Source organism: Pseudomonas sp. A-RE-19 (assembly GCF_019956555.1).
Lineage (GTDB): Bacteria > Pseudomonadota > Gammaproteobacteria > Pseudomonadales > Pseudomonadaceae > Aquipseudomonas.
The window spans coordinates 1-48,420 of sequence record NZ_JAHBDQ010000030.1 but is presented as its reverse complement, the minus strand read 5'-3'; the positions used below and the strand labels follow the sequence as shown (position 1 = coordinate 48,420).

44 protein-coding genes and 1 other RNA gene are annotated in these 48,420 nt (G+C 59.2%); 14 read left to right on the top strand and 31 right to left on the bottom strand.

Features of this window, described 5'->3' with window-relative positions; genetic code table 11:
- The first annotated feature begins 528 nt into the window (after window positions 1-528).
- The 6 genes from KGB14_RS19135 (at window position 529) to KGB14_RS19110 (ending at window position 8,919) form a co-directional block, all read left to right on the top strand.
- Complete coding sequence (locus tag KGB14_RS19135; RefSeq protein ID WP_223488286.1) at window positions 529-1,689, top strand: efflux RND transporter periplasmic adaptor subunit; 1,161 nt, start codon at window positions 529-531, stop codon at window positions 1,687-1,689.
- Window positions 1,686-4,787 carry a multidrug efflux RND transporter permease subunit gene (locus tag KGB14_RS19130; protein ID WP_223488285.1) on the top strand — a complete coding sequence of 1,034 codons (3,102 nt, stop codon included), beginning with the start codon at window positions 1,686-1,688 and terminating at the stop codon, window positions 4,785-4,787. Before KGB14_RS19135 ends, KGB14_RS19130 begins: the two co-directional genes overlap by 4 nt.
- Window positions 4,788-4,796: 9 nt before the next feature.
- A complete protein-coding gene (locus KGB14_RS19125) occupies window positions 4,797-5,474 on the top strand; it encodes a heavy metal response regulator transcription factor (protein ID WP_223488284.1) in 678 nt (225 codons plus the stop codon).
- Window positions 5,464-6,828 carry a heavy metal sensor histidine kinase gene (locus KGB14_RS19120; RefSeq protein ID WP_223488283.1) on the top strand — a complete coding sequence of 455 codons (1,365 nt, stop codon included), beginning with the start codon at window positions 5,464-5,466 and terminating at the stop codon, window positions 6,826-6,828. The genes KGB14_RS19125 and KGB14_RS19120 overlap by 11 nt, the downstream gene beginning before the upstream one ends.
- A gap of 236 nt (window positions 6,829-7,064) precedes the next feature.
- The gene (locus KGB14_RS19115; RefSeq protein ID WP_411740793.1) at window positions 7,065-7,274 is read left to right on the top strand and encodes an OprD family outer membrane porin; all 210 of its coding nucleotides are present in this window, start codon (window positions 7,065-7,067) and stop codon (window positions 7,272-7,274) included.
- A gap of 148 nt (window positions 7,275-7,422) precedes the next feature.
- Window positions 7,423-8,919, top strand: a complete 1,497-nt coding sequence (locus tag KGB14_RS19110) for a sensor domain-containing diguanylate cyclase (protein ID WP_223488282.1) — start codon at window positions 7,423-7,425, stop codon at window positions 8,917-8,919.
- A 154-nt stretch (window positions 8,920-9,073) separates the two neighbouring features.
- Here KGB14_RS19110 and lpxC read toward each other — a convergent pair whose 3' ends face one another.
- The 18 genes from lpxC to rsmI all read right to left on the bottom strand — a co-directional run bounded on the left by lpxC (window position 9,074) and on the right by rsmI (window position 28,583).
- Window positions 9,074-9,985 carry a UDP-3-O-acyl-N-acetylglucosamine deacetylase gene (gene lpxC, locus KGB14_RS19105; protein ID WP_045059296.1) on the bottom strand — a complete coding sequence of 304 codons (912 nt, stop codon included), beginning with the start codon at window positions 9,983-9,985 and terminating at the stop codon, window positions 9,074-9,076.
- A gap of 112 nt (window positions 9,986-10,097) precedes the next feature.
- On the bottom strand, window positions 10,098-11,291 hold the full coding sequence (gene ftsZ / locus KGB14_RS19100; protein WP_223488281.1) for a cell division protein FtsZ: 1,194 nt from the start codon (window positions 11,289-11,291) through the stop codon (window positions 10,098-10,100).
- Between the two features lie 67 nt (window positions 11,292-11,358).
- Window positions 11,359-12,618, bottom strand: coding sequence for a cell division protein FtsA (gene ftsA, locus KGB14_RS19095; protein ID WP_223488280.1), 1,260 nt, complete (start codon window positions 12,616-12,618; stop codon window positions 11,359-11,361).
- A 15-nt stretch (window positions 12,619-12,633) separates the two neighbouring features.
- On the bottom strand, window positions 12,634-13,500 hold the full coding sequence (locus KGB14_RS19090; protein WP_223488279.1) for a cell division protein FtsQ/DivIB: 867 nt from the start codon (window positions 13,498-13,500) through the stop codon (window positions 12,634-12,636).
- A 4-nt stretch (window positions 13,501-13,504) separates the two neighbouring features.
- The gene (locus KGB14_RS19085) at window positions 13,505-14,485 is read right to left on the bottom strand and encodes a D-alanine--D-alanine ligase (RefSeq protein ID WP_223488278.1); all 981 of its coding nucleotides are present in this window, start codon (window positions 14,483-14,485) and stop codon (window positions 13,505-13,507) included.
- Window positions 14,482-15,942, bottom strand: coding sequence for a UDP-N-acetylmuramate--L-alanine ligase (gene murC / locus KGB14_RS19080; RefSeq protein ID WP_223488277.1), 1,461 nt, complete (start codon window positions 15,940-15,942; stop codon window positions 14,482-14,484). The genes KGB14_RS19085 and murC overlap by 4 nt, the downstream gene beginning before the upstream one ends.
- A complete protein-coding gene (gene murG / locus KGB14_RS19075) occupies window positions 15,935-17,005 on the bottom strand; it encodes an undecaprenyldiphospho-muramoylpentapeptide beta-N-acetylglucosaminyltransferase (protein WP_223488276.1) in 1,071 nt (356 codons plus the stop codon). The genes murC and murG overlap by 8 nt, the downstream gene beginning before the upstream one ends.
- Window positions 16,995-18,212 carry a putative lipid II flippase FtsW gene (ftsW, locus tag KGB14_RS19070; protein ID WP_411740792.1) on the bottom strand — a complete coding sequence of 406 codons (1,218 nt, stop codon included), beginning with the start codon at window positions 18,210-18,212 and terminating at the stop codon, window positions 16,995-16,997. Before ftsW ends, murG begins: the two co-directional genes overlap by 11 nt.
- Window positions 18,209-19,555 carry a UDP-N-acetylmuramoyl-L-alanine--D-glutamate ligase gene (murD, locus tag KGB14_RS19065; protein ID WP_223488275.1) on the bottom strand — a complete coding sequence of 449 codons (1,347 nt, stop codon included), beginning with the start codon at window positions 19,553-19,555 and terminating at the stop codon, window positions 18,209-18,211. The genes ftsW and murD overlap by 4 nt, the downstream gene beginning before the upstream one ends.
- Before the next feature lie 5 nt (window positions 19,556-19,560).
- The gene (gene mraY, locus KGB14_RS19060) at window positions 19,561-20,643 is read right to left on the bottom strand and encodes a phospho-N-acetylmuramoyl-pentapeptide-transferase (protein WP_007904350.1); all 1,083 of its coding nucleotides are present in this window, start codon (window positions 20,641-20,643) and stop codon (window positions 19,561-19,563) included.
- Entirely contained in the window at window positions 20,643-22,010 is a 1,368-nt protein-coding gene (locus KGB14_RS19055) for a UDP-N-acetylmuramoyl-tripeptide--D-alanyl-D-alanine ligase (RefSeq protein WP_223488274.1), read from the bottom strand. The genes mraY and KGB14_RS19055 overlap by 1 nt, the downstream gene beginning before the upstream one ends.
- Window positions 22,003-23,466: a UDP-N-acetylmuramoyl-L-alanyl-D-glutamate--2,6-diaminopimelate ligase gene (locus tag KGB14_RS19050; protein ID WP_223488273.1), complete on the bottom strand. Its 1,464-nt coding sequence runs from the start codon at window positions 23,464-23,466 to the stop codon at window positions 22,003-22,005. Before KGB14_RS19050 ends, KGB14_RS19055 begins: the two co-directional genes overlap by 8 nt.
- Window positions 23,466-25,205: a peptidoglycan D,D-transpeptidase FtsI family protein gene (locus tag KGB14_RS19045; RefSeq protein WP_223488289.1), complete on the bottom strand. Its 1,740-nt coding sequence runs from the start codon at window positions 25,203-25,205 to the stop codon at window positions 23,466-23,468. Before KGB14_RS19045 ends, KGB14_RS19050 begins: the two co-directional genes overlap by 1 nt.
- Window positions 25,205-25,498, bottom strand: coding sequence for a cell division protein FtsL (gene ftsL / locus KGB14_RS19040; protein ID WP_003205353.1), 294 nt, complete (start codon window positions 25,496-25,498; stop codon window positions 25,205-25,207). The genes KGB14_RS19045 and ftsL overlap by 1 nt, the downstream gene beginning before the upstream one ends.
- The gene (rsmH, locus tag KGB14_RS19035; RefSeq protein WP_411740791.1) at window positions 25,495-26,442 is read right to left on the bottom strand and encodes a 16S rRNA (cytosine(1402)-N(4))-methyltransferase RsmH; all 948 of its coding nucleotides are present in this window, start codon (window positions 26,440-26,442) and stop codon (window positions 25,495-25,497) included. The genes ftsL and rsmH overlap by 4 nt, the downstream gene beginning before the upstream one ends.
- On the bottom strand, window positions 26,439-26,894 hold the full coding sequence (gene mraZ / locus KGB14_RS19030) for a division/cell wall cluster transcriptional repressor MraZ (protein WP_003205355.1): 456 nt from the start codon (window positions 26,892-26,894) through the stop codon (window positions 26,439-26,441). Before mraZ ends, rsmH begins: the two co-directional genes overlap by 4 nt.
- A 355-nt stretch (window positions 26,895-27,249) precedes the next feature.
- Window positions 27,250-27,603, bottom strand: an RNA gene (gene rnpB, locus KGB14_RS19025) — RNase P RNA component class A.
- Window positions 27,604-27,677: 74 nt separating this feature from the next.
- Window positions 27,678-28,583: a 16S rRNA (cytidine(1402)-2'-O)-methyltransferase gene (gene rsmI, locus KGB14_RS19020; RefSeq protein ID WP_223488272.1), complete on the bottom strand. Its 906-nt coding sequence runs from the start codon at window positions 28,581-28,583 to the stop codon at window positions 27,678-27,680.
- A 176-nt stretch (window positions 28,584-28,759) separates the two neighbouring features.
- Between rsmI and KGB14_RS19015 the strand changes: the two genes are divergently transcribed.
- The 4 genes from KGB14_RS19015 to KGB14_RS19000 all read left to right on the top strand — a co-directional run bounded on the left by KGB14_RS19015 (window position 28,760) and on the right by KGB14_RS19000 (window position 32,206).
- Window positions 28,760-30,571 (top strand): penicillin-binding protein activator, encoded by a 1,812-nt coding sequence (locus tag KGB14_RS19015; protein ID WP_223488271.1) that lies wholly within the window; start codon window positions 28,760-28,762, stop codon window positions 30,569-30,571.
- Window positions 30,571-30,933, top strand: coding sequence for a YraN family protein (locus KGB14_RS19010; protein ID WP_223488270.1), 363 nt, complete (start codon window positions 30,571-30,573; stop codon window positions 30,931-30,933). The genes KGB14_RS19015 and KGB14_RS19010 overlap by 1 nt, the downstream gene beginning before the upstream one ends.
- A 104-nt stretch (window positions 30,934-31,037) precedes the next feature.
- Window positions 31,038-31,631 carry a phosphoheptose isomerase gene (locus KGB14_RS19005; protein ID WP_007904374.1) on the top strand — a complete coding sequence of 198 codons (594 nt, stop codon included), beginning with the start codon at window positions 31,038-31,040 and terminating at the stop codon, window positions 31,629-31,631.
- Entirely contained in the window at window positions 31,628-32,206 is a 579-nt protein-coding gene (locus KGB14_RS19000; RefSeq protein WP_223488269.1) for a BON domain-containing protein, read from the top strand. The genes KGB14_RS19005 and KGB14_RS19000 overlap by 4 nt, the downstream gene beginning before the upstream one ends.
- A gap of 176 nt (window positions 32,207-32,382) precedes the next feature.
- Here the strand turns inward: KGB14_RS19000 and KGB14_RS18995 are convergent, their stop codons facing one another.
- From KGB14_RS18995 to rplM, 7 genes are all read right to left on the bottom strand, one after another.
- Window positions 32,383-32,796, bottom strand: coding sequence for a ClpXP protease specificity-enhancing factor (locus tag KGB14_RS18995; RefSeq protein WP_223488268.1), 414 nt, complete (start codon window positions 32,794-32,796; stop codon window positions 32,383-32,385).
- 16 nt (window positions 32,797-32,812) lie between these two features.
- A complete protein-coding gene (locus tag KGB14_RS18990; RefSeq protein ID WP_007905304.1) occupies window positions 32,813-33,430 on the bottom strand; it encodes a glutathione S-transferase N-terminal domain-containing protein in 618 nt (205 codons plus the stop codon).
- Window positions 33,431-33,580: 150 nt separating this feature from the next.
- Window positions 33,581-34,363 carry a cytochrome c1 gene (locus KGB14_RS18985; RefSeq protein ID WP_223488267.1) on the bottom strand — a complete coding sequence of 261 codons (783 nt, stop codon included), beginning with the start codon at window positions 34,361-34,363 and terminating at the stop codon, window positions 33,581-33,583.
- A complete protein-coding gene (locus KGB14_RS18980; protein ID WP_223488266.1) occupies window positions 34,363-35,574 on the bottom strand; it encodes a cytochrome b in 1,212 nt (403 codons plus the stop codon). The genes KGB14_RS18985 and KGB14_RS18980 overlap by 1 nt, the downstream gene beginning before the upstream one ends.
- Window positions 35,574-36,167, bottom strand: a complete 594-nt coding sequence (gene petA / locus KGB14_RS18975; RefSeq protein WP_223488265.1) for a ubiquinol-cytochrome c reductase iron-sulfur subunit — start codon at window positions 36,165-36,167, stop codon at window positions 35,574-35,576. Before petA ends, KGB14_RS18980 begins: the two co-directional genes overlap by 1 nt.
- A gap of 267 nt (window positions 36,168-36,434) precedes the next feature.
- Window positions 36,435-36,827: a 30S ribosomal protein S9 gene (gene rpsI, locus KGB14_RS18970; protein ID WP_003205364.1), complete on the bottom strand. Its 393-nt coding sequence runs from the start codon at window positions 36,825-36,827 to the stop codon at window positions 36,435-36,437.
- 14 nt (window positions 36,828-36,841) lie between these two features.
- Window positions 36,842-37,270 (bottom strand): 50S ribosomal protein L13, encoded by a 429-nt coding sequence (gene rplM, locus KGB14_RS18965; protein ID WP_007905295.1) that lies wholly within the window; start codon window positions 37,268-37,270, stop codon window positions 36,842-36,844.
- Between the two features lie 245 nt (window positions 37,271-37,515).
- On the opposite strand from rplM, the gene KGB14_RS18960 reads away from it, so the two are divergent.
- The gene (locus KGB14_RS18960; RefSeq protein WP_223488264.1) at window positions 37,516-38,556 is read left to right on the top strand and encodes an NADP(H)-dependent aldo-keto reductase; all 1,041 of its coding nucleotides are present in this window, start codon (window positions 37,516-37,518) and stop codon (window positions 38,554-38,556) included.
- A 132-nt stretch (window positions 38,557-38,688) separates the two neighbouring features.
- On the opposite strand, the gene KGB14_RS18955 is transcribed toward KGB14_RS18960, so the two are convergent.
- Window positions 38,689-39,825, bottom strand: a complete 1,137-nt coding sequence (locus KGB14_RS18955; protein ID WP_223488263.1) for an acyl-CoA dehydrogenase family protein — start codon at window positions 39,823-39,825, stop codon at window positions 38,689-38,691.
- A gap of 244 nt (window positions 39,826-40,069) precedes the next feature.
- Between KGB14_RS18955 and KGB14_RS18950 the strand changes: the two genes are divergently transcribed.
- The gene (locus KGB14_RS18950; protein ID WP_223488287.1) at window positions 40,070-40,966 is read left to right on the top strand and encodes a GlxA family transcriptional regulator; all 897 of its coding nucleotides are present in this window, start codon (window positions 40,070-40,072) and stop codon (window positions 40,964-40,966) included.
- Window positions 40,967-41,136: 170 nt separating this feature from the next.
- On the opposite strand, the gene zapE is transcribed toward KGB14_RS18950, so the two are convergent.
- From zapE to KGB14_RS18935, 3 genes are all read right to left on the bottom strand, one after another.
- Entirely contained in the window at window positions 41,137-42,231 is a 1,095-nt protein-coding gene (gene zapE, locus KGB14_RS18945) for a cell division protein ZapE (protein WP_223488262.1), read from the bottom strand.
- A 90-nt stretch (window positions 42,232-42,321) separates the two neighbouring features.
- Window positions 42,322-43,677 carry a tryptophan--tRNA ligase gene (locus tag KGB14_RS18940; protein ID WP_223488261.1) on the bottom strand — a complete coding sequence of 452 codons (1,356 nt, stop codon included), beginning with the start codon at window positions 43,675-43,677 and terminating at the stop codon, window positions 42,322-42,324.
- Between the two features lie 24 nt (window positions 43,678-43,701).
- The gene (locus KGB14_RS18935; RefSeq protein ID WP_223488260.1) at window positions 43,702-44,346 is read right to left on the bottom strand and encodes an alpha/beta hydrolase; all 645 of its coding nucleotides are present in this window, start codon (window positions 44,344-44,346) and stop codon (window positions 43,702-43,704) included.
- Between the two features lie 144 nt (window positions 44,347-44,490).
- Between KGB14_RS18935 and KGB14_RS18930 the strand changes: the two genes are divergently transcribed.
- Window positions 44,491-44,925: a YhcB family protein gene (locus tag KGB14_RS18930; RefSeq protein WP_223488259.1), complete on the top strand. Its 435-nt coding sequence runs from the start codon at window positions 44,491-44,493 to the stop codon at window positions 44,923-44,925.
- Window positions 44,926-45,177: 252 nt separating this feature from the next.
- Here the strand turns inward: KGB14_RS18930 and KGB14_RS18925 are convergent, their stop codons facing one another.
- Both KGB14_RS18925 and KGB14_RS18920 read right to left on the bottom strand, forming a co-directional pair.
- A complete protein-coding gene (locus KGB14_RS18925) occupies window positions 45,178-45,903 on the bottom strand; it encodes an OmpA family protein (protein ID WP_223488258.1) in 726 nt (241 codons plus the stop codon).
- Window positions 45,904-46,020: 117 nt separating this feature from the next.
- A complete protein-coding gene (locus tag KGB14_RS18920) occupies window positions 46,021-46,665 on the bottom strand; it encodes an MBL fold metallo-hydrolase (protein WP_223488257.1) in 645 nt (214 codons plus the stop codon).
- A 217-nt stretch (window positions 46,666-46,882) separates the two neighbouring features.
- Here KGB14_RS18920 and KGB14_RS18915 point away from each other — a divergent pair.
- A partial coding sequence (locus tag KGB14_RS18915) for a M10 family metallopeptidase (RefSeq protein ID WP_317851035.1) occupies window positions 46,883-48,420 on the top strand: 1,538 nt, incomplete at its 3' end.

Below are 48,420 nucleotides of genomic sequence, written 5' to 3'. Positions count from 1 at the left end.
TGACACGGATGACTGTAGGAGCTGTCGAGTGAAACGAGGCTGCGATCTTTTGATCTTGAAAATCAACGTCAAAAGATCGCAGCCTCGTTTCACTCGGCAGCTCCTACGTGGGGTTGTGTACATCCGCCATAGATTGGTCGGCTGCCTGGCCGCCTTCGCGGGAGCGCGGGAACGATCAATCTCACGTCTGACACCGAACGTTCGTCTGACACGGATGACTGTAGGAGCTGTCGAGTGAAACGAGGCTGCGATCTTTTGATCTTGAAAATCAACATCAAAAGATCGCAGCCTTCGGCAGCTCCTACGTGGGGTTGTGCACACCCGCGATAGAGTGGTCGGCTGTCAGGCCGCCAAGATCAAAAGATCGCAGCTTTCGGCAGCGCCTACCGGGGAGTCAGCCTCCCTCCAAAAAGGTCCAAACTGACAGCGCCGTCAGTTACCAGTCACTCTCCTGACGGGCTAACAGGTTTATAAAGGAAGGTATAAACCTGACAAAACTCCGACCACTCAGCCCGGCGCCCCACTCGCATGCGAATTCAGAAAAAAAACGCCCTGTTCGCCGCCCTTCTGATCGTCCTGGCAGCGCTGGGTGTGTGGTACGCCGCCAAACCCGCCACGACCAAACTGGCCGCCCCCACCGCCATCCCCGTGCGGGTGGTCAGCGTCGCCGAAAAAGACGTCCCCCGCTACGTCAGCGGCATCGGCTCGGTGCTGTCATTGCACAGCGTCGTAGTACGCCCGCAAATCGACGGCATTCTCACCAGACTGCTGGTCAAAGAAGGCCAACTGGTGAACCAAGGCGACCTGCTGGCCACCATCGACGACCGTTCGATCCGCGCCAGCCTCGACCAGGCCCGGGCGCAGCTGGGCGAAAGCCAGGCGCAGCTGCAAGTGGCACAGGTCAACCTCAAACGCTACAAACTGCTGAGTGTCGACGACGGCGTGTCCAAGCAGACCTATGACCAGCAACAAGCCCTGGTCAATCAACTCAAAGCCACCGCCCAAGGCAACCAGGCCTCGATCGATGCTGCTCTGGTACAGCTTTCCTACACACAGATTCGCTCCCCGGTCACCGGTCGTGTCGGTATTCGCACGGTGGACGAAGGCAACTTCCTGCGCATGACCGACACCCAAGGCCTGTTCACGGTGACCCAGATCGACCCGATCGCCGTGGAGTTTTCCCTGCCGCAGCAAATGCTGCCAACCCTGCAGGGCCTGATCAACGATCCACAGCACACGCCGGTCAAGGCCTACATCGGTGCCGACACCGACGGCGAAACCGGCAACCTGCTGGGCGAAGGTCATCTGACCCTGATCGACAACCAGATCAACGCCAACACCGGGACCATCCGCGCCAAGGCTGAATTCGCCAACCCCGCACAGAAACTCTGGCCGGGCCTGCTGGTGACGGTAAAAATTCAGACAGCGCTGGATAAAAATGCATTGGTGGTACCACCCACCGTCGTACAACGTGGCCTCGATCAACACTTCGTGTACCGGGTCAACGGCGACAAGGTCGAAGTCGTTCAGGTACAGATGGTTTATCAAGGCAGCGGCCAGGACATTATCAAAGGGGTGAAACCGGGCGATGTGCTGGTCAGCGACGGTCAGTCGCGGCTCAAGCCCGGCGCCACGGTGCAAGTGCTGACGGAGCCACCGCAAGTGGTGGGAACGGAGCCGAAACCATGAAGGGCCACGGTTCGATTTCCGCGTGGTGCATCGATCATCCGGTGGCGACGGTTCTGTTGACCTTTGCCCTGGTGCTGCTGGGGGTGATCGCCTTTCCACGACTATCGATTGCACCGCTGCCGGAAGCGGAATTCCCGACCATCCAGGTGGCTGCGCAACTGCCCGGCGCCAACCCCGAGACCATGGCCTCGTCGGTGGCCACGCCACTTGAAGTGCAATTCAGCGCCATCCCCGGCATAACCCAAATGACGTCGAGCAGCGCCCTGGGCTCGACCATTCTGACCCTGCAATTCACCCTCGATAAAAGCATCGACACCGCCGCCCAGGAAGTCCAGGCCGCGATCAACACCGCCGCCGGCAAACTGCCCAAAGACATGCCGAACCTGCCGACGTGGAGGAAGGTCAACCCGGCCGACAGCCCGGTGCTGATCCTCAGCATCAACTCGCCGCAAATGCCCGGTACTGAAGTCAGTGACCTGGTGGAAACCCTGCTCGCCCGTCAGATCAGCCAGATCGACGGCGTAGGCCAAATCAACGTTAGCGGTCAGCAACGTCCGGCGATCCGCGTACAAGCGTCGGCGGACAAACTCGCCGCCATCGGCCTGACCCTGGCGGACATTCGTCTGGCGATCCAGCAATCCAGCCTCAACCTGGCCAAGGGTGCGTTGTACGGCGAGTCGAGCATTTCGACCTTGTCCACCAACGATCAGTTGTTCCACCCCGAGGAATACAGCCAACTCATCGTTTCCTACAAGAACGGTGCACCGGTTCATCTCAAGGATGTGGCCAAAGTCATCAACGGTTCAGAAGACGCCTACGTTCAGGCCTGGGCCGATGGTAAGCCGGGGGTGAACCTGGTGATTTTCCGCCAACCGGGGGCCAACATCGTCGAGACCGTCGACCGTATTCAAGCGGCCTTGCCAACGCTGGAGGCCATGCTGCCGGCCTCGATGCAGGTCAAAGTGTTGATCGACCGCACCCAGACCATCCGCGCCTCGTTGCATGAGGTGGAAATCACCCTGCTGATTGCGATCCTGCTGGTGGTGGCGGTGATGGCGCTGTTCCTGCGCCAGCTGTCAGCGACGCTGATCGTGTCAGCGGTGCTCGGTGTGTCGCTGACCGCCAGTTTTGCCCTGATGTACATCATGGGCTTCAGCCTGAATAACCTGACGCTGGTGGCGATTGTGGTGTCCGTCGGGTTTGTGGTGGACGATGCGATTGTGGTGGTGGAGAACATTCACCGTCATCTGGAGGCCGGCGAAGGCATGCGCGAGGCGGCGATCAAGGGCGCCGGCGAGATCGGCTTTACCGTGGTTTCCATCAGTTTCTCGCTGGTGGCGGCGTTCATTCCGTTGCTGTTCATGGGCGGCGTGGTCGGGCGGCTGTTCAAGGAGTTCGCCCTGACCGCCACCTCGACCATCATGATTTCGGTGGTGGTGTCCCTGACGCTGGCGCCGACCCTGGCCGCGCTATTTATGCGCGCACCGGTGCATCACGCCCATGGCAAACCGGGCTTCGGCGAGCGCTTGCTGGCGTGGTACGAGAAAGGCCTGCGCCACGCCCTCGCCCATCAGAAATTGATGCTCGGTGTGTTTGGCTTGTCCCTCAGCCTGGCGGTCGCCGGGTACATTTTCATTCCGAAGGGTTTCTTCCCGGTGCAGGACACCGGCTTCGTCCTCGGCACCACCGAAGCGGCGGCTGACATTTCCTACGGCGACATGGTGAAAAAACACCTGGCGATGGCCGAAATCGTCGCCGCCGATCCCGCCGTCGAGACGTTCTCCCACTCGGTCGGCGTTTCGGGCAGTAACCAGACCATCGCCAACGGACGCTTCTGGATTTCGCTGAAAAAACGCGGCGACCGTGACGTATCTGCCAGCCAGTTCATCGACCGGATTCGCCCGCAACTGATGAAAGTCCCGGGCATCGTGCTGTACCTGCGCGCCGGGCAAGACATCAACCTCAGTTCCGGCCCGAGCCGCGCCCAGTACCAATACGTGCTCAAGAGCAACGACGGGGCACTCCTGAGTACATGGACCCAGCACCTGACGGAAAAGCTGCGCAGCAACCCGGCATTCCGAGACATTTCCAACGACCTGCAACTGGGCGGCAGCATCACCCACATCAGCATCGATCGCAGCGCGGCGGCGCGTTTCGGCCTGACCGCCAGCGATGTCGACGAAGCCCTGTACGACGCCTTCGGCCAGCGCCAGATCAACGAATTCCAGACCCAGACCAATCAGTACAACGTGATTCTGGAACTGGATACAAAGCAACGTGGCAAGGCCGAAAGCCTCAACTATTTCTACCTGCGCTCGCCCCTGAGCGGAGAGATGGTGCCGCTCTCGGCGCTGGCGAAATTCGATGCGCCGACCATCGGCCCGCTGTCCATCGCCCATGACGGCATGTTCCCGGCGGCCAACCTGTCATTCAACCTGGCACCGGGCGTTGCCTTGGGCGATGCGGTAATCATGCTCAATCAGGCCAAGACCGACATCGGCATGCCGGCGGCCATCAGCGGTAATTTCCAGGGCGCGGCCCAGGCATTCCAGAGTTCGCTGGCCAGCCAGCCGTGGCTGATTCTGGCGGCGCTGGTGGCGGTGTACATCATTCTTGGCGTGCTGTACGAAAGCTTCGTGCACCCGCTGACGATCATTTCGACCCTGCCCTCGGCGGGGCTCGGGGCGGTGATCATGCTGTGGATTTGCGGCCAGGACTTTTCGATCATGGCGTTGATCGGGCTGGTGCTGCTGATCGGCATCGTCAAGAAGAACGGCATTCTGATGATCGACTTTGCGCTGGAAGCCCAGCGCAACCGAGGCCTGCCGCCGGAAGAAGCGATCTATGAGGCCTGCATGACGCGGTTCCGGCCAATCATCATGACCACCCTCGCCGCCCTGCTCGGGGCCCTGCCGCTGATGCTCGGCTACGGCACCGGCGCCGAACTGCGCCAGCCATTGGGCATCGCGGTGGTCGGCGGTTTGCTGGTGAGCCAGGCGCTGACGCTGTTCACCACGCCGGTCATATACTTGTGGCTTGAGCGGCTATTCCATCGGCCTAAACCCGCAGCGCTGCCCGCGCTGACGACCACAGACTGAGGCGGGATCATGCGCGTTCTGATTATCGAAGACGAAGAAAAAACCGCGGACTATCTGCACCGTGGCCTGACGGAACAGGGTTACACCGTAGACGTGGCGCGGGACGGCGTTGAAGGCCTGCACCTGGCGCTGGAAAGTGACTACGCGGTGATTGTCCTCGACGTCATGCTCCCCGGCCTTGATGGTTTCGGCGTGCTGCGCGCCTTGCGTGCGCGCAAGCAAACCCCGGTGATTATGCTCACCGCCCGCGAACGCGTGGAAGATCGCATCAAAGGCCTGCGTGATGGTGCCGACGATTACCTCGGCAAACCGTTTTCCTTCCTCGAACTGGTGGCGCGCCTGCAAGCGCTGACCCGCCGTAGCGGCGGCCATGAACCGGTGCAGGTGAGCATCGCCGACCTGTGGATAGATTTGATCAGCCGCAAAGCCACCCGCGCCGGCACCCGCCTGGACCTGACCGCCAAGGAGTTCTCATTGCTCAGCGTGCTGGCGCGGCGGCAAGGGGAAATCCTCTCGAAAACCGCCATCGCCGAGATGGTCTGGGACATCAATTTCGACAGCGACGCCAACGTGGTCGAAGTCGCGATCAAACGCCTGCGGGCCAAACTCGACGGGCCGTTCGAAGAGAAATTGCTGCACACGATTCGTGGCATGGGTTATGTGCTGGAGAGCCGTGGTGTCCAGTAATTCGATCGCGCTGCGCCTGAGCGGGATGTTTACGCTGGTGGCGCTGCTGGTGTTTGTGTTGATCGGCGGTGCGCTGTATCAACAGGTCGACAAGGGTTTGGGCCTGCTGCCGGAAGCCGAGCTGGATGCACGGTACAGCGTGCTCGAATCAGCGCTCAACCGTTATGGCACGCCCGAGCATTGGGTGAAGATCAACGCCAAGCTCAAGCTGCTGAGCGAAGAAGACAAGCGCATCCACTTTTGGGTGGTCAGTGGCAATCCCGGTTATGAATACGGCCAACCCGACGCGCCGATCCGCGCTTTCGCCCAAGGCCCGTTGGGCATGCGCGACATGGCATTGCCCGACCATCCGTACCCGCTGAAAGTGCTGGTCACTGAGCTGCCGGCCAAGGACCAGCGCCCGCCGCTGCGCTTCATGATCGGCATCGACACCGAAACCTTTTACGAGACGCAGCACCACTTGCTGATCGCCCTGATCAGTCTGGCGATCATCGGCGTGCTGCTGGCCTCGGCACTCGGTTATTGGGTGGCCCGGATCGGCCTCAAGCCACTGATCAAGTTGTCGCAGGAAGCCCAGCGCCTGGCGCCACCACGGCTGTCCGGTCGCCTGCAGTTGTCGCCATTGCCACCGGAATTGAATCAGTTTGTCAGCTCGTTCAATGCCACCCTGGAACGGGTCGAACAGGCCTACTCGCGGCTGGAATCGTTCAACGCCGATGTGGCCCATGAACTGCGCTCGCCACTGACCAACCTGATTGGCCAGACCCAGGTTGCGCTGACACGCGGGCGTTCGGCCGAACACTATTTCGAAGTGCTGCAATCGAACCTCGAAGAACTGGAACGGCTGCGCTCGATCATCAACGACATGCTGTTCCTCGCCAGCGCCGACCAAGGCAGCAAAGCCACCAAACTGACGTCCACCTCATTGGCCGATGAAGTGGCCACGACGCTGGAGTACCTGGATTTCATTCTTGAAGATGCGCAGGTTCAGGTCGAGGTCAGTGGCGATGCACAGGTGCGAATAGAGATCGCGCATCTGCGCCGGGCGTTGATCAACTTGCTGAGCAACGCGGTGCAGCACACCGAGCCCGGGCAAGTGATTCAGGTACGGATCGAGGTCGAGGAGCATCAAGTCAGCATTGGCGTCGCCAACCCTGGATCGCCGATAGCCAACGAGCATTTGCCGCGGCTGTTCGAGCGCTTCTACCGGGTCGATGCGTCGCGCAGCAACAGCGGCAACAACCATGGCCTGGGGCTGGCGATCGTCAAGGCGATTGCGCTGATGCATGGCGGGGATGTGTTTGTGCGCAGTGATCATGGGATGAATACGTTCGGCATCCACCTCCCGGTCTGACAGACCTCAAAAGATCGCAGTCTTCGGCAGCGCCTGCAGGGGAACGCATTCCAATGCAGGCGCTGCCGAAGGCTGCGATCTTTGTTATTTGCGCAACAGTCCTTTCTGCAATCCGCTCTTTTTTTATCGGCTCTTCCCTTTGAAAAGTTGTCTTCAAAGCCGCTGCTATCAGCGGCTCTTTTTTCGTTGTGGTTTAAGACAATGAAGTACTTGATTGACCCAAGAAGCTTTACCGCATTCAGCCCGTTGTTCATTGCAATCGCTGTAACAAACGCCGAGCACTGAGAACGCGATATCTCAGGTACGTGGTCCAGGATGGCAAGGCCAAAGACCTGGCGATGCGTCTGCAATGGGCGACCCACCGTGGCGGCAACGGTTATGGTGCGCTGAATCAGGACACCGATGAATACCGGGCAATGGTCGACTACCCGCTGAATGTCTTCTAAGCTTTCATTAGCAAAAGGCCAGCATGTTTTGCTGGCCTTTTTTTTATTCACCATTTATATAGGCGCTCTGGACGCGACCGGTTTCTGGGACTCTGCCCGATTCTTGTAAAAGAACTTTCATAACGCCTTAATTGCAGAAGTCAGAACCATGAGTGTGAGCAGTGCGAAATCTCAACATCCGATCCGCTCGACACAATCGGAGCGGCTTCTGGTTCTTAGCAGTGTGCTGTTGGTGATTGCGATACTCAGCATCGTGACCTTCCTGCTGATCCGTGAACGCGCCAACGCCGAATTGTCCGCCGCTCGCGCCGCCAACAATATCGTGAAGTTGATCGACGCCGATGTGCTGCGTAATGTCGAACTCTATGACGTGTCGCTGCTAGGGTTGATCGCTGCCTCCCAGCGAGAAGACCTCAAAAGCGTTTCTCCTGCCATTCGCCATCTGGCCTATTTCGACCGTGCCACTGCCGCGCCGTACAAGAGCAACATTTTGTTGCTCGACGACAAGGGCGACGTGATCGCCGACTCGGCCTCCGTGGAGCCCAGGCATGCCAACTATGCCGATCGCGAATACTTCCAGTCTCATGTGAACAACCCCGACCCTGGCATGTTCATCAGCCCCCCTTTCAGGGGCAGGCCGCCCGAACAGGATTGGCGTATCAGTTTCAGCCGCCGGCTGAACGGTACCCAGGGTGAGTTCCTGGGCGTGGCCGAAGCCGCCATGCGTTTGAGCTACTTCGACCAGCTGTTCAACAGTTTGAGTGTCGGCCGCGACAGTACGGTCAATCTGATCAGCAAGGACGGGATTCTGCTGGCCCAGCAACCACAACTGGCGGAAGAACTGATCGGCAAGGACTTCAGTAACCGCCCCAATTTCCAGCGCATCGTCAAGGAAGGCAACGGCAGCTTCACCAGCATGTCCGATCGATACCGTGAAAAGCGCTTGTACACCTTCTCCAAAGTCGGCAACTTGCCGTTGATCGTCATCGTTGCACTGTCCAGCGATGAAGTCTTTTCGGCCTGGAAGCGAACCGCAGTGGTGGTCAGCTTTGCGACCATTGCCCTGTGCGTGAGCCTGCTGTGGCTGACCTGGTTGCTCTGCCGGGAATTGCGCCTGCGCCATAACGCCGAACAGGAACTGGGGCTATTGGCCGCCACCGATCCCTTGACCGGTCTGGCCAACCGCCGGACCCTGGACCAGGCTTTGCGCCATGAATGGTTCCGCGCCCAACGCTCCAGCCAGCCGTTGTCGATGCTGATGATCGATGTCGATCACTTCAAGGCGTTCAATGATCGTCATGGTCATCAGGCCGGCGACGATGCCTTGCGCTCGGTGGCCAAGGTGATCGGCACCCATGTCCGACGCCCGGCAGACCTGGTCGCCCGTTACGGCGGCGAGGAGTTTTCGGTAATCCTGGCTGAAACCGACAGCGCCGGCGCGCAACAGATTGCCGACAACATTCGGGCGGCAGTGGAGCAATTGCCATTGGTGAGAGGTGATCAGTCGCCGATTACTGTCAGTATCGGTATCAGCACCTGGACGACGGCGACCGACATCAGCCTGGAACAATTACTGTTTGCGGCGGACAAGGCGTTGTATCAGGCCAAGGAAAACGGGCGCAATCGGGTGGTTTGCGCGGATTAGAAGCCAGAATCAAAAGATCGCAGCCTTCGGCAGCTCCTACATTTGGAATGCGTTCCCCCTGTAGGAGCTGCCGAAGGCTGCGATCTTTTGATTCACCGGGACATAAAAAAAGGCCACCCGAAGGTAGCCTTTAAAAACTAGAGAGGTTTTTTGCTTACACGGCCGCAACAGGACGCATGTAAGAGATCGGTGCAGTGCTGGCGTCTTCGAAAGTCACGACTTCCCAAGCATCTGTCTGCTCAATCAACTTGCGCAGCAGCTGGTTGTTCAATGCATGTCCGGACTTGAAGCCCTTGAACTCACCAATCAGGCTATTGCCCAGTAGGTAGAGGTCACCAATTGCATCGAGGATCTTGTGCTTCACGAATTCGTCTTCATAGCGAAGGCCGTCTTCGTTCAGTACACCATCCGCGTCGACCACAATAGCGTTTTCAACGCTGCCGCCGAGTGCGAGGTTGTGCTTGCGCAGGTACTCGATATCACTCATGAAACCAAAGGTACGGGCGCGGCTGACTTCTTTTACGAACGAAGTACTGGAAAAATCCACGCTTGCACTTTGTGTGCGGTCACGGAAAACCGGGTGATCGAAATCGATCTCGAAGCTCACTTTGAAACCTTCGAAAGGGACGAAAGTGGCGCGCTTGTCGCCGTCTTCCACTGTCACTTCCCGCAGGATCCGAATGAACTTCTTGGCGGCGTCCTGCTCTTCCAGGCCGGCCGATTGAATCAGGAATACGAAGGGTCCAGCGCTACCATCCATGATCGGGACTTCGGACGCGGAGAGCTCGACGTAGGCGTTATCGATGCCCAGGCCAGCCATGGCCGAGAGCAAGTGCTCCACCGTATCCACCTTGGTGTCACCACTGACCAGTGTGGTCGACATCGTGGTTTCACCAACGTTTTCCGCGCGGGCAGGAATCTGCACCACAGGGTCGAGGTCGGCACGACAAAACACAATGCCGGTGTCGATAGGCGCTGGCTTGAGGGTCAGGTAGACCTTCTCCCCGGAGTGCAGGCCGACACCTGTGGCACGGATAATATTCTTCAGGGTGCGTTGTTTAATCATGGCATGGGCCGCTTCAGCGCAAATTGCGAACTGGTATCAACAAAGGCTGGCGATAATAGCAGACCAGACCTTTGCTGAACACCAATCACCCTAATACCCCTGATACATTTCATCAATCAGCCTGACGACGCAGGAAAGCCGGGATGTCCAGGTAGTCCAGGTCATCTTGCGGATTCATCTTCGCGGCAGTCGCAGCACCGGCCTGAGCCTGGTTGCGCATGACGGTCGGACGGTCCAGGTCACGGTAGTTTACCGCTGGCGCCTCCTGACGAGCAGAGGCTTGTTGTTGCGGTTGCGAAGCCATGGAGGTGTGAACGGTATTATCGATGACCTTCACAGGCTTCTCGATTTGCGCGCCCAGACCGGTGGCAACCACGGTGACGTGCAGCTCATCGCGCATGTCCGGATCGATAACGGTACCGACCTTGACCATCGCGTGATCGGAAGCGAAGGCTTCAATGATGCTACCCACGTCGGAGTACTCACCCAGAGACAGGTCGGGACCTGCGGTGATGTTCACCAGGATGCCGCGTGCACCTTGCAGGTTCACGTCTTCGAGCAGCGGGTTGCGAATGGCCGCTTCAGTAGCCTCGCGCGCACGGTTCGGACCGCTGGCGCAGCCAGTGCCCATCATTGCCATGCCCATTTCACTCATCACGGTGCGTACGTCGGCAAAGTCGACGTTGATCATGCCCGGACGCTTGATGATGTCGGAGATACCGCGAACGGCACCGGCCAGTACATCGTCGGCCTTGGCGAAAGCCGACAGCAGGCTTGCGTCTTTACCGAGGATGGTCAGCAGCTTCTCGTTGGGAATGGTGATCAACGAGTCGACGCTTTCAGACAACAGACGAATACCTTCGTCGGCGATCTGCATGCGCTTGCGACCTTCGAACGGGAACGGACGAGTCACCACCGCAACGGTGAGGATCCCCATTTCCTTGGCCACTTCGGCAATGATCGGCGCAGCACCGGTACCGGTACCACCGCCCATGCCGGTGGTGATGAACACCATGTTGGTGCCCTGCAGCACTTCGGCAATGCGCTCACGATCTTCCAGAGCGGCCTGACGACCTACTTCAGGGTTGGCGCCAGCGCCCAGGCCTTTGGTCACGCCGGTACCCAGTTGCAGGATGGTCCGCGCGCCGATGCTTTTCAGCGCTTGGGCATCAGTGTTGGCGCAGATGAATTCAACGCCTTCAATGTTGCTCTTGACCATGTGATTGACAGCGTTGCCGCCGCCACCGCCAACACCGATAACTTTAATTACCGGGCTTGCGGGGATGTTGTCTACGAGTTCGAACATTTTCCCTCTCCTTACATTCTCTAGTTTTTTCGCCTACTGCTGTTTGAAGCGGTGTTGCGGTAAAGCTTTAGAAATTGCCTTGTACCCAGCTCTTGATGCGATCGAGCAAGGCGGCTTTCGGTTCTTCATTGTTGTAGCTGTCGCGGCTGCCGATGCCCGAGAACGAAATCCCGTCGGACTGCTTCTGCAGGCCGTACATCAACAGGCCTACGCCAGTGGAATAAATCGGGTTGCGGACCACGTCGTCCAGGCCCTTGACGCCATGGGGCACGCCCAGGCGAACCGGCATGTGGAAGATCTCTTCGGCAAGTTCCACCGCGCCTTCCATCTTCGACGTACCGCCGGTCAGCACGATGCCGGCCGGGATCAGGTCTTCGTAGCCGCTGCGACGCAGCTCAGCCTGGATCAGGGTGAACAGCTCGTCGTAACGCGGTTCGACCACTTCGGCCAGGGCCTGACGGGACAGCTCGCGCGGCGGACGGTCGCCGACACTCGGCACCTTGATGGTTTCACCGGCACCAGCCAGTTTGGCCAGGGCGCAGGCGTAGCGAATCTTGATTTCTTCGGCGTATTGGGTCGGGGTGCGCAACGCCATGGCGATGTCGTTGGTCACCTGATCGCCGGCAATCGGGATCACCGCGGTGTGACGGATCGCGCCTTCGGTGAAGATCGCGATGTCGGTGGTGCCGCCGCCGATGTCCACCAGGCACACGCCCAGCTCTTTCTCGTCGTCGGTCAGGACCGAATACGCGGAAGCCAGTTGCTCAAGAATGATGTCGTCGATTTCCAGGCCGCAGCGGCGCACGCATTTTTCAATGTTCTGTGCGGCGTTGACGGCGCAGGTGACCACGTGAACCTTGGCTTCCAGACGCACGCCGGACATACCCAGCGGCTCGCGAACGCCTTCCTGATTATCGATCACGTAATCCTGCGGCAGGGTGTGCAGCACACGCTGGTCAGCCGGGATCGCCACAGCCTGGGCGGCGTCGAGGACGCGCTCAAGGTCGGCGGAGCTGACTTCGCGATCACGAATCGCCACGATGCCGTGGGAGTTCAGGCTGCGGATGTGATTGCCGGCCACGCCGACGAACGCCGAATGGATCCGGCAACCGGCCATCAGCTGCGCTTCTTCAATGGCGCGCTGGATCGACTGGACGGTGGACTCGATGTTCACCACTACGCCTTTTTTCAGGCCGCGGGACGGATGAGTACCGATCCCGACGATTTCGAGCGTGCCGTCGTCCGAGACCTCGCCGACCAGTGCCACCACCTTGGAGGTACCGATATCGAGACCGACGATCATTTTGCCGCTTTGCACGTTTGCCATGGGTCCTGCCTCTTCTTAATTCTTCGCGACAGCGGGTTGGGCTGTCGTGGGCGCTACAGGTTCCCGCCAGCCAACGGCGAGGCCGTTGGCATAGCGCAGATCGATGCGCGCAATGTTCGTAATCTGCTCTTTGAGCGTCTTGTCATAGATGGCAATGAAGCGGCGCATCTTTTCCACCAGGCTGCCGCGTCCCAGCAGCAGTTCGATTCCCGGACCCGCGCTGCCGGCGCCGGTGGTCAGGAACCAGCTGCCTCGTTCACGCAACTCCAGGCGTGCAATCGAGAAGCCCAATGGCCTGAGCATCTGGCTCAGCACCTGGTATTGCTGCATCACTTGCTGCTGGGCCCGTTGTGGGCCGAACAGCTGTGGCAAGTGTTCGTAGTTCGCCAGCTCGCGCGGGGTGAACGCCTGCCCCTGGTTGTTCAACAGCGATTCGTCACCCCAACGGGCCACCGGCAGTTGTTCTTCCAGGCGGATCACTACCTGATCCGGCCACACCCTGCGCACTTCGGCGTGGGCAATCCATGGCATCGTTTCAAGCTCGGTACGCATGCTCTCCAGGTCGATGGTGAAGAAGCTCGACGCCACGTAGGGGGCGATTCGCTGCTGCACCGCTTGCTGGCTGATGTAACTCAAATCACCCTGCACCGCGATCTTGGTGATCGGCCGGTCGGCGTACGGCAGCAAACGCTGTGCGCCTTCATAAGTGCCGAACCCCAGCGCGACCAGCAGCACGGGCCAGAACAGGCTTTTCAGAAAACCAAAGTTGGCTTTCGGCAGGCGCGCGGACATCGGCTCTTTGGCCACCATTCGGCTGGCACCCCGCGGTACCGGCTTGCGGCCGGGTGCGGTGGGCTGATGACGTAGCTGGGCGCCTTGCATGGTCTTAACCTCGCGGCTCTTTATAGCTGGCAGCGTTACCGGCAACACTTGCCGCCAGAATCGCCAGAACCAGTTGCTGGAAATCCAGGCCAGCGGCACGGGCCGCCATCGGCACCAGACTGTGATCGGTCATGCCCGGTGCGGTGTTGACTTCCAGGAACCAGAACTGCCCGTCGGCGTCCTGCATCACGTCTGCCCTGCCCCAACCGGCGATACCCAGCGCCTCACAGGCTTTGGCCGTGAGGTCCATGAGTTCCTTTTCTTTGTTGCTGTCCAGGCCACAAGGGATCCGGTACTGGGTATCGGAAGCCACGTACTTGGCGTCGTAGTCGTAGAAGCTGTGGGTCGTGCCCAGGGCGATTGGAGGCAACACCTGGTCACGCAGGGTGGCGATGGTGAACTCCGGACCATGGATCCATTGCTCGACCAACACTTGCGAATCGTAGGTACTGGCCGCTTTCCATGCGTCGACCAGCTCGGACGCAGAACTCACTTTGGCCATCCCGATACTGGAACCTTCATGGGCCGGTTTGACGATCAAAGGGAAGCCCAGTTCCGTCGCTGCCGAAATACAATCGGCCTCAGAGCTCAATACCGCGTGGCGTGGCGTCGGAATGCCGAGGCTGTGCCAGACCTGCTTGGTGCGCAGTTTGTCCATGGCCAGGGCCGAGGCCAGAATGCCGCTGCCGGTGTACGGAATCCCTGCGCATTCGAGCAGGCCCTGCATGCTGCCGTCTTCACCGCCACGACCGTGGAGGATGATGAAGGCGCGGTCGATTTTTTCGTTCAGCAGACGCTGCAGCAGGTCATCGCCCACATCAATACCGAACGCGTCCACACCGGCGCTTTGCAGCGCTTCGAGCACTGCGTTACCCGATTTCAGGGAGACCTCACGCTCGGCACTCTTGCCACCGAACAGCACGGCGACGCGGCCGAAATCTTTCGGCGCAATAGTGGAGACGAGGTTGGCGTAAGCAGCAGTCATTTCAACTTCCCCACGCTTGGCGCGGCAACCGCGCCAGCGAACAACGGACTATTCAACAGTTTTGGTGCGAGACCGCCGATATCACCGGCGCCCTGGCACAACAGAATGTCGCCGGCACGCAGCAGCGGCTTGACGATCGGTGCGAGGTCGACACCGCGCTCGATGTAGATCGGGTCGAGCTGACCACGCTGGCGAATGCTGTTGCACAACTTGCGGCTGTCAGCGCCCGGAATCGGCTCTTCGCCGGCCGGGTAGACCTCCATCAGCAGCAGCACGTTGGCGTCGGCCAGCACATTGACGAAATCGTCGTACAGGTCGCGGGTGCGGCTGTAACGGTGCGGCTGGTAAACCATCACCAGACGGCGCTCCGGCCAGCCACCGCGCACGGCTTTGATCACGGCCGCGACTTCGGTCGGGTGGTGACCGTAGTCGTCCACCAGCATCACGTTGCCGCCTTCAACCGGCAGCTCGCCGTACACCTGGAAGCGACGGCCGACACCCTGGAACCCGGACAGACCCTGGACGATGGCTTCATCGCTCACACCTTCATCGGTGGCGATGCAAATGGTCGCCAGCGCGTTCAGCACGTTGTGGTTGCCCGGCATGTTCACCGAGACATCCAGCGGCTCGCGATCAGGGCGCAGCACGGTGAAGAAGGTTTGCATGCCCTGCTGACGCACATTGATGGCACGCACGTCGGCGTCTTCGCCAAAACCGTAAGTGACCGTCGGGCGCTTCACCAACGGCAGAATTTCACGCACCACCGGATCGTCCAGGCACACCACCGCCAGACCGTAGAACGGCAGGTTGTGCAGGAACTCGACGAAGGTTTTCTTCAGCTTGTTGAAGTCACCGTCGTAGGTCGCCATGTGATCGGCGTCGATGTTGGTGACCACGGCCACCAGCGGCTGCAAGTGCAGGAAGCTGGCATCGCTTTCGTCGGCTTCGGCGATCAGGTAGCGGCTGGTGCCCAGCTGGGCATTGGTGCCCGCGGCGTTCAGACGGCCACCGATGACGAACGTCGGGTCCAGGCCACCGGCGGCGAACACCGAAGCGATCAGGCTGGTGGTGGTGGTTTTGCCATGAGTACCGGCGACGGCGATGCCGTGGCGGTAGCGCATCAGTTCGGCCAGCATCTCGGCGCGTGGCACCACGGGAATGCGGCGTTCCAGTGCGGTGGCGACTTCCGGGTTGGAGGTGTTCACGGCGCTCGACACCACCAGTACGTCGGCGGCAGCGGCGTTCTCGGCACGGTGGCCGATGAAAATGTGCGCACCGAACGATTCAAGACGCTCGGTCACCGGCGATGCTTTCAGGTCGGAACCGGACACTTCATAGCCCAGGTTCAGCAACACTTCGGCAATGCCGCACATGCCCACGCCGCCGATACCGACGAAGTGGATTTTACGGATGCGGCGCATTTCCGGTTGCGGCATGGCTTTCTTGTTCTCAACCATGGGCCACCTCCAGGCAAGTATCGACCACGTTACGGGTGGCATCGGGTTTGGCCAGGCGGCGTGCCGCGGTGGCCATGTCGTTAAGTCGTTGCGGTTGCATCAAGACCTCTGTCAGGCGAGCAGCAAGATCCGCTGCGCCAGTCGTTCTTTGCGGCATCACGAAGGCAGCGCCTTCACGGGCCAAATAATCGGCGTTGCGGGTCTGGTGATCGTCGATCGCGTGGGGCAAAGGCACCAGCATCGAGGGCAGACCGGCGGCGGCCAGTTCACTGATGGTCAGCGCGCCTGCGCGGCACACCACCAGGTCGGCCCAGCCATAGGCTTGGGCCATGTCTTTGATGAAGGGCTGCACTTGCGCCTCGACGCCAGCCGCGCGATAGCGCTCTGCAGTCACTTCATCGTGGTTTTTGCCGGCCTGATGAAACACGTCCGGACGCAGGTCGGGGGCGACGAGCGACAGGGCTTCAGGCAGCAACTTGTTCAACGGCTCTGCGCCCAGGCTTCCGCCCAGGATCAGCAAACGCGCCTTGCGACCGGCCAGAGCAGGTCGCGGTGTTTCGAGGAACAGCTCGGTGCGCACCGGGTTACCGGTGGTGCGACGGCTGTTCGACAGGGTAAAGGTGTCGGGGAACGCTTCACAGACTCGGGCGGCCAACGGCACCAGCAACCGATTGGCGGTACCGGCCACGGCGTTCTGCTCGTGAACGATCACCGGTACGCCAGCCAGTTTGGCGGCGACGCCGCCGGGGCCGGTCACATAACCACCAAAACCGACCACACAGACCGGGCGCAACTGACGAATGATCGCCCGCGCCTGCCAGATCGACTTGAGCAACATGAACGGCGCCTTGAGCAGGGACAATTTGCCCTTGCCGCGCAAACCGCTGGCGTTGATCCGATGCAATTCAAGACCGGCCGCCGGCACCAGATCGTTTTCGATCCCGCGCGGGGTCCCGAGCCAGTGCACGGTGTAACCCCGAGCCTGGAACTCGCGAGCACAGGCCAGTGCCGGGAACACGTGGCCCCCGGTGCCGCCTGCCATGATCAGTACGTTAGCGCCCATGGTTCGGCTCCTCGGCGAAGTCGCTCTCATGGAACTCCATCTCTTCGCTGCCCAGGTGGGTTCGACTCTCCCACTCAATGCGCAGCAACAAGCCGAGACAGGCACAGCAGATCACCAACGAACTACCGCCATAACTGAGGAACGGCAGCGTCAGGCCCTTGGTCGGCAGCAGACCGACGTTCACGCCGATGTTGATCAGGAACTGACCGATCCACAGGAACGACAGACCGTAGGCCACGTAAGCGGCAAAAAACTGCTTGGCCTTTTCGGCCCACAAGCCGATGTACATGCCGCGAATACAAACGAAAACGAACAGCGCCACCGTGCACAACGAACCCACGGCACCCAGTTCTTCGGCCAGGACCGAGAACACGAAGTCGGTGTGGGCTTCCGGCAGGTAGAACTGTTTCTGCACGCTGTTGCCCAGGCCCACGCCCAGCCATTCGCCGCGACCGAAAGCGATCAATGCCTGGGACAACTGATAACCGGCACCGAACTGGTCGGCCCACGGGTCGGCAAAGTTGGTCAGACGCGCCATCCGATACGGCTGCATTTGAATCAACAGCACCACCGCCGCGACAGCCAGAACAACCATCAAGGAAAAACGGAACAGCCCGACCCCGCCAAGGAACAGCATCGCCGCCGCAGCCCCCATCATCACGACGGTGGCACCAAAGTCCGGTTCCATCAGCAACAGACCCGCCATCGGCAGCAGCACGATGAACGGCTTGAAGAAGCCCATCCAGCTTTCACGCACTTCTTTCTGGCGACGCACCAGATAACCGGCGAGGTAGATCACCACGAACACCTTGGCGATCTCGGAAGGCTGAACGTTGAAGAAACTGAAGCCGATCCAGCGCATCGAACCGTTCACCTCACGGCCGATCCCCGGAACGATCACCATCACCAGCAAACCGAACGCACCAATCAGCATCAGCCAGCCCAGACGTTGCCAGGTAGCGATCGGAATCATCATGGTGACAATGCAAGCACCAAGGCCCAGCACAACGTAGACGAGGTGGCGAATCATGTAATACAGGGCGCTGCCCGACTGCACGGCCCCCACTTCGGTCGATGCCGAGGCAATCATGACCAGCCCCAGGCCCAGCAGCGCGAGGCAACCGGCGAGCATAGGGAAATCGAGGTCGATACCGCGCCCGGTGATGATCGGCGACGGGTACGGCTTGATGATGTCTCTCAGGCTCATGCCAGATCCTCCACAGCGCGGACGAACTGGTGGCCACGGTCTTCATAGTTCTTGAACATGTCGAAACTGGCGCAAGCCGGCGACAGCAGCACTGCATCACCCGGCTCGGCTATGGCGCGACATTGCGCGACGGCTTCGTCCAGCGAGCTGACACGAATCTGTGTAACGACTTCGCCGATGGCCTCACCGATCTTGTCGGAGTCACGGCCCATCAAAATGACGGCGCGGCAGTTGGCCGCCACCGGATCACGCAGGTCCTTGAACTCGGCACCCTTGCCGTCGCCACCGGCGATCAGCACGAGTTTGCCGTCGATATCCGCGCCCAGGCCTTCGATGGCGGCCAGTGCGGCACCGACGTTGGTGGCTTTGGAATCGTTGTAGTAGCTCACGCCGTTCAGGTCGCGAACCCATTGGCAGCGATGCTCGAGGCCGGCGAAGGTGCGCAGGCTCGAGAGCATGGCGTCGAACGGCAGCCCCACGGCGTGGCCCAGCGCCAAGGCCGCCAGGGCGTTGGACTGGTTATGCGCGCCACGAATCTTCAACTCGCGCACCGGCATCAGGTTCTGGAATTCGAAGGCCAGGTATTTCTCGCCATTCTCTTCCCGGATACCAAAGGCCTTGAAGTCGGGTTTGTTCAGACCGAAGGTCCAGCACGGTTGGCCTTCGCCCATCAACGGACGGCTCAAGGCGTCCTGACGGTTGACCACAAACTGCTTCGCACCACGGAAGATCCGGTGCTTGGCCAAGTGATAAGCCGGCAGACCGCTGTAGCGGTCCATGTGGTCTTCGCTGATGTTGAGCACGGTCGCCACTTCGGCGTTGAGTTGATCGGTGGTTTCGAGCTGGAAGCTCGACAACTCCATCACGTACAGCTCGACGTCGTCGCTGAGCAAATCCAGCGCCGGCGTACCGAGGTTACCGCCGACGGCAACACGCTTGCCGGCCGCAGCCGCCATCTCGCCGACCAGGGTGGTAACGGTGCTTTTGGCATTGGAACCGCTGATGGCGACGATCGGCGCCTTCGCGTTACGCGCGAACAGCTCGATGTCACCGGACAACTTCACGCCACGGGCGGCGGCAGCCTGCAGGGCCGGGGTCGCCAGCGCCAGGCCGGGGCTCACGTAGAGCTCGTCGGCACGGCACAGGAATTCGACGTCCAGCTCGCCACAACGCACTTCCACGTGCGGATAGTCACGCTTGAGCGTGGCCAGTTCCGGTGGATTTTCCCGCGTATCGGCGACAGCAAACGACACGCCCCGGTTCGCCAGGAAGCGAACCAGGGACATGCCGCTCTTGCCGAGGCCGACAACAATGCGGAAGTGGTCAGAAGCGATCAGAGACACTCGTTCTACCTCAGCTTCAGGGTGGCAAGGCCGACCAGCACCAGAATCACGGTGATGATCCAGAATCGGACGATCACACGCGGCTCGGGCCAGCCCTTGAGTTCAAAGTGGTGGTGAATCGGTGCCATGCGGAACACACGGCGACCGGTCAGCTTAAAGGAGGCAACCTGAATGACGACCGACAGGGTCTCCATCACAAACACACCGCCCATGATGAACAGGACGATTTCCTGACGGACGATCACCGCGATGGTGCCCAAGGCCGCGCCCAGCGCCAGTGCGCCGACGTCGCCCATAAATACTTGGGCCGGATAGGTGTTGAACCAGAGGAAACCCAGGCCCGCGCCGATCAACGCGCCGCAGAACACGATCAACTCACCCGCGCCCGGTACGTAAGGAATCAGCAGGTATTCGGCGAATTTCACGTTACCCGACAGGTAGCAGAAGATCCCCAGGCCGCCGCCGACCATCACGGTAGGCATGATCGCCAGACCGTCGAGGCCGTCGGTCAGGTTGACCGCGTTGCTCGAGCCGACAATCACGAAATAGGTCAGGACGATGAAACCCGCGCCCAGCGGAATGCTGTAGTCCTTGAGCATCGGCAGGATCAGGGTGGTTTCCACCGGCGTTGCGGCGGTCATATAAAGGAAGATTGCCGCGCCCAGGCCGAACACCGACTGCCAGAAATACTTCCAGCGGCTCGGAAGACCACGAGAGTTTTTCTCGATGACTTTGCGGTAGTCGTCGACCCAGCCGATGGCACCGAACAGCAGGGTCACCAACAACACGACCCAAACGTAACGGTTGGCCAGGTCAGCCCAAAGCAAGGTGCTGACCCCGATGGACGAAAGAATCAGCGCGCCGCCCATGGTCGGGGTGCCTGACTTGGACAGGTGCGATTGAGGGCCGTCGTTGCGAACGGATTGACCGATCTGACGGTTCTGCAAAGTGCGGATCATCCACGGGCCATAGCACAGCGACAAGACCAGCGCGGTCAGCACACCGAGGATCCCGCGCAGGGTCAGGTACTGAAAGACCGCGAAGCCTTTGTAGAACTGTTGCAGATACTCCGCTAGCAGCAGCAGCATTAATGTTTCTCCAGACGGGTCCCGCACAAAGCGGCCACGATGTTTTCCATCGCGGCGCTGCGCGAGCCCTTGATCAAAATGGTGGTGTTTGTATCCTGCTCGGCTTCCAGGGCCTTGATCAGTTCAGCCTGTGTGCTGAAGTGAAAAGCCTGCTCGCCGAAAGCGTTCACGGCGTGGGTCATCATTGGCCCGACCGCGTAAAGCGCGCAAACCTTGCCGCGGGCGTACTCGCCCACATCGCGGTGCCCCTGCTCCGCCCAATCGCCCAACTCGCCGATATCTCCGAGCACCAAAACGGTGCGACCGGAAAAGCCGGCGAGTATATCAACGGCGGCGCACATGGAGGTGGGGTTTGCGTTGTAAGTGTCATCAATCACGCGCATGCCGTTAGTCGCCAGTTGCGCGACGGTGCGCCCCTTGACCGGTTGCACGGCGCCGAGACCGGTGGCGATGCCGAACAGCGACACGCCCAAGGCATGGGCAGCGGCGGCGGCAGCCATCGCATTGGCGACGTTATGGGTGCCGAGCAGGTTCAGCTGAACCCGTTCCACACCTTCAGGACTGTGCAGGTTGAACGCCGGGCACCCGCGGGCGTCGCGATCCAGATCGCTGGCGTAGAAGTCGGCGCTGATGTTGCTCAGGGCAAACGTCAGCACTTTGCGACCGGCGGCACGGGTCTTCCAGATTCCAAAAGCTTTATCGTCGAGATTCAGCACGGCGATGCCATCGGCATCCAGCCCTTCGAGAATCTCGCCCTTGGCTTCAACGATTTTTTCCGGCCCGCCGAACTCGCCGACATGGGCGGTCCCGGCGTTGTTGATAACAGCCACATGCGGCTTGGTCATGCCGACGGTGTAGGCAATCTCACCGATGCGCGAAGCACCGAGTTCGATCACGGCAGCGGTGTGTTCCGGTGCCAACTCGAGCAAGGTCAGTGGAGCGCCCAGGTCATTGTTCAGGTTGCCACGGGTCGCCAGCACAGGACCGCGCGTGCGCAGGATGCTCGCCAGCATTTCCTTGACCGTGGTCTTGCCGCTGGAACCCGTGATGGCCACCACCGGATGCGTGAACGCCGCACGGTTTATCGCGCCCAATTGGCCGAGGGCCTGGCGGGTGTCCTTGACCAGCAGTTGCGGCAGCGCGCTGTCGGCGACTTCGCGTTCGACCAAAGCACCGACGGCGCCTTTGGCGGCGACGTCGTTGAGATAGTCATGACCATCGAAACGCGGACCGGCCAAAGCAATAAATAGCTGGCCCGGCTTGATCGCGCGGCTGTCGATGCTGACGCCATCGAAGCTCGCGTCGCCAGCAATCAGACGGCCATTCAGTGCGCCGGTCAGTTCGCTCAGTTTCAAGGCTTTAAGCATGGGCCACCTCCCACGCGGTCAGGGCGTGATCAGCCTCGACCAGATCGGAGAACGCGTGGCGCTCGCCATTGATTTCCTGATAGTCCTCGTGACCTTTACCGGCCAGGACAATCACGTCATCCGCCGAAGCGCTGGCGATCAATTGGGCAATCGCCTGGCCACGGCCGGCGACGAAGGTGACTTTATCCACAGCGGTGAAACCGGCGCGGATGTCGTCGAAAATCACGGCAGGGTCTTCGGTGCGTGGATTGTCATCGGTGACCAGTACGCCATCGGCCAGCCGCTCGACCACTTCCGCCATCAACGGACGCTTGCCGCGATCACGATCACCGCCGCAACCGAACAGGCACAGCAACCGGCCTTTGGCGTGAGGACGCAGGGCCATCAAGACTTTTTCCAGCGCATCCGGCGTGTGGGCGTAATCGACCACCACCAATGGCTGAGTACCGCCGCCCAGGCGCTGCATGCGACCGGCCGGGCCTTCGAGTTTCGGCAGCACTTTGAGAATTTCGTCCAGCGCGTAGTCCAGCCCGAGCAAGGCGCCGACGGCGGCCAATACGTTGCTGAGGTTGAAGCGACCGAGCAAGGTGCTGCGCAAATGGTGCTCGCCTTGCGGCGTGACCAGCGTGGCGCGCACGCCTTCGTCGTCGAACTGCGCTTCGCGGCAATACAGGTAGGCGCTGGAGTCTTGCAGGCTGTAAGTGATCAGCCGCGACTCGCCTTTATCGGCGGCCAGTTGCCGGCCGAAATCGTCGTCGAGGTTGACCACCCGGCACTTCAGATCATTCCAGGCAAACAACTTGGCCTTGGTTTCGCCATAGGCCTGCATGGTGCCGTGGTAATCCAGATGATCGCGCGACAGGTTGGTCATCACCGCCACGTCGAAGGCCAACGCAGTCACGCGGCCCTGATCAAGGCCGTGGGAAGAGACTTCCATGGCCACGGCTTTGGCGCCGGCTTTTTTCAGGTCGGCGAGGGTCGCTTGCACCGCGATCGGGTTCGGCGTGGTGTGCAGGCCACTTTCCAGCGCGCCGTAGAAACCGGAGCCCAGGGTACCGACGATGCCGCAGTGTTGACCGAGCAAGTCGAGGGCTTGCGCAACCAATTGGGTCACGCTGGTTTTACCGTTGGTGCCGGTCACGCCGATCAGATTAAGGTGGCGACTCGGCTCACCATAAAAACGCCCGGCAATGTCCGACAGCTGCGCCGCCAGACCTTTGACCGGAATCAACGGCACATCGGTGATTGGCAGTACGGTCGCGCCTTCGACTTCATAAGCCACGGCAGCAGCGCCGCGCTGCAAGGCATCGGCGATGTGCGCACGCCCGTCGAACTTGCCGCCCGGGACCGCGAGAAACAAATCGCCGGCCCGCACGTTGCGGCTGTCCAGCGCCAATTCGCGGATCAGCAGATCACGGCCAGCGTGGGCGAAAATCTTGTTCAGGCTCAGCGACATCAGCCGCGCCCTCCATTGGCTTTCAGCGGAACGACCGGTGCGGCGTTCGCTTGTTGAGTGGCTGGCAGGTTGTCCGGGGTGATGTTCATCAGGCGCAGAGTCCCGGACATCACTTTGCTGAACACCGGCGCCGATACCAGACCACCGAAGTAACCGGCCTTGGTCGGTTCATCGATCACCACCACGATCGCGTAACGCGGGTCGCTCATCGGGCCGAAACCGGCGAACAGCGAGCGATACGAGTTTTCGGCGTAGCCTTTGGAGCCCACCGACGTCTTACGCGCAGTACCCGATTTGCCTGCCACGTGATATGCCGGCACCTGCGCACGGAATACACCGCGCGGGGCTTCGATCACTTGGGTCAGCATGCCTTGCATGGTTTTCGCGACGGCTTCCGGCAACACTTGAGTGGTTTGCGGCGCCTTGTCGGTTTTGATCAGGGTCAGTGGCGCGAGGCGACCATTATTGGCCAGGGCCGAGAAGGCGTGGACCAACTGGATCGCGGTCACGGAAATACCGTAGCCATAGGACAGTGTGGCGGTTTCAGCCTTGCGCCAATCCCGGTAGTTCGGCAGGTTGCCGACACGCTCACCCGGGAAGCCGAGGCCGGTGTCCTGGCCGAGACCGACTTTCTGCGCCAGACGGAAAATCGTTTCGCCGCCGATATCGAACGCGACCTTACTCATGCCGACGTTACTGGAGTTGATCAGAATACCGGTCAGGTCGAGTACCGGGCCTTCGGTCTTCGATACGTCCTTGATGGTGTACTTACCAATCTGCAAGGAGCCTGGGTACACCTCGACGGTATCGCTCGGCTTCCAGCGGCCGGTTTCAATCGCGGCGCTCATGGAGATCGCCTTCATGGTCGAGCCCGGCTCGAACACGTCGATCATCGCGCGGTTGCGCATCATCGCCGGTTGCAGGTTGCGACGGTTGTTCGGGTTGTAGGTCGGCTGGTTGACCATGGCCAGGATCTCGCCGGTCTTCACGTCCATGATCACCAGGCTGCCGGCTTTCGCGCCGTTCTCGATGATCGCGTTACGCAGCTCGCGGTTGGCCAGGTATTGCAGACGCAGGTCAATGGACAACGCCAAGGGCTTGCCGGCCTTGGCGTTTTTGGTGACCTGGACATCTTTGATCAGCCGGCCGCGCCGGTCCTTGATCACCTGACGCTTGCCGGCGACCCCGGCGAGCCATTCGTCATAGGCCAGTTCGACACCTTCACGGCCGTGATCGTCGATGTCGGTAAAGCCGACCATGTGGGCGGTGACTTCACCCGCCGGGTAGAAACGCCGGAACTCTTCAATGCCATAGACACCCGGCACTTTCAGATCGAGCACAGCCTGGCCCTGCTCGGGGGTCAGCCCGCGCACCAGATAAATGAATTCTTTGTTGGCCTGGGCTTCGAGACGTTCGGCCAGGGCTTTCGGGTCCTGCCCCAACGCGGCCGCCAGTGCGGGCCACTTCTCTTTGGCCAGCTGCATTTCCTTGGCGTTGGCCCACAGGGTGGTGACCGGCGTACTGACGGCCAAAGGCTCGCCGTTACGGTCGGTAATCAGACCACGGTGAGCCGGAATCGGAATGTGACGAACACTGCGCGCATCGCCCTGGCCTTTAAGGAAGGCACGGTCGACGACTTGCAGATCAATGATACGCCAGCAAATCGCGACCACCATGACACCGAGCAAACCCAGCACCAGACGGAATCGCCATGGAAAGAGCGCACCTTCGAGTTTCATCATGGCGCCACCATCTGCACTTCAGCGGCGCCAGGAATGCGCATCTTCAGTTGCTCGGTGGCCAGGACTTCGATACGGCTGTGGGCAGTCCAGGTGCTCTGTTCGAGAATCAACCGGCCCCACTCCGCCTGTGCCTTGTCGCGCACGCTCAATTCGTTGTACAGCGAATTCAACAGCTGACGGTTCCAGTGGGCGCTATAGGACACGCCGATGGCCGACACGAGCACGCCGATAAACAGCAACAGCATGAAAAAGCTTCCGCCGGGAAGTGGCTTGGCGAAAAGCTTGCTCACCGCAGCTTCTCCGCGACGCGCATGACAGCGCTACGGGAACGTGGGTTGGCTTTGAGTTCGGCCTCGGAGGCGGACTGCGCTTTGCCATGGATTTTGATTATCGGTTCGAAAGCGACGTGACGGACCGGCAGGTTGCGCGGCAGGTTGTCAGCTTCGCCTTTGACCAGTTTGCGCATGAACAATTTGACGATGCGGTCTTCCAGCGAATGGAAGCTGATGACCACCAGACGACCGCCGACTTCCAGGCATTCCAGCGCAGCTTCGAGGCCGGCTTCCAGATCGCCCAGTTCGTTGTTGACGTGAATACGCAGGCCCTGGAATGCACGGGTGGCGGGGTTCTTGCCCTTTTCCCATGCCGGGTTGGCGACTTTCAGCACTTCCGCCAGATCGCCAGTGCGCTCGAACGGCTTGATGTCGCGACGCTCGGCCACGGCACGCGCCATGCGACCGGAGAAGCGTTCTTCGCCGTATTCCTTGAACACCCGGGCGATTTCTTCCACCGGTGCGGTGTTGACGAATTCGGCGGCGCTGATCCCGCGAGACGGGTCCATGCGCATGTCCAACGGGCCGTCGTTGAGGAAACTGAAACCGCGCTCCGGGTCGTCGAGCTGCGGCGAAGACACGCCGAGGTCGAGCAGAACACCACTGACCTTGCCGGCCAGACCGCGTTCGGCGACTTCCGACCCCAGCTCGGCAAAGCTGCGCTGTACAACGACAAAGCGGCCGTCTTCGGCCGCTAGCGTTTGCCCGGTGGCAATCGCTTGAGGATCTTTGTCGAATCCGAGCAACCGGCCATCAGGCCCGAGCTGGCTGAGGATCAACCGACTGTGTCCGCCGCGTCCGAACGTACCGTCCAGATAGCAGCCATCAGGACGTACGGCGAGAGCCTCGACGGCTTCGTCAAGCAGTACGGTGATGTGGTTAAAGCCGCTATCAATAGTCACAGGATCAAATCACGCAGTTCATCAGGCATGGCGCCCGGTTGTTGAATAGCAGCCAGGTCAGCGGCAGAAACCGCATTCCAGGCATCCTCGTCCCACAATTGGAACTTGTTCAGTTGGCCTACCAGCATTGCGCGCTTATCCAACTTGGCATATTCGCGAAGACGCGGCGGAACCAGAAAACGACCACTGCCATCGAGTTCGAGGTCGACGGCATTACCGATCAGTAAACGTTGCAGGCGGCGGTTCTCTTCGCGAAGCGAAGGCAGTGCACGCAGTTTGGTTTCAATAATTTCCCACTCATCGAGGGGGTAAACACACAAACACGGATCAACGGCATCGATGGTGACGATCAATTGACCGGAACTACGCGAAACCAGCTCGTCACGGTACCGGCTCGGCATAGCGAGACGGCCCTTTGCATCGAGACTGATAGCGTTAGCTCCGCGAAACACGTCAGCGTTTCTCCAAATATTAGCGTTTTACGCTCAAAAAACCCACTTCATGCCACTTTCCGCCACTTGCGCACACTATAGGAATGCGCCCACCACACCGTCAAGGCGCGGATTAAAGGAAAAGCCTTACAGAACGGAGATTTAGGAGTGTAAAAGGAGGGTTAACGAGAATCTGACGGATGAATTTGCTCAATAACTTGAATCAGCACAGAAAGCTGCATTCAGAAGTTAAAGTGATTTGTTAAGAGTAAGATTTTTTCGGTATTACAAAAGCGCTTCTGCTATTGATTCAGCAGGGAGGGAAATTGCCATTACGAACATCGCTGCCAATGATTCAAGCAGAGAAGGATAAAAGGTGGAGAGTCGATCTGTAAGCCGGGTTCTGTCTTGAACAGTCATTCGTCTACGATGGCCATCACTGGACATCTTTAGCAACCTACCCGGTCCCAGCGCGGGCCACGCCTTGGGACCCTATTTGGTCTTGCTCCAAGTGGGGTTTACCTAGCCACGAACTGTTGCCAGACGTGCGGTGCGCTCTTACCGCACCTTTTCACCCTTACCGGCGCCGAAGCGCTTAGGCGGTTATTTTCTGTGGCACTTTCCGTAGGCTCACGCCTCCCAGGCATTACCTGGCACTTCGCCCTATGGAGCCCGGACTTTCCTCCCCCCCCTAATTTTCATAGAGGGCAGCGACTGTCCGATCGACTCTCCGCCGCGAAGGTTAACGGCAGAGCGGCCGAAGAACAAGCGCTAAAAGCCTCTGGGGGGCGCTGTGCGTCGTTTTTACTCGCCCTTCTGTTTATCCAGCGCGACCTGATAGAGCACATTCTTGCGCTCGCCGGTAATTTGCGCCGCCAATGCCGCCGCGCGCTTGAGCGGCATCTCTTCGAGTAGCAGGTTGAGAATACGCATCGCTTCACTGCTGACAGCGTCTTCGGTCTCGGGGGCAGTCCAGCCCGCCACCAGCACCACGCACTCACCGCGCTGCTGATTGCTGTCCGATTCGACGAACTCACGCAACTCGGCCAGCGGCAGGCCTTTAAGTGTTTCGAAGGTCTTGGTCAATTCGCGCGCCAGCAAGGCCGGGCGATCGGCACCGAATACCAGCTCCATGTCTTGCAAGCATTCAAGGATCCGATGTGGTGCCTCATAGAAAATCAGCGTGCGCGGTTCTTCTTTAACGAGCTCCAGACGAGCACGTCGGCCGACAGCCTTGGCCGGCAGAAAACCTTCGAAGATGAAACGGTCGGACGGCAGCCCCGCCGCCGAAAGTGCTGCGATCAATGCACAGGCGCCGGGAACCGGTACCACATTGATCCCCGCAGCACGGGCCTGACGCACCAAGTGATAACCCGGATCGGATATCAGCGGCGTCCCGGCGTCGGAGATCAACGCCACATCGTCGCCCGCCAGCAAACGCGTAATAAAGCGGTTACCCTCTTCCCGCTCGTTGTGTTCATGGCAGGCTGCCAGCGGCGTGGGAATGCCGAAATGCTGCATCAATCGCTGGGAATGGCGAGTATCTTCGGCAGCGATCAAGGCGACCTCGCGCAGGATTTTCAGCGCACGCGCACTGATATCGTCCAGGTTGCCGATGGGCGTCGCCACCACATAAAGCGAGCCAGCAGCGGAATTCAAAGCACCTGGAGCAGTCAAAGCGCACACCTCATGATCGGTAAAAGGCGACATTGTAGCGCGTAGCGGCGCTTGCGATACGTCTCGCCCTCCCCGGGTTTTCCAGCCTTTTGTGCAGTGCCGCAACATTTGCACGAGCTAAATTGATCGATTCACGCCAGTAGCATCGCGCCCCGGCCAGTGCTTGGGTACAATTCCACGCTAATTTGATCGAGTATCAGGAACACTACATGATCGCTTGCCTGCGGCTGTTCACTGCCCTCTGCCTCGCTGCCTTGCTGGCGGCTTGCGCCAGCTCGCCCTCTTCCAGCCTTGGCGAACTTCCACGGACCCCGAACGCCAGTATCGAGCAACTGCTCGAACAGGCCACTCAAAGCAAAGATCCGGAAAAAGCCGCTCTATTGCGCTTGAGCGCAGCAGACCTGGCTTATCGTCAGGGCAATGCCGGCCAGTCCGCGCAAATCCTGCAACAGGTCCCGATGGAACAACTCAAGCCTGGCCAACAAATCTTCGCCAGTACCCTGGCGGCGGAACTGGCCATGGTCCGCAATCAGCCCAAAGCGGCGCTGACTGCCCTGCGCCATCCAAGCCTGCAACGCCTGAGCGAACTGCCCGTCGAACAGCAGGTTCGCACCGGCACCGTTCATGCCCGCGCCCTTGAGGCCGACGGCCAGACCCTGGCCGCCGCACGGGAGCGCATCTTCATCGCCCCCATGCTTGAAGGTGAAGCCGCCAGCAAAAACCACGAAGCGATCTGGACCCTGATCGCTTCGCTGCCGACCGATCAATTGCAGCCAACCACCGATGATGACCTCGGTGGCTGGTTACGTCTGGCGCTGGCGGTGAAAACCGCCGGCACCCTGGAACAGCAGCAAGCCGCGATCGATAACTGGCGCGAACAGAATCCAAAGCACCCGGCCGCCATTCAGCTGCCGTTGCCACTGACCAAACTCAAGGAACTGGCCAGCCAGCCCCTGAGCAAGATCGCCCTGCTGCTGCCGCAAGACGGCCCGCTGGCTTCGGTGGGCAAAGCGCTGCGCGAAGGCTTCATGGCTGCTCACTACCAGGCGCAACAAGCCGGGCAGAAGCCGCCGGCCATCGAGTTCTATGACAGCTCGCGCCTGACGTCTCTGGACGAGTTCTACCGCAAGGCGCAAGCCGACGGCGTGCAACTGGTGATCGGCCCACTGGAAAAGCCGCTGGTCAAACAGCTCAGCGCGCGCCCACAACTGCCGATCACCACCCTCGCGCTGAACTACAGCGAAGGCGAACAAGGTCCGGCCCAGCTGTTCCAGTTCGGCCTTGCCGCTGAAGACGAAGCCCGCGAAGTGTCTCGCCGCGCTCGCGCCGATGGCCTGCATCGCGCCGCCATCATGGTGCCTAAAGGCGAATGGGGTGATCGCGTACTCAGGGCGTTCAGCCAGGATTGGCAAGCCAACGGTGGCAGCATCGTCGCCACCGAACGCGTCGACCAACCGGTGCAACTGGCCCAGCAGATTGCCGACATGTTCCAGCTGCGCCAGAGCGAAGGCCGTGCCAAGAGCCTGCAAAGCACCGTCGGCTCGCAGGTTGCCGCCCAACCTTCGCGTCGCCAGGACATCGAGTTCATCTTCCTGGCCGCGACGCCGCAACAGGCTCAGCAGATCAAACCGACCCTGAACTTCCAGTACGCGGGTGACGTGCCGGTTTACGCCACCTCCCACGTGTTCAGCGCCAGCGGTGACCAGAACCAGTACAACGACATGAACGGTATTCGCTTCTGCGAAACCCCATGGCTGCTGGATGCCAACGATCCGCTGCGCAAACAAGTCACCGCACAATGGCCACAAGCCGGCGGAAGCCTGGGTCGCCTGTATGCGATGGGTATCGACGCCTATCGCCTGGCACCGCGCCTGGGGCAACTCAAGGCTTTGCCGGACAGCCGCATCCAGGGTCAATCGGGCAGCCTGGGCATGACGCGGACTCAACGGGTCGAGCGCCAGTTGCCATGGGCACAGTTCGTCAACGGCCAGGTTCAAAACCTGCCGGACACCTCGCGCTGATGCCTGACAGGTCACGCCAGCAAAGCGGTAAAGATGCCGAGCGCCATGCGCTCGAGCATCTTCAGCAACAAGGTCTGCGCCTGCTGGCGCAGAACTGGTTGTGTAAACGCGGCGAGCTTGATCTGGTCATGCTTGATGGCGATACAGTAGTATTCGTCGAAGTCCGCTACAGAAAAAACACCCAATGGGGTGGTGCGCTCGATAGCATCGATGGGCGCAAACGGCAGAAACTGATTTTCGCCGCGCAGTATTTTCTTCAGCGCGAGTCGCGTTGGGCCAATTTCCCTTGCCGCTTCGACGTGGTTGCCATCGACAGCAACCTTGATCAGCTGAACTGGTTGCAGAATGCCTTCGACAGCTGATCGATTGCACCCCGAACCGGACACCTTCACCCAACACTTTTGCTCTTTGCTTTGCGGGCTGCACATTCATGTGCCAAGTAGCCGCGCCAATTAAGGTCACACAGATGGACATGCAATCGCGAATTCGCCAGCTTTTTCAGGCCAGTATCGACACCAAGCAACAGGCGATGGACGTACTTGCACCGCACATCGAGCAAGCCAGTCAAGTCATGGTCAACGCCCTGCTTAACGAGGGCAAAATGCTTTCCTGCGGCAACGGCGGCTCCGCCGGTGACGCACAGCACTTCTCGTCCGAATTGCTCAACCGCTTTGAACGCGAGCGCCCGAGCCTGCCAGCCATCGCGCTGACCACCGACAGCTCGACGATCACCTCGATCGCCAACGATTACAGCTACAACGAAATCTTCTCCAAACAGATCCGCGCCCTCGGTCAGCCGGGCGACGTATTGCTGGCGATTTCCACCAGTGGCAACTCGGCGAACATTATTCAAGCGATCCAGGCCGCACATGATCGTGAAATGATTGTCGTAGCATTGACGGGTCGTGATGGCGGCGGCATGGCGTCACTGCTATTGCCCGAGGACGTCGAGATCCGCGTACCGGCCAACGTCACTGCACGTATTCAGGAAGTCCACCTGCTGGCGATCCATTGCCTTTGCGATTTGATCGACAGCCAACTGTTCGGGAGTGAAGAATGACCCCTAATCGCCTAGGCCTTCTGGCCTTGACCCTGTGCCTCGGCATCAGCGGCTGCACTTCGGTGGTTAACGCCAGCCGTGAAGCGCCGATCGACGATGACCGCGGCACCCGCACCTTCGGCAGCAAAATCGATGACTCCCTGATCGAAACCAAGGCCGGTGTAAACATCGCCAAGGCCGATCCGGCCCTGGACAACGATTCGCACATCGTCATCACCAGCTTCAACGGCGTGGTGCTGCTGGCCGGGCAAACCCCGCGCGAAGACCTCAAGGCCAAGGCCGAACAGGTTGCCGCCGCCGTTCAGCGCGTGAAGAAGGTGCACAACGAGCTGCAAGTGCTGCAACCATCCTCGCTGCTGGCACGCCAGAATGACACCTGGCTGACGACCAAGATCAAGACCCAGATGCTCACCGACGCCTCCATCCCGGGCTCGCGCATCAAGGTCGTGACCGAAAACGGCATCGTCTACCTGCTCGGTCTGCTGACCAAGCAGGAAGCGGCCCAGGCGACCAATCTGGTACAAGGCGTTTCCGGCGTGCAGAAAATCGTGAAGTTGTTTGAGTACATCGACTGATACCTGCTTACCGGCGATGGCATCCTCGAGATCGCCATCGTCTCTGCAGGAGCTGCCGAAGGCTGCGATCTTTTGATCCTGAAAAGCAAAGTCAAAAGATCGCAGCCTTCGGCAGCTCCTACCGTTGAAAGTGGTGAAGCAATAAAAAAGGCGATCCATTCGGATCGCCTTTTTTATTACTTCACCACTTTCAAACTGGGTCGACCGCTGGGACGCGGCGGTTCGCTGTCGGGTGGCGGAACATCATCATCCGGCTCGATCTCTTCCTCGTCTTCCAGAGGCGATTCCAGATCAAACACCATGCCCTGACCGTTCTCCCGAGCGTAAATGCCCAGGATCGATGCGATAGGCACGTACAGGGTATGCGGCACGCCACCGAAGCGCCCCTCGAAGCTGACCGCTTCGTTGTCCATGTGCAGATGCCGCACGGCTGCCGGCGATACGTTCAGGACAATCTGTCCGTCACTGGCAAAACCCTGAGGCACCTGCACCGACGGATACTCGGAATTGACCAGCATGTGCGGGGTGCAATCGTTGTCCACAATCCACTCGTAGAGCGCACGGACCAGATAAGGTCGACTGGAGTTCATAGCGGCTCCTTAAGCCTTAGCGCATATCGCGTTCGACACCAGACAGACTCGCCTGGAAAGCCTCACGCGCAAACGAGCGCTCCATATAATCAAGCAGCGGCTTGGCAGGCCGCGGCAGTTCAATACCCAGAATCGGCAATCGCCAGAGTATTGGTAATAGGCAGCAATCCACCAGACTTTGTTCCTCACTGAGGAAAAACGGCTTGTCGGCGAACAACGGCGACACGCCTGTCAGGCTTTCGCGCAGCTCCTTACGAGCCACGACACGGGCCGCTTCCTTGGTCCGCGAATCCAGAATCAGATCCACCAGGCCACACCAGTCACGCTGAATGCGATGAATCAGCAGACGACTGTTAGCACGCGCCACAGGATAAACCGGCAGTAACGGCGGGTGCGGGTAACGCTCATCCAGATATTCCATCACCACAGTCGACTCCCACAACGCCAGGTCACGATCGACCAGGGTGGGCAGGCTTCCGTAAGGGTTCACTTCAATCAGTTTAGGCGGCTGGCGACCAGCTTCCACGTAAATGATCTCGGCGCTGACACCCTTCTCTGCAAGTACGATGCGCACTCGGTGGGAATAGTGGTCGGCGGGGTCGGAGTAACAGGCCAACCGATTGGTCACGCCCATGGCGGTCCTCCTCGCTTGTTGAAATTATCGAAAACAGAAAAACACGCGCGCCCAGAGGGCGCCTCCCGTAACGCCTGGATCACCAGACTCGTTACACCTTCAGAGACGCCCCTGGGCGCGCGCGATTAACAGCAATGGCTTACCGCTTTATCAATGGACGTCTTTCCAGTATTCACGCTTGAGCAAGTAAGCGAATACAAAGAAGAACGCCAGGTACAGCAACACATAGGTACCGATGCGCTGATGCTGCAGCTTCACCGGGTTGGCCGAGTAGGCCAGGAAGGTCACCAGATTCTTGACCTTCTCGTCGAACTGCTCTTCGTTCAGCGTGCCGGTTTTCGGCAATACCGTCAGTTGATCGCAGGCTTCATGGGTCAAAGCGGTGCCGGTCAGCGGATCGTATTGCTTCTTGCCGTCATCGACGATTTGAACTTGTTTACAGCCTACCACTTGACGACCCTGCAGGCCGACCAAAACGTTAGGCATGCCGACGTTCGGGAACACCTTGTTGTTCACACCCCAAGGACGCGACGGGTCTTCATAGAACGAACGCAGATAGCCGTAGAGCCAGTCAGTACCACGAACACGAGCCACCAGTGTCAGGTCGGGCGGCGCCGCACCGAACCAGGCTTTGGCATCAGCTGGCTGCATGCCAGTGCTCATGTGATCACCGATCTTGGCGCCGGTGAACACCAGCTTCTCGAGCATCAGCTCGTGAGGAATGCCCAGGTCATCGGCGACACGCTCGTAGCGCTGGAACTTGGCGCTGTGGCAGCCCATGCAATAGTTGGCGAATGTACGTGCGCCGTCCTGCATGGCGGCCTTGTCGGAAACGTCAATGTCGACTTTTTCCAGTTCGGGACCACCGTGTACGGCCGCAAAGGACAGTACAGGCATCGCCGCAAGAATCAGTACAGCAAATAGCTTTTTCATCAGCCAGTCACCCTTTCCGGAACCGGTTTGGTCTTCTCGAGCCTGGTGTAGAACGGCATCAGAATGAAGTAGGCGAAGTACAGGAAGGTACATACCTGCGACAGCAACGTGCGCTCCGGGGTAGGCGCCATAACACCCAGCCAGCCAAGAATCACGAAGGAGATGCAGAACACCCAGAGCCAGATCTTGCTCAGCCAGCCCTTGTAGCGCATGGACTTGACCGGACTACGGTCCAGCCACGGCAGGACGAACAGCAAGGCAATCGAAGCCCCCATGGCAACAACACCCAGGAGCTTGTCCGGAACCGCACGCAAGATCGCGTAGAACGGCGTGAAGTACCAGACCGGAGCGATGTGCTCTGGGGTCTTGAAGGCGTTCGCCACTTCAAAGTTCGGCTTCTCGAGGAAGTAGCCGCCCATTTCAGGGAAGAAGAACACGATCGAGCAGAAGATGAACAGGAACACCACTACGCCGACGATATCTTTCACGGTGTAGTACGGGTGGAAGGCAATGCCGTCCAGGGGTACGCCGTTTTCGTCCTTGTGTTTCTTGATGTCAACGCCATCCGGGTTGTTCGAACCGACTTCGTGCAGCGCCAGAATGTGCACCACCACCAGACCGAGGATCACGATCGGCAGGGCAACCACATGCAAGGCGAAGAAGCGGTTCAGGGTAATGCCGGAAATCAGGTAGTCACCACGAATCCACTGGGTCAGGTCGTTACCGATGACCGGGATCGCACCGAACAGCGAGATGATCACCTGGGCGCCCCAGTAAGACATCTGGCCCCACGGCAGCAGGTAACCCATGAACGCTTCAGCCATCAGCGCCAGATAAATCAGCATGCCGAAGACCCACACCAGCTCACGCGGCTTCTGGTACGAACCGTAGAGCAGACCACGGAACATGTGCAGATAGACAACGATGAAGAACGCCGAAGCGCCGGTGGAGTGCAACAGACGCAGAATCGAGCCGTACTCGACGTCGCGCATGATGTATTCGACGGAAGCAAAGGCCTCTTCCGCCGACGGGGTGTAGCTCATGGTCAGCCAGACACCGGTAACGATCTGGTTGACCAGAACGAGCAATGCGAGGGAGCCAAAGAAATAGAAGAAGTTGAAGTTCTTCGGGGCGTAGTACTTGCTGAGATGGTCTTCCCACATTTTGGTCGCGGGAAAGCGCGCATCAACCCAATCCATGAACTTGCTCATCACGCTTTCTCCGTATCGACGCCAATGACAATGATGTCATTGGTCTCATAGGAATGCGGGGGAACTGGCAGGTTCAAAGGCGCGGGTTGCGACTTGTAGACGCGGCCAGCCAGATCGTAGTGGGAACCGTGGCAAGGGCAGAAATAACCCCCTACCCAATCCTTGCCCAGGTCCGCAGGTGCCACTTCCGGACGGAAGGTCGGTGAGCAACCCAAGTGCGTGCAGATACCGATCAGCAGCAAAACTTCTGGCTTGATCGAGCGCGTCTCTGGATCGACATAGGTCGGTTGCGTTGAGTTCTTGGAGGTCGGGTCAGACAGCTGGCCCTCGATCTTTTTCAGATTCCCCAGGATTTCCTCGGTACGGCGGACGATGAACACCGGCTGGCCGCGCCACTCAGCAATCATTTGCTGACCTGGCTCGATTTTGCTGACATTCACTTTCACCGGTGCACCTGCGGCTTTCGCCTTGGCACTGGGAAACCATGACCCCACGAACGGGACCGCAGCCCCCACCGCTCCTGCAGCACCCACCACGGATGTGGCTGCTACCAAGAAGCGACGCCGGCCTGCATTCACGCCGTCATTGCTCATTCAGTCCTCTCCCATCAGCTTTGTGGCCTGTTAAATCAGGCGTCTACTAAGTAAAAATCTGAACTTATAAAAATTTTGCCGAATGGTAATGAAAAGCCCCAATTCTGACAAGGTAATTACCGAGGGGCTCCACTGCCAAGCCTTGCAGTATAGGGCCTCTGCGGATGTGGCAAGTTGTCACAGCGCAATTCACTGATAAATTTCGCCCATAAAAAAACGCCCAGCTTCGCGAGGAAACTGGGCGTTCTTTTTGAACGTGAAAGCGAATTAACGCTTCGAGTACTGCGGACGCTTACGCGCTTTACGCAGACCGACTTTCTTACGTTCAACTTCACGTGCATCACGGGTTACGAAGCCGGCTTTGCGCAGAGCACCGCGCAGAGTTTCGTCGTAGTCCATCAGAGCGCGAGTGATACCGTGGCGGATTGCGCCAGCTTGACCACTTACACCACCACCGATCACGGTGACGTAGATGTCGAACTTCTCGACAGTCTCAGTCAATTCCAGCGGCTGACGAACTACCATGCGGGCAGTTTCGCGGCCGAAGAAATTATCCAGCGAACGATTGTTGATGGAGATGTTACCAGTGCCCGGACGCAGGAAAACGCGTGCGGTTGCGGTCTTGCGACGGCCAGTGCCGTAATTTTGAGTCGCCGACATAATGAACTATTCCGTTAAAACTTCAGTTCTTGGGGCTGCTGAGCAGTATGAGGGTGTACAGCGCCCGCATAGACTTTCAGCTTACGATACATGTCGCGACCCAGCGGGTTCTTAGGCAGCATGCCTTTGACCGCGGTCTCGATCACGCGCTCAGGGGCTTTAGCGATCAGCTTTTCGAAGTTGATCGACTTGATGCCGCCCGGGAAACCGGAGTGGGAGTAGTAGATTTTGTCGGTGGTTTTAGCACCGGTTACACGAATCTGCTCGGCATTGATAACGACGATGTAATCGCCGGTGTCAACGTGAGGAGTGTACTCAGCTTTATGCTTGCCACGCAGACGGCTCGCGATTTCGGTGGCCAGACGACCCAGGGTCTGACCTGCAGCGTCGACGACAAACCAGTCGCGCTGTACTGTTTCCGGTTTAGCAGTAAAAGTTTTCATTCTTTATAGCCTCAGGGGCCGCCCTGTAAATTAGACGGCGGATCTTACTGAATAGTGCGTACTTTGACAAGTCAAAGGCAGCCGGATACAGACGCTTTCGGGGGCTCGGGTCGGCGCGTCCGTTCAACGGCAAGATTCTTCGGCGGCGGCGCATCACTTCCACTGCAGAAAGAGGTGCGCAATTATGCAGATTGCGAAAAATATTTCAACCTGCTTTTATGATTGTTTTGCCCAAGGAGCACCCGATGGACTATCGCCAGCTAGGCCGTACCGATCTGAACGTGAGTGCAATCTGCCTCGGCACCATGACCTGGGGCGAGCAAAACAGCGAAGCTGAAGCCTTCGCCCAGATCGAACGAGCCAAGAGCGCCGGGATCAATTTCATCGACACCGCCGAAATGTACCCGGTGCCGCCCAAGGCCGAAACCTACGCCACCACCGAGCGCTACATCGGCAATTACTTCAAAAGTCGCGGCGATCGCGCCGACTGGATCCTGGCAAGCAAGATCGCCGGTCCAGGCAATACCATCGACTACATCCGCGATAAAAACCTCAAGCACAACCGCGAGAACATCGTCCAGGCAGTGGATGCGAGCCTCAAGCGCTTGCAGACCGATTACATCGACCTCTATCAGTTGCACTGGCCGGAACGCAGCACCAATTTCTTCGGACAACTGGGCTACAAGCACAAGAGCGAGGTCAACCTCACGCCGCTGGAAGACACCCTCGAAGCACTGGACGAACAGGTCAAGGCCGGCAAGATCCGCCACATCGGCCTGTCCAACGAAACCCCGTGGGGCACCATGCGTTTCCTTGCCCTCGCCGAAGCCCGTGGCTGGCCCCGTGCGGTGTCGATCCAGAACCCCTACAACCTGCTCAATCGCAGCTTCGAAGTCGGCCTGGCGGAAATCGCCATCCGCGAACAGTGCGGTTTGCTCGCCTATTCGCCGCTGGCATTCGGCTTCCTGTCGGGCAAGTACGAAGGTGGCGCGCGTCCACCCAAAGGTCGTCTGAGCCTCTACAGCCGCTTCAGCCGCTATTTCAATCCGCAATCGGAAGCGGCGTGCAGCCGATATGTAGCCCTGGCCCGTGAACACGGTCTGGATCCGGCGCAGATGGCACTGGCCTTCGTCACCCGGCAGCCATTCGTGACCAGCAACATCATCGGTGCGACGACGCTTGAGCAACTGGACAGCAACATTGCCAGCTTCGAGCTGAAACTTTCCGATGAAGTGTTGGCGGGGATCGAGGCGATTCACCAGGATCAGCCCAATCCTGCGCCTTGATTGATTCATAGGCCCAATCGCGAGCAGGCTCGCTCCCACATGGATCCGTGCCGATCACAAAATGGTGGTCAGACATAAATCCAATGTGGGAGCGAGCCTGCTCGCGATAGCGGTCTAACAATCACAGGCGCATCAAAGCGACCGCGCAATAATCTCCTTCATGATCTCATTGGTCCCGGCATAAATCCGCTGCACCCGCGCATCCGCCCACGCCCGAGCGATCGGGTATTCCCACATGAACCCGTAACCGCCATGCAATTGCACGCATTCATCGAGCACCTTGCATTGCAGGTCGGTGCCCCAGTACTTGGCCATCGCCGCTGTCGGCACGTCGAGTTTGCCTTGCAGATGCAGTTCCAGGCAGCGATCAACGAAGACCCGGCCGATCTGGATTTCGGTTGCCATTTCAGCGAGTTTGAAGCGGGTGTTCTGGAAGTCGGCGATAGCTTTGCCGAAAGCCTTGCGCTCACGGGTGTAATCCAGCGTCCACTGCAACGCCGCTTCAGCTGACGCCAAGCCGCCGACTGCGACCGTCAGACGCTCCTGCGGTAATTCCTGCATCAAGTAAGCAAATCCCATCCCGGCCTGGCCCAGCAGGTTTTCCTTGGGCACCCGAACGTCCTGAAAGAACAGTTCCGACGTGTCCTGGGCCTTCATGCCGACCTTTTCCAGACGCTTGCCCTTGGCGAAGCCCGGCGTGTTGGCTTCCACCAGAAACAGACTGGTGCCCTTCGCCCCCGCCTTCGGATCAGTCTTGGCCACGACAATGACCAGGTCAGCCAGAAAGCCGTTGGTGATAAAGGTCTTCGAACCATTGATCACGTATTCATCACCATCCAGCACGGCAGTGGTTTTCACCCCTTGCAGGTCAGAACCGGCCCCGGGCTCGGTCATGGCAATGGCCGTCACCATCTCGCCAGACACCAGTTTGGGCAGGTACTTGTGTTTCAGCGCTTCACTGCCGTAATGCAGGATGTAAGGCGCGACAATGTCCGAATGAAGAGAAAAGCCGATCCCGGTCAACCCCAGACGGCCAACCTCCTCGATCACCACCGCACTGTAGAGAAAGTCCACCCCCAGCCCGCCGTACTCTTCCGGCAGATGGGAACAAAGCATCCCCGCCTCCCCCGCCTTGTTCCAGAGTTGGCGGTCGATATAGCCTTGTTTTTCCCATTGTCCATGGAACGGCACGGCCTCTTTTTCGAGGAACGTTCGCACGCTGTCGCGAAAAAGTTCGTGCTCGGAGCTGAACAAGGTTCTGGGAATCATGCGGCACCTGTCGTTATTGTCAGACGGAATTGTCCTTCAGAGACTAAGCCTCGCTTCCGATACAGGACACTGGACACATCCGACAAAAAATAAGACGATCCAGCCGTCTGGTGACCACTTTCCCCTATAAGAATAAAGTTGAATTATGTCTATCCATGTCTCCAAGCCCTTGCGGCGCGTCAGTATCCTGGCTATCGACCGGGTTTTCGCTTCCACCCTCATGCAAGCCAAGGATTTTTTCCATCTGGCCAGCCTGCGCTATGGCAAACAACTGGGCCACGGCCTGACACCGGCGTTTGAAACCCGGCTGGTCAGCCCCGACGGCAAACCGGTCAACAGCTTCAGTGATGTGATCATGCCGGTGGACGGCGGCCTGGAAAACGCCGATGTCATCATCCTCCCCGCCTTCTGGGACGATTTCGACACGCTCTGCAAACGTTATCCGCAGGTCCTGCCATGGCTGCGCGAACAACACGCTCGCGGGGCAGTGCTTTGCGGCGAAGCCACGGGGGTGTTCTGGCTCGCCGAAGCCGGGCTGCTCGATGGCAAGGAAGCAACCACTTACTGGCGCTTCTTCAACGCCTTCGCCGAACGCTTCCCGCAAGTTCAACTCAATCAGGACAAGCACCTGACCGACGCCGACAATCTGTATTGCGCCGGCGGCACCACTTCGGCCTGCGACCTCTACATCTACCTGATCGAGCGCTTTTGCGGCGCCAACGTGGCCCAGGCCGTGGCCCGCGACATTCTTTACGAAGTGCAACGCAGCTATGCGCCGGGACGGATCGGTTTTGGCGGGCAGAAACTGCACCAGGACGTGATCATCCTGCAAATCCAGCATTGGCTCGAAGAGCACTTCGCCGATAAGTTCCGCTTCGAAGACGTAGCCCGCGAACACGGTATGAGCATCCGCAACTTCATGCGCCGCTTCCAGACCGCCACCGGCGATAAACCGCTGCATTATCTGCAGCGACTGCGCATCGAAACGGCCAAGGGCTTGTTGTCCGGCAGCCGCAAGAGCATCAAGACCATCAGCTATGAAGTCGGTTACGACGATGCGAGCTTCTTTGCGCGGCTGTTCCGCCAGCACACCGAGTTGTCGCCGAATCAGTATCGGCAGCAGTTTCAGCAGGCGGCTTAAGGACTAGACGCACATCCAATGTGGGAACGGGCTTGCTCGCGAAAGCGGTGGTTCAGTCAACATCAATGTTGAATGTCAGATAGCTTTCGCGAGCAAGCCCGCTCCCACATGGGTTCTGCGGTGAACGAAAAAGGGCCTGCAATGCAGGCCCTTTTACTTTCCGAAAAGCCCTACGGCTTGTGCGCCCGAGCCAGGAATTCGTGTGACTGCATTTCCAGCAAGCGGCTAAGCGTGCGCTGGAACTCGAAGTTCAGGCGACCGCCGGTATAGAGGTCTTTGAGCTCGACTTCGGCAGAAATGATCAGCTTCACGTTACGGTCGTAGAACTCGTCGACCATGTTGATAAAGCGTCGGGCGATGTCGTCGGTGGTGACGCTCATTTGCTCGACATTGCTGAGCAACACCGCGTGGAAGATTTTACCCAGTTCGATGTAATCGTTCTGGCTGCGTGGGCCGTCGCAGAGTTCGCGGAAGTCGAACCAGGCCACGTCATCGCAGGTGCGCACGGCACGGATTTCGCGGTTCTCGATCACCAGTACGTCGTTCTCGACGGCTGCCGTACATTCCGGCGTCAGGGCCCGGAAGCTTTTGCGCAGGCTTTCCTGGGCGGCTTCATCCAGCGGAAAGTGGAACAGTTCCGCCTGCTCGAGGTGACGCAAACGATAGTCGACACCGCTGTCGACGTTGACGATCTCGGTGTTCTGCTTGATCAACGCAATGGCCGGCAGGAAGCGCGCACGTTGCAGACCATCCTTGTACAGACCGTCCGGCACGATGTTCGAGGTTGCGACCAGGCTCACGCCGTTCTTGAACAGCTCTTCCATCAGCGTGCCAAGAATCATGGCGTCGGTGATGTCGGAGACGAAGAACTCATCGAAACAAATCACTCGCGACTCGTCGGAGAAGCGCTTGGCAATGATGGTCAGCGGGTTTTTCTCGCCGCCCAGGGTCTTCATCTCTTCATGCACGCGCTTCATGAAGCGGTGGAAGTGAGTGCGAGTCTTTTCCTTGAACGGCAGCGCTTCGAAGAAGGTGTCGACCAGGTAAGTCTTGCCGCGACCAACGCCGCCCCAGAAGTACAGGCCCTTGACCGGTGTCTGATCCTTCTTGCCAAACAGTTTGCCGAGCAGGCCTGGTTTGTTCTGCGAGGCAGCGACCAGATCGTCGTACAGGCGCTGCAAATGACGCACCGCCGTTTCCTGGGCAGCATCGTGGAAGAATTCCGGGCGTTTCAGATCAGCTTGATATCGTTCTAGGGGCGTCATAATTCGTTAGCAAGGCAACAAAAACGGGCCGTCACTGTAGCGACGGCCTGTGGGAATGGCAATCGGCCCTTGGTCGGACCGAGCCGTTGTTTATTCCTGAACCGGTGTCAGGGCAACCCGCAGCGCGTCGATGGCAGCGTCGCGAGCCGTGGTGTCGGCGAAGGCCGGGCTGTCGGCAACGCACTCGCCTTCCAGCCAGACGCTGAAGCTCAAGTCTTCGCTGCGCACGTCCAATGGCTGACCGGATTGCAGTTGCTTGGTCACTTGCCCTGCGGTTTTGCCATCGGCGAAGTTGCGCGACAGCAGCAGTTGTTCGCCATCGGCGGCCAGCAGACGGAAGCGGAAACTGCCGTCATCTTCGCGGAAGCTGACAAAGCGCGCGGCTTTCGCAGCTTTCTTCTTGGTAGTGGCCGCGACTTGGGTCTGAGCGACGAAAGAACGCAGGCCGACCGCCTCGCGCAGTTCGTGGAGGAACGGTGTCGCCACCGAGCGGGCCTTTTTGGCGCCGATCTGCAGAATGTCTTCCAGATCCGCCGGGCGCTCGATCAACTGGTGATAACGCTCGCGGGATTCGCCCAATTCGTTGTCCAGCAACTGGAACAGACGATTTTTCGCCTCGCCCCAACCCAGGCCCTGGAGCAATTCGCTGCGGAACTCGTCGGATTGTGCCGGCGTAGCGAAGGCCTGGAACAAGGTGAACAGGTGCGAATTGTCTGGATCCTTGGCTTCGCCTGGGGCACGGGAGTCGGTAACGATCCGCGAAATCGCGTCTTTCATCTCTTTGGCGCTGCTGAACAACGGAATGGTGTTGTCGTAGCTTTTCGACATCTTGCGACCGTCGAGACCGGGCAACGTGGCGACGCTCTCCTCGATCAACGCTTCGGGCATGGTGAAGAATTCTTTACCCTGGCCGAACAAATGGTTGAAGCGCTGGCCGATGTCCCGGGCCATTTCCACGTGCTGGATCTGGTCACGACCGACCGGCACCTTGTGGGCGTTGAACATCAGAATGTCCGCGGCCATCAGCACCGGGTAGCTGTACAAGCCCATGGTGATGCCGGCATCCGGGTCTTCGCCGGTCTCGATGTTCTTGTCCACCGAGGCTTTGTAAGCGTGAGCGCGGTTGAGCAGGCCCTTGGCGGCCACGCAGGTCAGCAGCCAGGTCAGTTCAGGGATTTCCGGGATGTCGGACTGGCGATAGAAGGTCACGCGATCCACGTCCAGGCCACCGGCCAGCCAGGTCGCGGCGATTTCCAGACGCGAGCGCTGGATGCGCAGCGGGTCATCGCATTTGATCAGGGCGTGGTAGTCGGCCAGGAAGTAGAACGAATCGGCATTGCTGTCACGGCTGGCGATGATCGCCGGACGGATGGCACCGGCGTAGTTGCCCAGGTGCGGCGTGCCGGTGGTGGTGATGCCGGTGAGGATACGGGTACGAGTCGTCATGGGTAATCGCTTGTCAGACTGCAATCAATTCGAAAGACGCGGCAGGATCAGATCCTTGAGATCGGTCAGCTTGCCATGAAAAAAGTGTCCGCATTCTGCCACTTTCAGCAGCTCATGGGGGCGATCGAGTGCGTCGGACCAGTCGTAAACGAGCTGCGGATCGATGACTTCGTCGGTTTCCGGCTGAATCAGTGTCAGTGTGCCTTGTTGCGGTAGCTGATCCTGATCGCCCAGACGCATGACGGCGGGCGCGACCATGAACACATGCTTGAGTTGTTCGCCCTTGGCTTCCAGTCGCCCGCCGAGACTGGCTGCAACAAATCCGCCGAAGGAGAAACCGAACAGGGTCAGGGGCAAGTCTGGATGTCTGGCCCGCAGCCACTCGGCCGCTGCCTGGGCATCGTCGACTTCGCCAGTGCCCATGTCGTGCGCGCCTTCACTGGCGCCGACGCCACGGTAGTTGAAGCGCAAAGTTATCAAACCGGCGTCGCGGGCGGTGCGCTGCAAGGTCGAGACGACTTTGTTGAGCATGGTGCCGCCCTGCACCGGGTTGGGGTGGCAGATCAGCGCCAGGCCGCGGGGCTGCTCGTTATTGGCCCCCTCGTTATTCAAGTACAGGGCTTCCAGTTGGCCGACCGGGCCATCAATCACTACAGGGGTTTCGCGCATAAGCAAGGAAGGAACTCCGTGACCTCAAATCGGGTCGACTCGTCTAGCCAATTGTCTGTGCCAATCTATTGCGAGTGAATCGCGGTATACAGCGCAGGTTCGAGCCGTTAACGTAAAGCAAAGCCGTTTATAGAGGAAGGACTCGTGGAACACTCGCTCTTAGTTTGGTTGTTACCGACTCTTGCCCTGGTTGTGGGTGTCGCCATTGGATTCCTGATCGCTCGCCTGGTGCCGAATGCCGCGCCTAGCAGCACGCAACGTCAGCTGGATGACATTCAGGAACGTTTTGACAAGTATCAGAACGAAGTGGTCACCCACTTCAACAGCACTGCAACGCTGGTCAAGAAACTGACTCAGAGCTATCAGGAAGTGCAGGATCATCTCGCCGAGGGCGCCAACCGTCTGGCCCTGGACGAGCAGACTCGCCAACGCTTGCTGGCTGCCCTGCACGCCGACGCGGCGCAGGCTCCACGGGAACGCCTGACGCCACCGCGCGATCAGGAACCGCCTCGCGATTACGCCCCCAAAGCCCCGAACGCGCCGGGCATGCTTGATGAGCATTATGGCCTGAAGAAGTAATCAGGTTTCGCGCGACACAAAAAGCCCTCGGACAATCGCTTGTCCGAGGGCTTTTTTTGTTTCTGATGGCTTTTGCCAGCGCGGGCCTCATCGCGAGCAGGCTCGCTCCCACAGATGGCCGCGTACCGATCCAGCAACTCGGTCTAATGTGGGAGCGAGCCTGCTCGCGATAGGGCCTGAACAGACGATAAAAAACCGCCCGATCTGTTGAGGATCGGGCGGTTTCTGTACGCCTGGGATTCAGTCAGGCTGTTACTGATACTGCTGAACAGGCTGACCCTGCTGCTGATATTCCTGACCTGGAATCGCCTTCAGGTTGACCTCGACGCGACGGTTCTGTGACCGGCCATTGACGTCACCGTTGCTGGCAATCGGGTTATCCGGCCCGGCACCACGCGCCGACAGGTTGGTGCCGCTGACACCCTGAGAGGTCAGGTAAGTCGCCACGCTCTGGGCACGACGCTGAGACAGGTCCATGTTGTGCTGACGGCTGCCGGTACTGTCGGTGTAGCCGACGATCTCGATCTGGTTCTGGTTGAACTCCTTGAGCGAGCCCGCCAGGTTGTTCAGTGGCTGATAGAAGCTTGAAGCAATGTTCGCCGAATCGGTGGCGAATGTGATGTTGCCCGGCATGATCAGCTTGATCTGATCGCCCTGACGCTGCACTTCGACCCCGGTGTTGGCCATGCTGGCCCGCAGTTTCTTCTCTTGCTGGTCGGCGTAGTACCCGTAACCGGCGGCGGAAGCCCCCACTACGGCGGCGCCAATCAGCGCGCCCTTGCCACGGTTATCGTGACTGATGGCAGCACCGGCCAGCGCACCCGCCAAGGCACCGAGGCCACCGTATTTGGCGGTTTTGCTCATGCCCGTAGTGCCGCCATCAGCCTGACCCTGGTTGTCATAAGGGTTCTGCGATGCGCAACCGGACAACAAAGCCACAGCAGTAGCGACAATAATCAAACGACGCGAGGTGAACATGGAGAGCTCCTACTTTTTTTGCATTCTGTGGTGCAGCGGACTTAAGCAATGAACCTTTGCGGGCGTTGGATCATGGACAACGACAAAAATTCCGTCGTGCCTTTCACAACTGCAGCATCAGGCCCGCACAAAAGGGTTACCGCGCATTTCATCGCCCAGACACGTATCCGGACCATGACCGGTCACTACGGTTGCTTCTTCGTCGAGGGTATATAACCGTTGCTTGATCGAACGCACGAGAGTCGCCTGATCGCCACCCCACAAATCCGTGCGCCCTACCCCGCGCTTGAACAGCGTATCACCGGCAATCAGCAGCTTAGCCTCTGAAAACCAAAAGCTCATGGAGCCGGGCGTATGACCCGGCGTGTGCAACGCCACGCCACACCCGCAAGCCAGTTCTTCATCATCGGCCAACCAGCGATCCGGCGATGGCACGGGGGTGTAAGGCACGCCGAACATCTGGCACTGCATCTCCAGATTGTCCCAGAGGAATTGATCTTCTTTATGCAGGTGCAGCGTCGCGCCGGTTTTCTCCTTGAGCTGCCCGGAGGCCAGGAAGTGATCCAGGTGCGCGTGGGTATGGATGATGCTGACCACCTTCAGGCCCAAGGCGTCGAGGCGCGCGAGGATCAGTTCGTGATTACCGCCCGGGTCGACGACGATGGCTTTTTTGGTGATCGGGTCGCCGATGATTGTGCAGTTGCATTGCAACGGGCCGACGGGGAAGGTTTCGCGGATGAGAGTGGGTTTTACGGCGTTCATAAAGGGTCCTGGGGAAGCAAGGCAGTCTTGTGCAGATAAGTGGAGGCCCTCAGGATTAGACGGCTGTGGCCGATACAAAAACTGGAGCCGTCATACGTCGGTCTCATTCCCAAAAAAATAGTGGCCATATGATGTCAATGGCGCTATTTCTCATGCAGAATTGCAGATTGTAGCGGCCACATCCAGGAAGGGCCGCAGCCTACCCCAGGAATTTCACATGCCACGTCCCACTGGTTATACCGATAGCTCGTCTTCTTCGCTGACCGGCATTAAAGCCGTTGACAGCTTAATCTCCGGCTTCCAATGGGAAAGCTCCAAATGGTGGGTCCCGGGGGCTGTTACCAATCTGACGTACAGTTTCATGGCGCCTGGTACGTCTTACTTCGCGACCAACTACAGTGCCGACAATGAGTACAAGGACATGTACGCATTGACCGCGGCGCAGCAAACTGCGGTTACCGGCGCGCTCGCCTCCTGGAGTGCAGTTGCCAATATTACCTTCCGGCTGACCAGCGATAACGTCATCAACGTGGGCGATTTGCGCTTCGGTGGTTATACGCAAATGGACGCTGGCGCAGCGGCATGGGGCTATTTCCCCTCCGACGACCCTAACGGTGGAGACGTCTGGATCGGACCAACTACCAACGATGCCACACCCGACAAAGGCAGCTACGATTTCATGACGTTTATTCATGAAATCGGTCATGCGATAGGTCTCAAGCACCCGTTCGCGCCTGGGGGTTCAAACACAATCACGCTCGATCCGGCGCTGGATGACGTCGCATTGACCGTCATGAGTTACAACAACTCGTACTCCTACCAACCCACAACACCGATGCTGCTCGATATTCTGGCCATCCAGAGCCTGTATGGCGCCAACAACCTGTGGATGACGGGCAACAACGTATATTCCTGGGCACCGACCCAGTCGGTGTTCGAAACCATCTGGGATGCCGGCGGTATCGATGCCATCGACGCCAGCAACCAGTTGGCTGCGGTGCGCATCAACCTCAATGAAGGTCAGTTCAGCCAGATCGGCCAAGCGTTCACCGACCCGAATGGCGACGCGTTCAATGAAGGGCTGGCGATTGCCTTTGGCGCGAAGATCGAAAACGCCTACGGCTCGGCGTTTGACGACTCGTTGATCGGCAACGCACTGAGCAACCTTCTCAATGGTATGTCTGGCGCGGACAGCATGGATGGCGGTGCAGGTAATGACAGCTACATCGTCGATAATGTCGGCGATGTGGTCATTGAACGTGGCCCACTGCTCTCGGAAATAGACACGGTCTACTCCTACATAGACTACACACTGGGCAACAATGTCGAGAACCTGATCCTGGTGGACGGGGCCAACCTCAACGGCACCGGCAATGCCCTGAATAACGTCATAAACGGCAACGCCAACAACAACATACTGGACGGCGGTATCGGTGCCGACTACATGGTTGGCGGCACCGGCAACGACACCTACATCGTCGACAACATCGGTGACGTGATCGTTGAAACCAGTACCCTGGCTGGCGAAATCGACACCGTGCGCTCTTCGTCGAGCTACACCCTGAGCAACAACCTGGAAATCCTCACGCTGACCGGCACGGCCAATACCTATGGCATCGGCAACGCCTTGAATAATGTGATCACCGGCAACGATGGCAACAACCAGCTCAATGGCGCCGCCGGTGTGGACACCCTGATCGGTGGCAAGGGCAACGATGATTATTTCCTTGATCAGGCCGCCGAGCTGGCCCTGGT

What these genes read in the sequence shown, in the direction of transcription:
- KGB14_RS19135 (WP_223488286.1), top strand. Translation starts at nt 529, where the DNA reads ATGCGAATTCAGAAAAAAAACGCCCTGTTCGCCGCCCTTCTGATCGTC.
- KGB14_RS19130 (WP_223488285.1), top strand. Translation starts at nt 1,686, where the DNA reads ATGAAGGGCCACGGTTCGATTTCCGCGTGGTGCATCGATCATCCGGTG.
- KGB14_RS19125 (WP_223488284.1), top strand. Translation starts at nt 4,797, where the DNA reads ATGCGCGTTCTGATTATCGAAGACGAAGAAAAAACCGCGGACTATCTG.
- KGB14_RS19110 (WP_223488282.1), top strand. Translation starts at nt 7,423, where the DNA reads ATGAGTGTGAGCAGTGCGAAATCTCAACATCCGATCCGCTCGACACAA.
- lpxC (WP_045059296.1), bottom strand. Translation starts at nt 9,985, where the DNA reads ATGATTAAACAACGCACCCTGAAGAATATTATCCGTGCCACAGGTGTC.
- ftsZ (WP_223488281.1), bottom strand. Translation starts at nt 11,291, where the DNA reads ATGTTCGAACTCGTAGACAACATCCCCGCAAGCCCGGTAATTAAAGTT.
- ftsA (WP_223488280.1), bottom strand. Translation starts at nt 12,618, where the DNA reads ATGGCAAACGTGCAAAGCGGCAAAATGATCGTCGGTCTCGATATCGGT.
- KGB14_RS19090 (WP_223488279.1), bottom strand. Translation starts at nt 13,500, where the DNA reads ATGCAAGGCGCCCAGCTACGTCATCAGCCCACCGCACCCGGCCGCAAG.
- KGB14_RS19085 (WP_223488278.1), bottom strand. Translation starts at nt 14,485, where the DNA reads ATGACTGCTGCTTACGCCAACCTCGTCTCCACTATTGCGCCGAAAGAT.
- murC (WP_223488277.1), bottom strand. Translation starts at nt 15,942, where the DNA reads ATGGTTGAGAACAAGAAAGCCATGCCGCAACCGGAAATGCGCCGCATC.
- murG (WP_223488276.1), bottom strand. Translation starts at nt 17,005, where the DNA reads ATGGGCGCTAACGTACTGATCATGGCAGGCGGCACCGGGGGCCACGTG.
- ftsW (WP_411740792.1), bottom strand. Translation starts at nt 18,212, where the DNA reads ATGAGCCTGAGAGACATCATCAAGCCGTACCCGTCGCCGATCATCACC.
- mraY (WP_007904350.1), bottom strand. Translation starts at nt 20,643, where the DNA reads ATGCTGCTGCTGCTAGCGGAGTATCTGCAACAGTTCTACAAAGGCTTC.
- KGB14_RS19055 (WP_223488274.1), bottom strand. Translation starts at nt 22,010, where the DNA reads ATGCTTAAAGCCTTGAAACTGAGCGAACTGACCGGCGCACTGAATGGC.
- KGB14_RS19050 (WP_223488273.1), bottom strand. Translation starts at nt 23,466, where the DNA reads ATGTCGCTGAGCCTGAACAAGATTTTCGCCCACGCTGGCCGTGATCTG.
- KGB14_RS19045 (WP_223488289.1), bottom strand. Translation starts at nt 25,205, where the DNA reads ATGAAACTCGAAGGTGCGCTCTTTCCATGGCGATTCCGTCTGGTGCTG.
- rsmI (WP_223488272.1), bottom strand. Translation starts at nt 28,583, where the DNA reads ATGTCGCCTTTTACCGATCATGAGGTGTGCGCTTTGACTGCTCCAGGT.
- KGB14_RS19015 (WP_223488271.1), top strand. Translation starts at nt 28,760, where the DNA reads ATGATCGCTTGCCTGCGGCTGTTCACTGCCCTCTGCCTCGCTGCCTTG.
- KGB14_RS19010 (WP_223488270.1), top strand. Translation starts at nt 30,571, where the DNA reads ATGCCTGACAGGTCACGCCAGCAAAGCGGTAAAGATGCCGAGCGCCAT.
- KGB14_RS19005 (WP_007904374.1), top strand. Translation starts at nt 31,038, where the DNA reads ATGGACATGCAATCGCGAATTCGCCAGCTTTTTCAGGCCAGTATCGAC.
- KGB14_RS19000 (WP_223488269.1), top strand. Translation starts at nt 31,628, where the DNA reads ATGACCCCTAATCGCCTAGGCCTTCTGGCCTTGACCCTGTGCCTCGGC.
- KGB14_RS18995 (WP_223488268.1), bottom strand. Translation starts at nt 32,796, where the DNA reads ATGAACTCCAGTCGACCTTATCTGGTCCGTGCGCTCTACGAGTGGATT.
- KGB14_RS18990 (WP_007905304.1), bottom strand. Translation starts at nt 33,430, where the DNA reads ATGGGCGTGACCAATCGGTTGGCCTGTTACTCCGACCCCGCCGACCAC.
- KGB14_RS18985 (WP_223488267.1), bottom strand. Translation starts at nt 34,363, where the DNA reads ATGAAAAAGCTATTTGCTGTACTGATTCTTGCGGCGATGCCTGTACTG.
- KGB14_RS18980 (WP_223488266.1), bottom strand. Translation starts at nt 35,574, where the DNA reads ATGAGCAAGTTCATGGATTGGGTTGATGCGCGCTTTCCCGCGACCAAA.
- petA (WP_223488265.1), bottom strand. Translation starts at nt 36,167, where the DNA reads ATGAGCAATGACGGCGTGAATGCAGGCCGGCGTCGCTTCTTGGTAGCA.
- rpsI (WP_003205364.1), bottom strand. Translation starts at nt 36,827, where the DNA reads ATGTCGGCGACTCAAAATTACGGCACTGGCCGTCGCAAGACCGCAACC.
- rplM (WP_007905295.1), bottom strand. Translation starts at nt 37,270, where the DNA reads ATGAAAACTTTTACTGCTAAACCGGAAACAGTACAGCGCGACTGGTTT.
- KGB14_RS18960 (WP_223488264.1), top strand. Translation starts at nt 37,516, where the DNA reads ATGGACTATCGCCAGCTAGGCCGTACCGATCTGAACGTGAGTGCAATC.
- KGB14_RS18955 (WP_223488263.1), bottom strand. Translation starts at nt 39,825, where the DNA reads ATGATTCCCAGAACCTTGTTCAGCTCCGAGCACGAACTTTTTCGCGAC.
- zapE (WP_223488262.1), bottom strand. Translation starts at nt 42,231, where the DNA reads ATGACGCCCCTAGAACGATATCAAGCTGATCTGAAACGCCCGGAATTC.
- KGB14_RS18940 (WP_223488261.1), bottom strand. Translation starts at nt 43,677, where the DNA reads ATGACGACTCGTACCCGTATCCTCACCGGCATCACCACCACCGGCACG.
- KGB14_RS18935 (WP_223488260.1), bottom strand. Translation starts at nt 44,346, where the DNA reads ATGCGCGAAACCCCTGTAGTGATTGATGGCCCGGTCGGCCAACTGGAA.
- KGB14_RS18925 (WP_223488258.1), bottom strand. Translation starts at nt 45,903, where the DNA reads ATGTTCACCTCGCGTCGTTTGATTATTGTCGCTACTGCTGTGGCTTTG.
- KGB14_RS18920 (WP_223488257.1), bottom strand. Translation starts at nt 46,665, where the DNA reads ATGAACGCCGTAAAACCCACTCTCATCCGCGAAACCTTCCCCGTCGGC.